Source organism: Enterococcus raffinosus (assembly GCF_019175485.1).
In the GTDB taxonomy this organism is placed as follows: Bacteria; Bacillota; Bacilli; order Lactobacillales; family Enterococcaceae; genus Enterococcus_A; species Enterococcus_A raffinosus.
In genome coordinates this window covers 288357-346027 of the sequence record NZ_CP072889.1, presented here as the reverse complement: position 1 = coordinate 346027, position 57671 = coordinate 288357, and the positions used below count along the sequence as shown (strand labels likewise).

Below are 57671 nucleotides of genomic sequence, written 5' to 3'. Positions count from 1 at the left end.
TTGTCGATAGTCATTCGGAGAGAGGGCAAACTTTTCATAAAAGATCTTATAGAAAAAGCTCAAATTTTTATAGCCTACCTGTTGAATAATTTGTTCTACGGGGAGATTCGAGTTTCTCAGCAGCAGACTAGCATGATTCAATTTAATCTCTTGAATAATTGAAATGAAAGACTTGCCTACCTGCCTATGGATCATCCGACTCAGATAGCTGGGGTTATAGCCAAAGTGTTCGGCAACTTCCTTTAACGAACAGTTCATATAGTTCTTCTCCATATAATCCAAAATGTCTCCGATATAAAATTCGTTGGCATTTCTGGATTCTTGCGCCTGTTTTTTTTGGAAGGAACGCAACAATTCTGAAAAAATGATGATCATATAGGCGTCAATAATTTCGTGTGAATCTGTACTAGGATCGAAATAATGAGAGAGCAAACCTTCCATTGCATCGAGTAGAAATTCATTGTTCAGCGCTTCGAACACGATGAATTGATCGTGTTTTTGCGTCTCAGAAAGAGCATCAACAGCAAATTGAGCGATCGTACTGTTGGAGGCGAGACGGCTAAGCATTCGAGAAGAGAAGTATTCTTTTTTCATCAGTAAATTAATCAAGATATCTTCTTCTGAGGTTTCCATGATCCGGTGAATGACTTCGGTATCTAATAGGCAAAAGGCCCCTTTATTCAACTGAACCTTTTCCTCGTTGATAATCATCTCTACATTGCCTGAATAGACATAGCTCATTTCAATGAAATCATGCATGTGGAAAGGGGTATAGGAATGTCGGGCGTGCTTCAGAATAATTACTTGGCTGCTTTCTAAAAAATTTTTATAGGCAAAATCTTTTTTTAAGGCGCTTTCTAGATGCTTTTCGTAGGTATATAGATAAACTTTTTGTCCTGCCTCCGTGAGAACAAAGGAAAAATTCTCATCATCTAATGAATGGACCTCTTTGGAATCGGAAGGCTTAAGCAGTGCTAATTCAGTTTCGGTATAAGCAGTCAATCGTTTGCGAATTTCATTTTTGTCCATGCGCTTCCTCCTGTAAAAATAGTCAATGTCCACTGATCTCATTCCTATGGTAGACTGAAAATGATAGCGGTGTCAATAAAATTATAATTTCAGCTAATCATTTGAGAGTATTGATTAAGCTTGTTAAATCAATCTATTTCTTAATTTTATTTCACTAGAGCTGAACGAGGATATGTTACCGTGGTAAAAAAAAAGAAGTAAAATTCGGTCAGTATTCTTGTCAAAATTAGATATTATCTTGAAACGGATCATCCGTTATGATGATTATGATAGCGATATCATAAAGGATGGTCCGGACACCATTGATAGTCACTACAGAATATAGAAGGAGCTGTGACAAGATGAATAGTGAAAAAATGCCTTTAGGGGACAAGATACAAGAAAAGTTGGGGCCATTTTCGGCCAAAGTAAATGGAAATCTCTATATCCAAGCGATTCGAGATGCAATGTTGGCGTATATGCCTTTCACCTTTGTGGCTTCGATCTTTTTGATTATTGCTTTTTTTCCAATCGACGCGGTTACGAATTTTATTACAAAGCTGCTGGGAACAGCGGATGCCAGTGTTTGGCAAAATAAATTGCTGTATGTAAACAATGCCACGCTTGCTATAGGCGGACTTATTGTTGTCATTTCTTTATCCAAATCATTAGCAGAAAAACTGAATGTGAACAATACCCAAAATATTTTAACGGCGTTAGTTTCATTTCTATTATTGACCCCTTTAACTGAAACTGAAAGTGGTCCAATGCTGGACATCTCACGTATTGGCGCACAATCTATGTTTCTTGCCATTGTTGTTAGCATCATCAGTGTAAAACTGTACAAATTGATTGCAGATAAGGATATAAAGATTAAAATGCCTGCGTCTGTCCCGCCAGCAGTGGCTGGACCTTTTGAGTCAGTGATTCCATCATTTATTGTTGTACTGGTGTTCTTTATTTTGCGAATGATCTTAGAGATTGGTTTGAAAAATGATGCACTAAGCCTGATCAATACTGTTTTAGGGGTGCCCTTGACCTTACTTGGAGGTTCTTTAGGCGGGATTGTTGTGGTAAAAATCTTTGAACAATTTTTATGGTTCTTTGGGTTACATGGTTCTTCAATCATCGCAGCGGTTATGGACCCTATTCATCAGGTGCTAGAGGATCAAAACAAAGTTGCTTCCTTAGCAGGGGAGCTTCCTGAAAATATTATCAGCATGAGCTTTAGAAATCACTTTGCATCAATTGGTTTAGTTGGAGCGATTATCGCAATCTTGATTGTGGCAAAAAGTCGTCAATATCGAGAAGTGGGGAAGATCGCTTTTGTTCCTTATCTGTTTAATATTGGAGAACCCACCTTGTTTGGGATTCCGTTGATGCTGAATTTCAGTTATATCATTCCTTTCCTATTAGGAAACACCATTTCGACAGTTGTCTCCTACATTGCCTTTGCGACAGGCTTAGTTCCAGTACCGACAGGCTTAGCCCAACTGCCTTGGACGACACCGATTATCTTTAGCGGTTATTTTGTTACTGGAAGTATCAGAGGATCGATCCTGCAGATTGTGCTGTTAGTGGTGGTTACGTTCCTCTGGCTGCCATTTGTTAAAGCAGCTGACAAGCAAATCTATGAAGCGGAAAAGGCGACGGATTTGGCTTGATCATCGGAGAAGGGAAGGAGGGGACAGTTATCAGTATTTTGATTAATGGTATAGCTGAACCTTACACAGTTTTATTAGATTCCCCGCTGTCAATTGACTGGCGTACAGTGGCTTTTGACCAAGCTGGATATACACTACGAATAACTGACGAGCAGGGCCAACAGATTTTTAAAGAAGAAAAGCAAGCGACGGCAATGAAAGTGAACGTTGATCTAAGTCATTTAGAGCAGGTACGGCAAACATATTTTGTTCAGCTCACGTTGTTTTCTACAACTAAAGAGCAGAGAAAACTGACTAGTCAATTTACAACAGCGAGCAAAAGAATCCAAGAAGCAGAGTGGATCACCCGATTAGATAATCCGATTTTGAAAGAAGCCACGTATTTTAGAGACAATCCTACAATTGTTTTATCGAAACAACTGAAGCTTGATACATCAGTGAAACAGGCGTGGATTGATCTTTGCGGATTAGGCTACTATACCTTGTTTATTAATGGCAAACGTGTTGGAAAAGACTATTTAATCAATGATGTGACCAACTATAATAAGGTTGTCTATTATGATACTTACGAAATCACGAAGTATTTGACAGTAGGGGAGAATTGTATTTCGGTTGAGTTGGGCAACGGTTGGTATAATCCGGCTCCAATCAATATTTTAGGGAAATACAATGTACGAAAACAGCTATCGATTGGGAAACCTTGTTTAATAGCTAGTATCGAGGTAAAAGATTTTGAAGGCAATCATCAGCAGGTCTTGACGGATACCACATGGAAGAGCGCCGAAGGGAATATTCTAATGAATAATGTTTTTGTCGGAGAAAAAGTTACAGATCAATGCGGTGAAAAGAAAGCCAAAACAGTAAAAATTCTCGGGCCTGCAGGAACGCTGATACCTGGAAGTATTCCAAAAATACAACGAGTCGAAAAAAGCTCACCAAAGAAAATAACTACTATAGGAAATAAAGTAATTGTAGACTTTGGAGAGATTCTATCTGGTCAAATATCGTTGACTGTTTCAAAGAACTATCTTGGAAAAATTATTCTCAATTACTCTGAGAGAATGTATGATAAAAAAGCACTGGATTTCTCAAGCACGATTAGCGGCGTTTATGGTATTACCGATCCTGAATTGGGGATTACACCGAATCAACGGATTATTCAAAGTGATACCCTCGAGAAAACTAAAAAAGCGACTTTTCAATTTTCTAATCAATACTCTCATCATTCTTTTCGTTATGTAGAGTTTATTTTTAGCGAAGCCGTTCCTTTTGAAGCGGTGATTGAAGAACTCTGCGCTTATAGAGTGCATACGAATGTTGAAGTGATCACTGAATTTGAAACATCGCTACCGTTGTTGAATCAATTATGGCGGAGTGGTCTGCAAACACGATTAAATAATATCCATTCTTATTTTGAAGACTGCACGAGAGAACGATTTGGTTATGGCGGAGATATTGTCGCTTTGATGTCGTCCCATCAGTATTCAATCAACGGTGTGAGTCTGTTGAAAAAAGTGATGCTCGACTTCATTAATGATCAAACCATCGATGGCGGCATTCCAGCGACAGCGCCATTTGTAGGCATTATGACCAATGGACCAAGTAATAAAGCCGGTGCGATTGATTGGCAGCTGGTGCTGCCGACGATTGCCAACAGTTTGCTGCGATTTTACGATGAAATGCACTTTGTTCAACAATTTGCTGCTAGCTTCAAGAAGCATATCGACTATCTTCTTAGCTTTGACTTTGACTATATCAAAGCCTGCAGCTTAGGCGACTGGGGATCAATTGATGAGAAAACCAATGGCGCTGTTATTACTTCGCCAGACCAGGAATTTTGCTCTGCTTGCAGCTACAGCATCATTCTGCAAGAGTATCAGCAGCTCATGAAAGAGTTAGTCGAATATGAATCAGCCGGTCTTCTTTCGAAAAAAATTACAGAAGTGAACCAAGCCATTTTCTCTGAATACGCCCATGCAAATAGTTCTTTTGGAGAAGGAACACAGTCAAGCGTAGTTTTTGCTCTAAAAGCAAATTTGGTTCAAGGAGAAGCCCAAAAGAAATTAATTCAGCAATTAATCGAAAAGATAGCTGCCAACGATGGCGTCATATCTTTAGGAATTTTTGGAATGGCTTGGATATATGAACTACTTACTAGCGAGGAGCATCAGATGATTCTATTTGATTGGCTCACTAAGTCGGAAGCACCAAGCTATCAAGCGATGCTTGCTGAAACTGGAACCTTATCCGAACATTTTCCTCTTCAAGAAGGAGCGGCAACGTACAACGGTTCATTAAACCACGCGATGTTTTCTTCCTACTCCGCGTGGATGGTCAGGCAGATTCTAGGAATCAGCTTTCCAGAAGGAATAAATGGACAAATATTCATCACTCCGCAAACAGCTTTTTCGCTTGAGACTATATCTGGCAGTATCCGAACCCCCTTCGGTAAAATCCAGCTTCAATGGACTCAAACAGAAGAAGAGATAAAAGGGAAAATAAATTTACCAAAAAACCAACCCTATACATTGAATCTTCCGACTTCAGATTGGCAAGTAGAAGAACGCTGTCGAGCTCTGGGGGAGAGTCTCGAACTATTTGTGAGATTGACGAAGGGATAGGTTGAAGAGAGGAACACCAAGCATTCAGAAGAGGATGTTTGGTGTTTTTTTGGTCTGTAATAGTTTATCTCTTAGAATGGAATGCACGAAATCTCATTACAAAAAAGTGAAATCTCTTAACTTTTGATTGAAATCGAAAATAGAAGCGCTTTCTTATGGGTGGTAGACTAGGTTATGAAAAAGGAGGCGGAGTATTTGAGACAAAAGAATCGTACATTTGATTTAAACATTTCGAAAGATGGTCATTGTCAGAATTATATATTGTTGATGACGAGCATCATTGGAGCCGTAATAATGCTGCTTTATGTAAGATTTGAAAAACAGGAAGATCACATTCTTGCTGAGTTAGAAAAAAGAAGCCAGCAAGTGATTTAATAGATGCAAAAAAACCATTCTTTTCTTATCAGAGAGTTTTGATCTCAGATAATAAAAAGAGTGGTTTTTAAGTATAAAGTTACAGTTTCTCTTTGTATAAAAAGGACTTTCATGATGCATTGATCCTGTAAAAGAGGCTATTTATATTCTCTCCTGCCTAAATAATAACTAGAGCTTATTCTAGAAAAAACTAAAGAAAGCGTTGACAACAAAACTTTCGGCAGTTATTATAAGCTTGTAAGAAAGAAAAAGAGCTAGGAATAGCAAGGTAGCTGTTCTTAGAGTTATGTGACTGGTAATGCAGGCAGAACTCAGATTATGCACTAAATATACTGAAATCTTTTCAGTTTGTTTAGTCTGTAATCTGAGTTTTTTTTCTGGAAAGGAGTAAATGATGAAAGTAGTAAAAATTTTAAATAACAATATCGCAATCATTGATAAGGGCGGTCATGAATCAATCGTTTATTCACCGGGAATCTCCTTTAAAAAAAGCGTTGGCCAACGAATAACGGATTCCGAAATTGAAAAAACGTATGTCTTAGATTCTAAGGATCGATTAGAGCATTTCAGCTATTTGCTGACTCATTCAGATGAGAAAATGATTCATTTGTTGAATGATATTGTCGCTTATGGCGAGTTTGTTGCAGAACAAAAAGCCAATGATTATCTGTATTTAGCGCTGCTTGATCATCTTACTTTTGCGATAAAGCGGGGAGAAAAGGATCAGTTTATTCGCAGTCCATTGACCTGGGAGGTCCAGAAATTTTATCCCAAGTTCTATGATATCGGGTTGTATGCGGTTAAGTTGATGCGCAAAACCTTCCACTATGAGTTTCCAGATGAGGAAGCCGTGTCTATCGCCTTACATTTTGTCAATATTCAGGAAAGTCAATCGCTATTGGATGAAACGCTGGAAAGCATGGAAATATTGAGAGATATCTTAAACATTATTAAGTACCATTTTAATATTTCATTAGATGAAACCTCGATGAATTATATGCGGTTAGTGACGCATTTGCAGTATTTTATCGAGCGGTTAAGAAAGCAGGAGGTTTACAGTGAAGACAGTGCCGGGCTGTTCGAACAAGTAAGACTGCTTTACCCAGAAGCCTTTAAGGCAACGAAAAAAATTGATATTTATGTGAAGGGCAGATTCAATCAATATCTGTCGAAGGACGAATATACCTATTTGATGATTCACATTAATCGTGTGACTGAGAGAAAGGAAGAAAAAGAATGAAATACCAAGAATTCAATCAAGAAATTATTGATTTAGTGGGTGGAAAAGACAATATCGAAGCGGTTGTTCATTGTATGACCAGACTGAGATTTACCTTGAAGGATCGTTCAAAGGCGCAAACAGAGGCGATCAAAGAAATGGATGGGGTCATCGATGTCGTCAGTAATCCAGTCGCTTATCAAATTATTGTAGGTACACACGTGAATGACGTTCATAAGGAATTGATCAGTATGCTTGGGTTAGACTCTGAATCCCAAGGAACAGGCAAGAAAGAAAAAAAGAATTTTGTTAAAGCAGCTTTAGACGTTGTTTCTGAATCAATGACCCCGATTTTAGAACCCATTATCTGTGCAGGGCTGTTAGCGGCGGTTCTTTCGATTGTTTCACTAACCGGGCTTATCTCACCGGAAAGCTCGACGTATATGATCTTTGATACATTACGCAACGCGGTGTTTTACTTCTTGCCGATCTTTATGGCAATGAGCTGTGCGAAGCGGCTGGGGGCGAATCCTTATTTAGCGGTTGCTTTAGCGGTAACCATTTTATCGGATTCGATTAACGGCGTATCTGGTTTGAACATGTTTGGGATCGGATTGCCTGAGATCACTTATTCTAACAGCTTTGTTCCAATTTTATTAGCCGTTTGGATCATGGGCTATGTGACGAAATACGTGAAGAAAATTGTTCCTGATTCATTGCAGCTGTTTTTAACCCCTTTATTGGTAATGATTGTGATGCTGCCGGCAACGTTATTAGTTTTTGGTCCGTTAGGTTTTTATTTAGGGGAAGGCATTATCGGTGTATTCAATTGGTTGCTAAATACGGTTGGCAGCTGGTTCGTGTTAATGCTTTACTCAGCTTTGCAGCCGTTTTTGATTATGTTAGGGGCAGGGAACTTTATCATGCCAGTAGTGGCTTCACTGATTGCGGCGAATGGGTATGATCCAGCCTTTATTACTGCTTGTACGATTTCTGATATCGCGGTAGGCGGAGCGATGCTTGGGTACTTTTTACGTACGAAGAACAACAAACAAAAACAATTATTTGGTACGGTGACTCTTTCGGCAATCTTAGGGATCACTGAGCCAGCGATTTACGGGGTATTTGTAAAATATCGTCGTCCATTCGTAGCCGTTATGATCGGCGGCGGATTAGGCGGATTATTTGCCGGCATTACGGGAGTTAAGGCCTATTCGATGGCTTGGGGATTGTTTGGCCTACCTTCATATATCGGTCAAGGCGACTTTGCGAATTTATGGTTCATGGTGGCAGCCGTTGCGATCAGCTTCTTAGGTGCAGCGATTGCTTCTTACATGTTAGGTGTGCCGGCTGAAAATGACGAGGAGACGCAAGAACTTTCTTCTGAAAAAGCGGTTGAAGAAGGAACAAAGATCAGTGTCCGCTCCATTCCATTAAAGAGTGTGGTTAAAGGCCAATTGGTTCAATTATCAGAGATTGCGGACAAGGCCTTCTCAACAGGTGCTTTAGGAAAAGGTGTCGGAATCATTCCTGAGGACAATGCGATTTATTCGCCAATTGATGGAGAGGTAACTGTAGTATTTCCGACCAAGCATGCGATTGGGATCAAAGGGGAGAACAACGCAGAAATCTTGATCCATATAGGTATTGATACGGTTGAACTGGATGGTGAAGGCTTTGAACTTTCGATAAAAGCCGGAGATAAAGTCCATGCAGGGCAAAAATTAGGGACTGTTGATTTTGAAGCGATCAAGCAGGCGGGCTATGATCCGACAACGATCGTGGTTGTGACTAATACCAATGATTACCTGGATGTGATTCCAGAAACAAATAAGCCTGTCTGTGATAGTGATCTCTCAATGAATATTATTTTTGAATAGAGGATAAAGAATGAAGATAGATACGAATTTTTTATGGGGCGGCAGCATCGCCGCCCATCAATGTGAAGGTGCAGTGAACGAAGGAAATAAGGGAACGGGTATTATGGACTTGGTGACGGTAGGGGCTTATGGACAACCAAGAGAAATTCATGAGGCATTCAAAGAAGACTGCCGTTACCCCTCTCATCAGGGAATTGATTTTTATCATCGTTATAAGGAAGACATCGCTTTATTTGCTGAAATGGGATTTAAGGCTCTGCGAATTTCGATTGATTGGTCGAGAATTTTTCCAAAAGGGGATGAGGAAGTTCCGAATCAGACGGGGTTGGATTTCTATAATGATGTCGTTGATGAACTTCTCAAACATAATATCGAACCAATCGTGACGCTCTATCATTTTGAAATGCCGATCCATTTAGTCACTGAATACGGTTCTTGGACAAATCGCCAAGTAATTGATTTCTACCTGAAATTTTGTGAAACGATATTCTGTAGCTTGAAGGGAAAAGTGACGTATTGGGTTACGTTTAATGAGATGAATCATATTGATCCGCAGACGGAAGCGAGTGATATTTTTACTTATATTATTGCGGGACTCAAGTATTCTGAGATTGAAAATAAAAAAGAGACGTTGGCACAAATTGGCTATCATATGACCTTAGCTAGTTGCTTAGCTGTGAATCTAGCACGGAAAATTGATCCGCAAAACAAAGTTGGATGTGTTTTTGGCATTGAGCCGGTCTATCCTGTGGACTGCAACCCGCAAAATGTCTTGAATGCTTTTCAACAAATGGATCGAGATTTTTACCAAATTGACGCGATGTGCAATGGGGAATTTCCGAAGTATAAAATGAAGGAATATCAAGCCATTGGCATTGAGCTTGAGATCAGCGAGGCAGATCAACAAGCATTTAAAAACGGAAAACTGGATTTTATTGGGATGAATTACTATGCCTCATCGGTGGCAGAATATGAAGGAGCTGAAGATGGTGCGAGTGCCCTTTTTGGCGGTCTGAAAAATCCATTTTTAAAGGTCAGCAAGTGGGGCTGGTCCATTGATCCCATCGGCATTCGTTATTTACTAAATTATACGTATCGCAAATATGGACTGCCGATCATGATTACGGAAAATGGTCTCGGAGCAGTAGATGTAGTCGAAGAAGGCGGGCAAATTCATGATGAGTATCGCATAGAATATCTAAAGGATCATATTCTAGAAATCAAAAAAGCCATTGAAATCGACCAAGTAGATTGCATCGGCTATTTAATGTGGGGACCGATCGATCTAGTAAGTGCAACGACCGGTCAGATGAGCAAGCGCTATGGCTTTATCCATGTTGATCTAGATGATGAAGGAGAAGGTTCCTTAGCACGTTCACGCAAGGATTCCTTTGAATGGTACAAAGAAACGATTAAGGATAATGCTGAGAATTTGGTGGATTAGACAATTTAATAATTATTAGGACAGCTGGGGAGATTCCTCAGCTGTTTTTGAGGGGAAGAATCATGTAGGTATCACAGCCTCGGATAGGTTTAAGTAAGTTAAACAGTCCAAGGCTTTTTTTCTTCAAGCTATTATCAATCTTCCGATATTCACTAGGAGAAACATCGGTCTTCATTAAAGAACTTCTTAAATTGCAAAAGAGCGATGCGCATCTGGAAATCTGCGAGACGTAAGCAATAAATGACATTGTGCTAGATGAAATTTAATCTGACAACAAAAAAATATAGTGATCAACAAATGATCGTACAATTACCATTCAACTGTTGGAAGTTTTTTTATGGCTGATAATAAATTTAACAAGGTAAGATTGTAAAAGTGAATTAAAAATATCGCAAAAGAAATATCCAAAATCCTCTAATATTTCAGTGAAAAGCTGTTAAACGAATCCTATTAATTATTGTTAATTACATCTCTTTAATTCATTTAAAAGTATCGCCGTATAACCCTCCACTGACCCACCACTCATTCGTTTGTTGGTAAACTACCGTAGTTACAAGAAAGTGGGGGAGCAAAATGGAAGTAAATGAGAGACAAAAACCATCGGTAGGTTGGCGTAAAAGAACCATTCTATTTATTTTTAGCCAAGCGCTTACTCTGTTCGGCTCGTCAATCGTGCAGATGGCGATTATCTGGCAGGTAGCTTTAGAAACTTCATCAGGATTATGGGTAACTCTTCTCACACTTAGTTCAACAATTCCACAAACGATTCTTTCCTTTTTTGGAGGCGTGTGGGCGGATCGGTATCCAAGGAAACGGCTGATCATTCTGGCAGATGCGGGAATCGCATTGGTCACGCTATTTTTAGCGGTGGTCTTTCTCTTTGGTGAGCAAACAACTATTCTACCTTTATTAATCGTAGTCTCGGCTATACGATCAATTGGATCAGGGATACAAACACCCGCAGTCAGTGCGGTTATCCCTCAAATTGTGCCAGAGGAGCATTTGATTCGGTTTAACGGGATCAATGGCAGCATGATGGCGATTGTTCAATTTGCTTCGCCGGCAGCGGCGGGAGCGATTCTATCATTGGGGTCGTTTCATTGGGTATTATTAATCGATGTGGTCACAGCGATTATTGGTATCTCGATACTGTCTTTTGTATCAATGCCGAATAAAAGAAGGACTAAGACAGCAGAATCTTCAACCTTTTTTGAGGATATGAGCGCTGGAATTAGTTATGCCATAGGAGAATCAAAGGTAAAGCGGCTGCTAATCACCTATGGGACGTTTATTTTTCTAAGTGTACCATCAAGCTTCTTAACGGTATTAATGATTGAACGAACGTTTGGCAACAATTACCTGTATTTAACAGTGAACGAAATGGCTGGCTTTGCCGGAATGGTCTTAGGAGGGATTTTTTTAGGCGCTTGGGGCGGTTTTGAGGAAAGATGGAAAACCTTTATTTTTGGCTTATTTTGTTTTGGTTTGTTCTCCTTCGCTCTTGGATTTACCTATTCTTTCTGGCTTTTTGCCTCCTTGATGTTTTTGATGAGCTTTTTCATTCCTGTGGTGCAATCATCTACGGCAACGATGCTTCAACAACAAGTCCCAGAGGAGAAGCATGGTCGTATTTTTGGTCTTTTGGGAGCGATATACAATAGTTTTATGCCCCTTGGAACTGCTCTATTTGGACCGTTGGCAGATATCGTGAAGATTCAATGGCTGGTAATTGTCTGTGGGGGAATTCTTATGGGATTGACCTTGCTTGTGTCTTTTCTAAAGAATAAAGCTTAGTGATTTTTCAAATTTTAAATATAGTCTGTAAGCAGTCAAGAGATAGCTTCACTTTAAACTGAAAAAGGCTATTGACACCTTTCTATCAGGAAAGGTGTCTTTTTTCTCTCTTTAACTTTAAAAAAGATAGAATGCTAGCAAGAGTTTCATGTATTATTGAGATAAGCGGCAAAATTGATTGAATGAATCGAAATCGCTTTTAATTAGTAAAATAGTAATATGACTTTATTTTGTGAAACTTGGAGGAGAATAGTTATGCGCTTGATTGAACCATGGGAGAATATCAGAATCAATGTGCTGTCAGAAAATCGGGTCATGCAGCATTTTGATGGGAACATTCATTTCATTTATGTATTAGCTGGGGAGGTAACCGTCGAAAAAGAAGACACGATTGTTTCGCTGCAAAAAAATGATTTTTATATTTTATCAAAGTCTTTAGTACATACCGTTTATGGGGAAAATGCTCGAGCTTTTGAAATCGTTTTAACTTATACCTTCGAAGATCAAGAAGGACGGGCATTTGAAGGGAATTCTGTCACACAAGGCAAAAGTTCAGATCAAAAAATAGTTCAGTCTATTGAGCGTTTATTGAAGCTGTATATTTTGCAAGAGAAGCATTCTGTTTCTGAAGTTTTTGAAGAGTATTTTCGCATGATTCATTTACTAGAGAAGGAATACACCGTGTTCTCTAGTCTAGATGAAGACCGAAGTATGAAGCAAAAGGTTTATGAGCTGAAATTTTTCATTGATAACAACTTCGACAAGGATATTCGTTTGGCTGATATTGCGAATAAATTATATGTTTCTGATCAGTATCTATCCAGAAGCTTTTCTAGTGAGATTGGCATGCCGATGAATGAATATTTGATTCGCAAACGGTTAGAAAAGGTGCGAAAGGAGCTGTTAGAAACAGAAAAAACTGTGACGAATATTGCCTTTTCTGCTGGGTTTTCAAACATTAATTCCTTTAATCGCTTATTCAAAAAGTATCAAGGTTTGACCCCCAGTGAGTTTCGCAAGGAAATAAAAGACACGGTAAAAGTTGAAACGAAGCAGCACGATTTAGCGGAGGAAGACATTCAGAATTTAGAGGTGTATTTCAAAGAAAAGGATGCGAAAATTGACGACGAAACACTCTTAGTGGATATGCAGGAATACTCACGGCAAAATTTTCAAAAAAACATGATTAATTTAGGGTACGCTGGAGATCTTACTCATGCCTCATTTGTAGAACAAATCCATTATCTACAAGAGAATAGTCCCTTTTTATATGGAAGGATCTGGGGATTGTTAAGTGAAGAAATTTTGGAGCAGGTGGGAGACGCGTATGATTTCTCAGCGGTGGATGAAATTCTTCAGGTTATGATTAAAGCGGGGATTAGGCCATTTTTAGAACTGGGGTTCAAAGGAAAATTGATTCATGAATCCCATACACAAATTATAAAAAGTCATTTATTTACGAGGAAATCGTATGAGTTGTCTCATTTGCTACAGCGATTCCAAGCTTTTTTTCATCACTGTGTGGATAAATTTGGTTTGGAAGAGGTATCGACGTGGATTATCGAAATATGGAAGCCTAACCCTCTGGTTTTAAAAACGATTGGCAGCGAAGAACTAACAAGAATTGATGATAATGGTGCCCAGTTAAATCTAGCCAACGAAAAAAATTATATCTATGTCTTTTCAAAAATCCAACAAGCCATTCGTAGCATTGTTCCTGGGATTCAAATTGGCGGCTGCGGCTTGAGCTTAGACATTGAAGACCGCGACCTAAGCTCTTTTCTGACGCAATGGGTCAAAGGAACTGCGGCACCAGATTTTATCAGCTTGTCGATTTATCCGATGGATGCTGTGAAGCAGCAGGTGCACCAGCACAAAAATCATCATGAACCTATTTCTCCAGATTCCAATTACATGCTCCATCAAATGAAACAGTTCAAAGAGTTGCTTACAGACATTGGTTACGAGGGGAGAACCTACATTACAGAATTCAATGTTACGATTTTAAGTCGGGATATTATCAATGATACGGCCTTTAAAGGTAGCTATATTCTAAAAAATGTTCTCGCAGTAGTGCCTTATTGCGATTTGATTGGTTATTGGCAGCTGACGGATCTATCTGTGACTACCTTTGATACAGCAAATAAGGAGATATTCGGCGGTTCTGGATTGATCTCAAAAAGCGGGGTCCCTAAAATCGGCTACTATGCCTATCGCTTTTTAGGTAAGTTAAGTGATGAAGTCGTCTATCAGTCAAAGGAGCTGCTGATTACAAAGGACGATCCAAACCGTATTCAGCTATTGTGTTTTTCCTATAGTCACTTAAATTCTACGTATTATTATGATTTTAATAGTGTTTTTACACGTAGAAATGCAGAAGCTTTATTTACTTCAGCTAGTGTACAAAAGAAACAGATTGTATTGATGAACTTGAAGGAAGAGGAGAGCCTTTATCGATTGAAGTGTTACCGAATCGGTCCGAAATCAGGGAATATTTTAGAAGAAATGAATCAATTGAGTCATTCGGATCGACTGGATGAAGAATTGATCGCCTATTTGAAGCATCGCTGCCAACCGCAAATTGAGGTTAAGGAAGCTGTTTCTAGGAATCGTCAATTAAAAATTGAATTGGAGCTATCACCCCAAGATGTTCAATTAATTGAAGTTCAAAAAGTTTCTCGTTAAACAAGATTGTGTAATACAATCTTGTTTTTTTGTGTCTACGTTGCCTATCATCCTTTGAAAGTATCAACAGAATGTTTAGAAAGTGCAGAGTATTCTTTTATGGAGGACGCTAAAATAGAATCTGTAAACGTTTACAAAAACTAATTATTCTGGGAGGTACACATGGAAAAGGAAGTTTTTGATAATGGAATGAAGGTTGAAAAGAAGAAATTAACGAAGTTTTCTATGATCGCCTATGGCTTGGGTGATTTAGCGAGTCAGTTTGTATGGACATTCGTCGGCACTTATTTAACTGTTTTCTATACTGATATCGTGGGTTTAGCGCCAGTCGCAGTTTCTATGATCATGTTGGTGGCACGTTTGTGGGATGGGATCAATGATCCGATGATGGGAATGATCGCTGAACGGACGAGAAGTAAATTTGGACGTTTCCGTCCTTATATTGCCTTTGGATCCCCTTTTCTAGCGTTGTTTTCAGTTCTAACATTTACCGGTCCATTTGGAAATGGGACAGCGGGTGTTATCTGGGCAGCAATCATTTATATCGTTGCGGGAATGATTTATACATTGGTTAATATTCCATATGGTGCCTTGGCTGCAGTAATGAGTGAGGATGCAAATGAACGAAATCAATTGAATGCTTGGCGTTCTGTTGGAATGAATGTTGGAATGATTATTGTAAACTCAATGTCCTCATTTATTATGTTGGCGTTTTCTGACGGTTCTCAAGTAGCCACAGGGCGAGGCTACTTCATGACCGCTTTGATTTATGCGGTGATCTCAATTCCATTGTTTTTTGCGGTTTTTGTGACCTCTAGAGAAGTCGTTCAACCGATGAAAAATGAGAACAAAGTTCCATTACGTACGACGCTAAAAAATGTCATCGGAAACAAGTATTTGATGATCGTCTTTTTAATTATGATACTTCAAATGACTGCATTTATGGGCAGAATTGCCGTAACAACTTTTTATGTCATTTATTGTTTAGGGGCTTTTACCTTAATCGCTTTGCTTATGACAATTCCTTCGATTGGTGGAGCCGTTTGTTCTTTAGCCGTTGTTCCACTGGTTAAACGTTTTGGCAAACGAAATGTGCTTATGATTTCTTTGATCCTTCAAGGGATCGGATTGTTGGTGGTTTATTTCGCAGATTTTGATAACTTGCCGATGATTATTGCGGGGCATGTCATCTTTGGACTGTTTAATATGGGCTTTCCAATTTCGCTCTCTTTAGTAGCAGACTCTGTTGATTATCAAGAGTTGAAATCTGGGGTTCGAACAGATGGCACAGCTTATGCGACGTATGGCTTGGCAACTAAAATCGGAAATGCTCTCGGCGCATCAGTGGGAATTATGCTGCTTCATTCTTTTGGCTACAAAGCAAACATGGAGCAATCATTGGCGACGAAAAACGGAATCAATCTAGTCGTTAATTTAATTCCGGCAATCTTATTCTTTGTATCGGCGCTTGCTTGTTTATTATGGAACTTAAGTGACAAGGATACGGATGATATTCGGAAACAATTAGATGAAAAACGTGAAAAAGAAAATGATTGAACATAAATGTGTGGTATTCAATTGCACATCAATAAAGAAAAGAAGAATAAATGCAAAAAGAGTTGATCTTTTTTGGGAGAATTAAAGAGTAAGAAAAAGCGTTTTTAAGTAAACTAATCAATGTAAGCGATACCTAAACGAATTCGTCGACTAGTTAAACCTAGTCGGCGATATGAGGAGGAAAAAAAGTGGAAAAATTAAAATTTGGCATCATTGGATGTGGCGGAATCGCCAATCAAAAACATTTACCAGCATTAGCAAAATTGAGTGAACAAGTGGAGCTAGTCGCCTTTTGTGACACAATCATTGAACGGGCGGAAGCCGCGGCAGCAGAATATGGTGTTTCTAACGCTCTAGTCACTGAGGATTATAAAGAAGTGGTGAAGCAAGCGGATATTGACGTAATCCATGTATTAACGCCGAATATCTCTCATGCATTTATTACTGTAGCTGCACTGGAAAGCGGAAAACACGTCATGTGTGAAAAACCAATGGCGATTAACTATGAGGAAGCTAAGAAAATGCTGGATGCCGCTGAACGTACAGGGAAGAAACTGACGATTGGTTATCAAAATCGCTTCCGTGCGGATTCATTAGCAACCTACGATGCCTGCAGCAAAGGAGAATTGGGAGATATATACTTTGCGAAAGCACATGCTGTTCGTAGAAAAGGAGTCCCTACTTGGGGCGTATTCCCAGATAAAGAGAAGCAAGGTGGAGGCCCGTTAATTGATATCGGGACTCATGCATTGGATCTAACACTTTGGTATATGAATAACTACAAACCAAAAATGGTCTTAGGTTCTACTTATCAGAAATTGAAGGACAACCCTATGGCAAATATGTTTGGTGCATGGGATCCAGAAACATTTGAAACAGAAGATTCAGCATTTGGGCTAATCAAAATGGAAAATGGCGCAACAATCTTCTTAGAAGCAGCTTGGGCATTAAACATGATCAATCCGAAGGAAGCACAGGTGACCTTATGCGGAACAGAAGGCGGTGCGGAAATGTTTGGAAAAGCCTTCTTAGATCAAGGGTATGTGGTCTTCAACAAAGCTGATCATAACCAATTGGAGCAGACGGAGCCTTCAGATGCTGGCGGGGTCTTCGGCTTTGAGGGAAGTAGTTTGGAACAAAAGGACGCAGAGGCGAAACAATGGGTCGAAGCAATTCTTAACGATACAGAACCAGTTGTAAAACCTGAACAAGCAATTGTGGTAACACAAATTTTAGAAGCAATCTACAAATCGGCCGAAACAGGTAAAGTCGTAGAATTGTAATTTTAGGTGATGGACGAGTGTCAAACGAATTTGCGCTCGTCCAAGCCGTTAGTTCAATTATTAGGAGGAAAACGAATGTCTAGAATCAAGACAGCAGTAAGTTTATATAGTTTACAAGATGAGTATTTGAACCATCGGATGAATTTGGCTGATATGATGAACTTTTTGAAGGAGCATCATGTCGAAGGGGTAGAACTTTTACCAGATCAAATGATCAAAAATGCGCCCCATCCAGCAGAAGAGGATGTTGCTCATTGGCATCAGCTTCTAGAAGAGACAGGGATCAAGCCAGTGATCGCAGATGTTTTTCTGAACACAAATTTGTACAATAATCGTCAGTTAACGAAGCGAGAATGTATTGAATTATTAATAGAAGAAATTAAGCAAGCCAATCGCTTAGGTATCAAATTAATTCGTCTAGTCTCTATGGTCCCTTACTGGGTGTGTGAACCGTTACTGCCCTATTGTGAAAAATATGATGTGACAATTGCTTTAGAGATCCATGCGGGGATGGCTTTTGACGAACCCGAAACACTACATTTTATCGAAGAAATGAAACGATTGGATTCTCCTTATGTTGGTTTGGTAATCGATACAGGAATCTTCTGCAAAAAATTCCCACGAGTAGTTGTGAATTATGAAATAAATAATGGTGCTAGCCCTGAAATGTTTGCCTACTTAGATCGTTTATTCGAAAAAGGAACGGATCTTCACCGTGTAGTAAAAGAAAACAACGGAGAATATCCAGAGGACTTCAAGCAAGTCATCAAAACTAAAGAAGATCAAATGTTTGCGCCTCTATGTGATGGCTATGAAAATTATCCATTCTCAGTGATGGATGAATATATACCATACATCAAGCATTTTCACATTAAAATGTTCGAGATGACACCAGAAGGTCCTGAATATTCTATGGATTACAAGGGACTCTTGGAATACTTGCATGAAAAGAATTATGACGGTTACGTGGCAACGGAATATGAAGGGAATCGCTTCACATTGCCTGGAAAACCGATGCAGGAAAAAGAACAAGTTGCGGCAAATCAAAAATATTTGCAGGCTTGTCTGAAAGAGATTCAGGGATAGGAGGAAGAAGCAAATGTTTGACAATAATGTCTTTAAAAAAGATACCTGTAAGAATATCGAAGAAAACGGTGAAGTGATCGGTTATGAATTACAAACCTTAATCACCTATTATCGCGGAGTCCCATTATCAATGGTGGAGTTTATCAAAGTAGCAATAGACGAGGAAGAAGCCGCTCCTGATACGATCCAAATTTCTATTGACAGAGAAGATTGGTTTTACCTATCGGAAGCGGCTACAGTTACCACATATAAATGGGAGTATGGAGAACCCTTGTACATCCGTGTTTTAAAGCCTGGGGGATTAGTCAAAGGAGACCATCAAGTCAAATTAACAGTTGCGACTAGAACCGCTTATATTCCTGTCCCATTGGTGGGGGTGAAGGAACGAACGGTCACGATTTAGGAGAGTAAGGAGGAGGAAGTATGCTGAATTTTGGCATCATTGGATATGGTTTCATGGGACAAACCCATGGGGAAACGATCAAAAAATTAGACTATGCAACATTACTCGCAGTATGCGACATCAATAAGGATCAGCTTAAGGATGTTTCAGAAGAAGTAAAAACATTTTTAAGAGCCGATGAACTTCTAGCAGTAAAGGAAATTGATACGGTGATTATTGCTGTTCCGAATCATTTGCATTTGGAAATGGTAAAAAAAGCCGCTGCAGCGAAAAAAGATATCATCTTAGAAAAACCAGCTGCCATGAATGGAACAGAATTTCAAGAAATGATGGCAGTCACAGAAGCGGCGGGAGTTCGTTTCACGATTCATCATCAACGTCGCTGGGACAAGGATTATCGTTTAATAAAAGAAGTTGTTGACAGTCACACGCTGGGGGATATCTTTACGATTAAAAATAGTCTTTATGGCTTTAATGGAAATATGCATGATTGGCATGTTTATCCTGAATTTGGCGGAGGGATGCTTTACGATTGGGGCGTTCATCTATTGGATCAAATGCTTTGGATGATCCCTGGTAAGTTGAAGACAGTCTATGCCGATGTGCGTAACGTCATTAATGAAAATGTTGACGACTATTTTAACATACAGATGTATTTTGATAGTGGAATTACCGGACAGGTTGAATTAGGAACCTATTTCTTGAAGGATGAAGCTTCTTGGTTTGAACGCCATTGGTTTGCAGGTGGAAATAAAGGAAGTGCCTATGTAGATGGCTTCAACCCTCAAGGGAAAATCGTACGAACTAGTGAATTATTAACGAATGTTCCTGGAAAAATCACCATGACAGCCGCTGGACCGACACGTTCCTTTGGTCCCCCGCCAGAAGGCCGTCTAGTGACAGAAGAATTACCAGAAGTTCATGTAAATCATCAAATGTTCTTTGATCATTATCATGAGTATATAGCAGGTAAAGAAGACCTGAAGGTAAAACCAGAAGAAATTTTACGCTTAATGAAACTAGTGGATGCCATTAGAGTATCCGCAAGAGAACATCGCTCGGTAGATTTTGAATAGAGAGAAGGGAAAAACATGCAATTAGGATTAGTTTCAGCAATTTTAGATCAAAGTGACTTTTATGAAATGATCGATATTGTTGCTGAAAATGGACTAGAATGTGTTGAGGTTGCTTGCTGGCCAGCTGGAAAAGCCGAACGGCGTTATGCAGGAGTTTCACATATTGATACAGAAAATTTAACAAAAGACCAAGCAGAAAAATACAACGCTTATGCCAAAGAAAAGAAGGTTGCGATCTCAGCGTTGGCCTATTATCCCAATCCTTTAGACGAGGATCTAGCGAAACGGCAGCAAGTGATCAATCATTTGTACTCAGTGATTGATGCAGCCAAAATGATGGACATTCATTTAGTGACGACGTTTATTGGTCGGATGCCAACAAAGACTATTTCCGAAAATTTAAAGGAAATGGAGAAAGTCTGGAAACCAATTATTGCTTATGCGGAAGGACAGCAGGTAAAAATTGCCATCGAGAACTGTCCGATGCTGTTTACCGAAGACGAATGGCCTGGCGGACAAAATCTGATGACCACGCCAGACTTATTCAGAAAAATCTTTGCTATTTTGGATAGTGAGTATATCGGATTAAATTTTGACCCTTCTCATTTTGTATGGCAGCAGATGGATTACTTAGCACCATTGTATGAGTTTAAAGATAAATTATTCCATATTCACTACAAAGATATCAAGTTATATTGGAATAAATTGCAGGAAGTCGGTGTAATGGCGACACCGTTAGAATATATGTCTCCTAAGCTGCCTGGTTTGGGCGATGTGGATTGGGGCAAGTATGTCTCAGCATTAACGGATGTTGGCTATAATGGCTATACCTGTATTGAAGTAGAAGACCGGGCTTATGAAACGGATTATGAGGATGTCAAACGGTCAATCAAGCAAAGTACGCATTATTTGCGAAACTTTGTTTAGTGGTGACGCCTTTGGATAATCAAGAAAATAGAGTAATTGGTATAGACATTGGTGGAACATTTATCAAATTTGCGTTAATGAACTCGTTGGGCGTAATTGACAGAAAATGGTCGATTCCGACGAATATCTCTGAAAAGGGGCGGTTCATCCCAGAGGAAATTTGCTTTTCCATTCGTAAGATGTTGGGCGAGGACTCACTAAAAATAGTTACTGGGATTGGTATCGGTGTACCAGGTCCTATTTCTCCAGACGGAAAGATGGTCGTTCAAGCTGTCAATCTTGATTGGAAAGACCTGCCATTGAGAGAAATGATCGAAAACGATTTAGGAATCGGAGTGTGTTTATTAAATGATGCCAACGCGGCTGCTTTAGGGGAAATGTGGCAAGGGGCTGCTAAGGGGAAACAAAACCTTCTGTTCGTTACATTAGGTACTGGAGTTGGTGGCGGTATCGTATTAAATGGTCAAGTTCTGAACGGCTGCCATTCTGCTGGCGGAGAGATCGGGCATATTCCTATTCGTTCGAATGAAGACAGGTTGTGTGGATGCGGTGGCAGAAACTGTTTAGAAACCTTTGCTTCAGCGAATGGCTTAGCGTTATCAATGAGAAAGAAGCTTGAGACAGTAGGAGAACAATGGTCGGAAATGACACCACCAATCGTCTTTGAAAAGGCAGTGCAAAATAATGAATACGCGATACAGGTGCTGGATGAGTTTACAGATGTATTAGGCCAGGCTTTAGCAGGTATTATGAATACGATTGATGTGGAAGAAGTTGTTATCGGCGGCGGTTTGTCAGAGGCAGGCGATGCGTTGCTGATTCCGCTGAAGAAAAAAATGGACCAGTACGTTTTTCCGCAAATCAAAAATCATTTTTCCGTTAAAAAGGCTTCTTTAGGAAATGAAGCGGGAATATTTGGAGCGGTTTATGCTTATTTGAATGCGAATAAATGAAGGTCATCTATTTATTTCGCTTGATGAGAAAAGATTTTTAACTTCGCTTTGGAAATTTCACATACTTATATTGAAAAATGCTCTAGCCTTTTTTTAGGCTAGAGCATTTTTCAATTATCTCGTAACTGTTTCCCAAAAGCGGTTCAAAGTATCCAGTTGCGTTAGCTGGCGGTTACATTGATCGCTATTGGTGCAAATATAGTTGCCCTTTTTCGTATAGGTCCCGTCTCCAGAAGATTTGGTCGTTGCTAAAAAGAAGGCGACGGTACTGATTTGATTACAGATGGCGCAATGTCCCTTTTGAACATCGGTACTGAAGCTTCCGTAAACACCAGTGAACCGCCCATCAATTTTTCGAAGCAAATATTTACGATTTGTCCCACTATCATTCCAGCCTAAATAGCTTAACTCACGAAAATCTAAACTATCCAATTCTGGATACTGCATCTTTTTAACTTTTCGAAAGCTCTTCTCGATTTGTTTCGTAGAGGGGGCTTCCATCGGAATTACAAAAGCTTTCATTTCTTCAAAAAGCTTTTCGAATTTTTCACGGGTAAGGCTGGTATCAAGAAATTTGTCCCAATAGGCTTCCAGCAGAGTACTGCGGCTGAAGAATTCTTCCGTTTTTCCCTTGATTAATGTTTGCAGAGTCACGATAGTCTGTTTATCGTTCACTGAGTGATAGGCGCTGACAAGCTCGCTGATCTGTTGTTTGCAATACCAATATTCGTTTGGTTGTAATAGTAAGTTTTCTGTATTCATGATTTTCCTCGTTTCTTTTCTCTGAGGAAAATAGTTTTCCTTCAAAGAACTAATAATTAATGGCACATTATTAATTTCTTTGAACGTACGATACAAGATGATTTTATCATCAGGATCTCCTCCTTGTGTTGCATGATTCATACCTACGTTAGAATATAGCATTCCTTTCAATTCTACAAGTCTTTTCTATTTATTGCGGGTAAATTTAAGGACTAATTAGTTGCTAAAGTAAACTATTAGTTTTATACTTGTATTAGTTGATTTAGTAAACTATTAAATGAGAGGATGTGATGAGTCTGGATACTCGTGATATTAGACGGTTTAATCGCTATTATACGCGGATATTGGGCGTCTTCGATCAAAAGGTGTTTAATCTGGATTATTCAATGATTGAGATGCGGATTTTGGGAGAAATCGGACGTCACCCTAGTATTACCGCCAATGAACTGACAAAATGGTTAAACATTAAAAAAAGCTATTTAAGTCGCAAGTTAAGTAAATTGGAGCGGGAAGCGTATATTTTTAAGGAAAAAGATCCTGAAGACAGCCGGAGCTTACAGCTTTATCTCACTGATAAAGGGAAAGAATTAAACAGCTATGTGGAAGAGGAGTCAGACAAGAAGGTGTTAGCGTTACTGGAGCCTTTAGATCAAGAAAGTTATCAAGAGCTGGTGGCTGCGATGAATACGATCGAAAAAATATTATATAGGGTTGTCCCAAATGATTTAGAGTAGTTGCAATCATTTATTTAAAGGAGAGGATTTCAATGTCAGAAGTCACCATCATACCATTTGAAGAAAAGTATACCCAAGAAGTAGTTGATTTGATTCTTCCAATTCAGCGAGATGAATTCAATATCGATATCAGCATTGAAGATCAGCCCGATCTTTTGCGAATCAAGGAAGAATACATCGATACTGGCGGAAATTTTTGGGTCGCGCTTTCTGAAGGCAAAGTAATTGGAACCATTGCCTTAGTGAAGCTGGAGAATCATTATGGAGCCATTAAAAAAATGTTTGCGGCGAAGTCCTTTCGCGGCGAAAAGCAAGTTGGCAAAAAATTACTGGAAACGTTGGTTACTTATTGCAAAGATCAAGGCTATGAACGCTTGTATCTAGGAACGGTAGAGGTATTGAAGGCAGCGCAAAGATTTTATCAAAAACATCATTTTGAGCGCATTGATAAGTCAGCTATGCCAAAGGATTATCACTTGATGGATGTAGATACTGAGTTCTTTATGCGAGATTTAACGAAGGAATAAACTTAAACCCACCTAACTCAAATGATTGAGTCGGGTGGTTTATTTGTTGAAGCAAAAAAACCATAAATGAAAACGCTTCTTCATGTTGAAGTCAATCTGTTAAAGAGGCTATCGCAGCAATCAACAAACTGATAAACTAATAAATAAAGTATAGAAGTTTAGGAGGAAGGATAATGAGTCTACTCGGGTCACCGATTACTATTGGCCAAGTGAAATTGCCTAATCGTCTAGTATTGCCGCCGATGGCTACGGCAAAATCTCAAGATAACGGAGAAGTAACAGAAGCCCTTTGTGAATATTATAGAGAAAAATCCACTGGCGGCTATATTGGATTGATCATTACGGAGCATAGCTTTGTCAGTCCAGAAGGGCGGGCAAGCAGTGGACAGCTATCTATCGCGAAAGATGAGGATATTATAGGACTAAAGAAGCTAGTAAAGACGATCCATCACAGTGGAACCAAAGTATTCGCACAGCTCGCACATGCTGGTGGACTGGCAAAGCAACCACTCACAGGTCTTGAACCCAAAGGCCCAAGTTCCATTGTGCTACCTAAAACTGCTCGAAGCACAGCTATTCCGCAGGAAATGACTTATGAAGAAATACAAAAAGTCATTACTGACTTTGCGTCGGCAGCACTAAGAGCAAAAAAAGCCGGTTTCGATGGTGTCGAACTGCATTCCGCTCATGGGTATTTGCTAAACCAGTTCTATTCTCCATTAACGAATAAACGAAAAGATGTTTATCGTGGAGAAGATGTTGAGGGGCGAATTCGACTTCATTTAGAGATCATTCAAGCAGTTCGTGAAGCTGTCGGATTGGATTATCCGATTGCGATTCGCTTAGGCGCAAGTGACCACATGGCTGGCGGCACGACGATTGAGGATAGTATCATCGCCGCAAAAGAATTTGAAAAAGCGGGGATTTGTTTACTGGATGTTTCAGGCGGCTTTAGCTTTTATACAAATCCTATTTCGAAAGAACAGGGCTATTTTAGCGAGTTGACAGAAGCGCTAAAAAGAGAAATTGATATTCCGGTTTTATTAACTGGCGGGATTGTTGATGCTTCGGTTGCTGAAAACTTACTGCTTGAAGAGAAAGCGGATATGATTGGTGTGGGTCGTGCTATACTGAAGGATTCAGATTGGGCGAAGCGAGCCATCCTGTCTCTACAAGAATAGAGAAAATTTAATTCAAAACCACCTGTAATTCATTTTAATTGAAAAAGCCTTGTTAGAGACCAATTTGGTTTTGACAAGGCCTTTTTGTATGAAGAAATCAAACCTACCCCAAGAAAGGATTTTTTTAATGTCACTTTCTTTTAATTTTTTGGATTCATATTGACAAGAAGAAGTTAAGTCAGTAATCTATTCACTATAGTGGATTTAATCCGAGATAGTAATATGGAGGTTTCTATGATTTCAGCGAATGAAATGATTAGCCGCAATATTAAGCGTATTCGTCAAGAACGAAATCTGACATTAGATGATCTTGCACATTTGTCTAATGTAAGTAAAAGTATGCTTAGTGAGATCGAACGCTGTTCAAAAAGTCCAACGATTTCGATGCTAGAGAAAATTTGTGTGGGTATCAATGTTCCTCTCGCGCAGTTGACTTATATGGAAACACCAGAGGTTTCCGTCATCAAAAAAGGCTCAACGAAGCATTATTCGACGTCGAAAGGGTTTGATACTTACACGTTATTTGAGTTTGATCCAGATAAACGTTTTGAAATTTTACGGCACGTCATAGCGCCGCATTCAGAGCGCCTATCAGAATACCATGAGGCAGGGATCAGAGAATATATTATTTGTACGCAAGGCAAGCTAGATATTCAAGTTGGTGAAAAGAGCTTTATTCTAGAAGAAGGTGAAGCTATCCAGTTTTTAGCGAATTGCAACCATAAATATGCGAATACAACAGGTGAAGAAGCACGAATATTGATGTTACTGTTTAGGGAGTAGAAAGAAGGGGTTAAATGAAAGGGTATAGTGTTCGACTGGTAAAGCTGATCTTCGGGTTGTTTCTATTTGCGTTGGGATCTTTTTTGACGATTCAGGCGAATATCGGATTGGCATCGTGGGAAGCGTTTAGTATGGGCATTGCAAATTTAACGAATCAAACCTATGGCAACATCTTGATTTTCAGTGGATTCGTCATTTTAATTATTGATGTTCTCTTGATGGAAAAAATTGGTTTCGGAACAATTTTGAATACGATTTTAATCGGAACCTTTGTTGATCTGATTCAAGGGATGGCTGTTATTCCACAAATGAACAGTTTTATTTCTGGTGTATTGATGCTTTTGTTAGGGCAGGTATCTATCTGTGTAGGTAGTTATTTTTATATAGGAGCTTCTCTCGGTTGCGGACCTCGTGATGCACTAATGGTTGCTCTTGGTAAGCGGCTGCCCAATGTTCCAATAGGAATTATTCGTGGATTAATTGAAGGAACAGTTCTATTGATAGGCTGGCTGTTGGGAGCAAAAGTAGGAATTGGAACAGTGATATCCGTCTTTGGCATCAGTTTTATCCTAGAAGGGACTTTCAAGATTTTACATTTTGATGTAACCAATATAGAGCATGAGAGTGTGATAGATACAGTGAAGACTCGATGAAATAATTCTCTAAGCCTTTTAAAAAATCAGAGAAATTTCGTACTCAACAGTTTTGTTGGGTATTTTTTTTTAAGTTTTTTAAAGAACTAATAACTGTATCGTTATTTTATTTGATTGAGATATCAAGTCGAATTTTCTCTTCAATTTTATTTTTATGAATAAAATTGATAAAGAGTACTTTTTCATCATTCCTTTGATTTATTTTCCGAAATAATAAAACATTGTAAGCAGATTATTGTGAATATAAAAAAAAGTGAGCTATGCTTATTAATGAACAAGAGTTATGGAATAGCACAATGTTTACCGCGAAAACGGAGAAAGTTATTTTATGATGCTAGAAAATTTTACTAGGAGGATTTTAGTATGGTAGAAAATTATGAAAACAAAAATGTTAATGGACAAGCAGTAGCTGAATCTGCTCGTACGAATCAATCGAATGTACAAACCGATCAAGAAGTGAAAGGAGATCTTGTTTACGACGATAAAGTGATTCAAAAAATCATCGGTATTGCGATTGAACAAATTGATGGATTACTTACGGTCGACGGAGGGATCTTCTCGAATGCTGCAGAAAAATTAGTCAACACGGATAACGTAACTGCTGGGATCGATACCGAAGTTGGGAAAGAACAAGTTGCGGTTGATATGGATGTTGTCATTGAATATGGAAAAGATATTACAAAAGTTGCTTCTGAAATTAGAAAAGTCATTCGTGATGAAGTAGCGAAAATGACGCATTTAGATGTCATTGAAGTGAACCTTCACGTCGTAGATATTAAGACAAAAGAAGAATTTGAACAAGATAGTGAAACAGTTCAAGATAAAGTAACAAGTGCTGCGAAAACAACTGGCGAGTTTGCTTCAAAGCAATCAGATAAAGCAAAAGATGCAGTCAATCGAGGCACAGACAAAGTTCAAGAAAAAATCGAAGAAAATCAAGATTCTCGAGTAAAATAGTTCTACAATAGGAGGAATAAGTTATGGGTTTATTATGGTCATTAATTATTGGTGCAGTTATCGGGGCAATCGCTGGAGCGATTACCGGCAAAGGAAACAGCATGGGATGGATTGCTAATATCGTTGCTGGTCTAGTCGGATCAGCATTAGGACAAGCATTATTAGGTTCGTGGGGACCGTCATTGGCTGGAATGGCGTTAGTACCATCAATCATTGGAGCGATCATCTTGGTACTAATTGTCTCTTTCTTCTTAGGAAGATCAAAATAGGAGTAGGCGATGCTAGTAATTGTGGATATGCAAAATCGAATTTTGGAAACTGATGATGAAAATTATGTGCCCGGTGCCGATAAGATTATTCCCAAAATACTGCAACGATTAACAAAAGCACGGAAATCTGGTGAGATGGTTCTTTTTACGAGAGATATTCCCATCGAGCATAAGAATGAATCCGAAGAACGGATCGAATTACAGATAGTGGATGAATTAGCTCCACTGCCTGAAGAGTATGTTTTCAAAAAGAACTATTATGCACTTCCGCCCGAGAAACTGCTCGATGTTCGTGCATTAACTGAGAAACGCAAACAAGAGAAAAGCCGAATAGAAGTGGTTGGTGTTGAGCTGAGCATTTGCGTATTAGCAAACACTTTGGCTTTACAGAGCGCTCTCCCAGAAGGTGATTTTTATATTGATTCTGAGCTTGTTGCTGGGAACAAGTTAAATGAGACAGCCTTACAGCTGTTAGAGCAATTCAATGTGGAAATCGAATAGTTGAAAGAGTTCTAGCCTTTTGAACGAGGCTAGAGCTTTTTTTTGATAGGAAATATTTTTTTCGTTTATTTTTTCTATTAATTTATATTTTTTTACTTTTAGAAGGTCTCTAGGCAGAGAAGAACGATTACTTTATACTAAGATTAAAAGTTATAAATAGTACGACTATTTGTTCCAAAGATAAGTGAAAGCGGTTAACTTATTCGGACATCTAGCCGATTCAAAAATAAAAAAATCAGGGAGAAAAAAGGGTGAAAATAAAATATTTAAAACGAACGCAATTTTTTGGTGATTATCAAGCCTGCCGTGTCATTTGGATCACTACATTAAAGGGTGAATTGTTAGTTAAATTTACAATCACCGATGGAGAAGGAAAACACTTATATACAATAATGGAACCACCGGAAAGCGATACTTTTGATCTATCTAACAACGTCTTATCTTTGGAACAGCTGGAGGAAATAAGAGATCTTTTAAAAGCCAATAATCCAGATATTGAGTGGGATATAACGGATGAGGAAGAGGTAATCTTTATGCTGGGATTTTTCGGGGAATGTCTAGCGAGGCGCCATTGGCTAGCAAGAGATAGTAAGAAGGATGAAGATGTTATTGCGGATTACATCTTTGATGCCAGTGATAAAATAGTCAAAGGAGAGTGTTTTCAAACGGACTATTTTAAAAAAGAGGCAACAGAAGGCGAAATCATCGAAAACTATTTGCTTCCTAAACTATTAGCGCGAGATGAAGTTGATACCATCGTTCTGAACATTGCTAGTGCGGGTCAAGTCAATAGTTACTCAATTGTGATTCAGGAAAACGAATAGTTATTATCAGCAGATACGTCAAGTGGTATCTGCTTTTTTTATCGAAACAGTGAATAGAAAAAATTCGCTTGCCTTAAAGTGTACTTCAAGGTATATGCTCGTATCATCTGGAAAGGTTAAGATAGAAGATAAAGATACTGTTTCCAATCGAATGAAAGATTTACTAAGAACAAGTTTGTACACTTAGAAAAAAGGAGTGCTCATATGAAAACATTATACTTAATGCGGCATGGCGAAACACTATTCAATCAACAGAAAAAAATCCAAGGTTGGTGTGATTCACCTCTGACAGAACTTGGAAGAAAACAAGCAGCGATAGCAAAAGATTATTTTGTTAAAAATGAGATCAAACTGGATAGTGCTTATGCTTCCTCCTCAGAAAGAGCCTGTGATACTTTAGAATTGGTCACAGATTTAAATTATTCACGAGTAAAAGGACTAAAAGAATGGAACTTCGGTGATCTAGAAGCGGAACATGAGTATTTAAATCCGCCGCTGCCTTATGGAGATTTTTTCAAGGCCTTTGGTGGAGAAGGAGAGCTTGAGTTTCGGGAACGAGTGGCACGGTCAATTCTTGAGCTAGTTCAAGCGGATACTGGTAAAAATATTTTGATGGTCTCCCATGGGGCTTCCTGTAGACAATTTATGCGAGCGTGGGAGCATACGAGTGCGGTTGAATTTCAGGGGCGAATAGCAAACTGCTGTATTTTGAAATTTGCTTTTGATGGGAACCAGTTCCAGCTTTTAGAAATTATCAACCACGATTTTTCAACTGTTCTATAAGCAAAAAGCGATGCCACTTTAACAAGTAGCATCGTTTTTTAATCTGTTTTCGACTGTTCCGATAGTATCCCGTTTTCGATCCATTTGTTCTTTTTTTTAAAATCCGCCAGATTTTGTTGGTATTCTTTCGCGTATAAAAGCGAGAAAAGAGTATCTAAAATGTACTCAAAAGCAGCCTGAGAAGAGAAGGTACTGACTTTTACGTAGTCTTTTTCCTCCTGAGTAATTACGATAGCTTGTGTGGCAAGGGCAATTAAGTTTGATTGTCTATTGCCAGTTAATAATATAGAAGGAACATTTTCATTTAAAAAGTGTTTCATTATACGTTCATATTGCGGTATATTCCCACGATAAGTAATAAAGATAGCGCAGTCCTTGCTAGTAAGATTTACGGCATTCCAAGTTTCATCGGCATATTCTTCTGCGATAATCAGAAATTTGTTGATTTTTACTAATTTATTTTGAAAACTGCGAGCACGGATTTGTGAATCGCCTTGAGCAAACAAAAAAATCCGTTCCGCATTTGCTAGCAGATCAACTGAATGATCTAGCACCTCAGTATCCAATTGTGCATAGGTTCGCTGTACAGTATTGATCGTTAAATCAGCGAGCTTCTTTGCAATATCTTTGGTTGAGTCCTGTGGCAGAAAAGGAAAATTAGCATCCACCGGTTCAGAACGGTAGAGGTCACTATGAGCAATCTCAGAAACTGCGATACGAAAATCGCGAAAGCCGTCATAGCCCATTTTTTGGGCAAGCCGAATAACGGAAGAATGGGAGGTATACGTATCTTTAGCGAGATCTGCCACGTTGATCGCCGGAATCGTTGCCAAGTTCTTTAAAATATAATCCGCAATTCGCTTCTCCGTATTGGTTAAATCCTGTTGCAGACGTAATTTATCAATTAAAAGCATGTCATCACCTTTTAGTTTGTATTTAATAGAGGAAGTATCCTAACTATCATACCTTAATTTCACTATTTTCAGAAGGAGAGGTATTCATGAAAGCACTTTTTTGGTACAAATGTCCAAAAATACCTAGTTCATATTTGATAGATTGGATAAAACGACCTATTTTGCTCAGAAATCTTCTCAACGATTCGAATTTTCCTATAATAGAGCTATTAAAAGAAACCTTGGAGGGATTTATACATGTTAACGATCGCATATATTGGTAATGGGAAAAGTACCAACCGTTACCACTTACCATTCTCAACAAAATTGAAGGACAAAATTAAGGTCAAAACGATCTATTCACCAAGTGGACGAATCACCTGGGAAAAAAATCCAGGCACAGTTTATACTTCAGATATCAATGATATTTATAATGATCCAGAAATTCAGTTGGTGGTTGTTACAACACCAAGTCCATTACATTTTAAACTAGGAAAAGAAGTCTTGGAGCATGGAAAAAATGTTTTGATCGAAAAGCCTTTTACAGAAACGTTAGCAGAGGCGCAGGAATTGTATCGTTTAGCAGATGAAAAAGGCTTATTTATCCAATGTTATCAGAATCGCCGCTATGATTCAGATTTCTTAACCGTTCAAAAAGTGATTGAGAGCGGTGTGCTCGGTGATTTATTGGAGGTAGAAATGCATTATGATTACTACCGTCCAGAGGTTCCTGAAAGTGTTGAGAAATTCTCAATTGGAACAAGTTACCTTTATGGTCATGCCTGCCATACATTGGATCAAGTCATTTCTTATTTCGGTCGTCCAGATGACGTTCATTATGAGGTACGTCAGCTTTTAGGTGATGATCGAATGAATGATTACTTTGATTTGGATCTCTTTTATGGTCGAATGAAGGTGTCGGTGAAATCTAGTTACTTCCGTTTAAAAGAACGACCAAGCTTTGTTGTTTATGGGAAGAAGGGTGTCTTTGTGAAGGCAACGAAGGACCGCCAAGAAGAACACTTAAAGATGTTCTATATGCCTGATAATAAGGATTTTGGGATTGATTTGCCTGAGCATTATGGTACGCTGACTTATATGGATGATGCTGGGGTTTATCATGAAGAGAAGGTCGTTTCAGAAGTCGGTGATTACAGCCGTGTCTATGAAGATGTCTATGAAACACTGATCAACGGCAAACCAAAAGCCGTCAAGGATGAAGAAACACTGTTACAAATCGAAATGTTAGAAAAGGGTATTCAACAGGTGAAACACTAATTTAAAAGAAATGAGGGATACAGATGAAGTTAGCAATATTCGGTTCTGGAAAAATTGTTCAAGAATTTTTACCTATTACAAAGGACTTGCCTGAAATTGATGTCAAAGCGATTCTCGGTACCAAGAGAAGTCAAGAAAAAACAGAGAAGATTCAGGCAGAATATGGCATCGAAGCCTCTTATACGGATATCGATGAGTGCCTGAAAAGTGATGCCTTCGATACGGTGTATGTCGCTGTACCGAACCATTTGCATTACAGCTTCGCGAAGAAAGCGTTGGAGGCTGGTAAACATGTGATTTGTGAGAAGCCTTTTACTTTAAAACATGCAGAGCTGCTGGATTTGGAGCAATTAGCGCTTAAAAAAGATTTGGTGCTGGTTGAGGCTATTACCAATCAATATTTGGTAAATTACCAAGGCATCAAAGAAGCCAGCCAAAAAATTGGTAAATTGAAAATCATTGAGTGCAACTATTCGCAGTATTCTTCTCGCTATGATGCCTTTAAAGAAGGCACTATTTTGCCTGCTTTCAATCCGAAAATGGGTGGCGGCGCCTTAATGGATATTAATATTTATAATATTCATCTAGTCGTTGGTCTGTTAGGAAAACCTAAACACGTGCAGTATTATGCGAATATTGAACGAGCCATTGATACTTCAGGCATGCTGATACTCGATTATGGTGATGTGAAGGTTGTTTGTATCGGCGCCAAGGATTCAGAAGCAACGATTCGTTCGACCATTCAAGGAACGGAAGGCTCAGTTGTCGTAAATGGCCCAACGAATACGTTAGATAGTTATACGACTGAATCGCTTTCTGGTGAAAAAGAAACCTTTGACCATAAAGATCATCCGCATCGTATGTATGATGAGTTCAAGCTTTTCAGTCAAGTAATCAAAAATAAAGACATGGACTTCGTGGAGAAGCAGCTTGAGCATAGTAAGATCGTGATGGAGATTGTCGAGGCGGCAATTAATGATGCAGGAATCGTTTTGGGGTGATTCACTTCCTTCTTTTTTAACAAAACACTTGCCTTAAAGTACACTTCAACGTGTATGGTAGGAGATAGTTAAGAAAGGTGGGAAATAAATGGAGTATGCAAAGTTAGGAAATACCGGCTTAGACGTTTCAAGAATTTGCTTAGGTTCAATGAGTTTTGGGGATCCAAAAAACTGGGTTCATAAATGGATCCTGGAAGAAGACGAGAGCAGACCCTTAATCAAACGGGCGTTAGATTTAGGCATCAACTTCTTTGATACAGCTAACGTATATTCTTTGGGACGCAGTGAAGAGATTCTTGGAAAAGCCTTGAAGGATTATGCCAATAGAGATGAGATCGTTTTGGCAACGAAGGTTCATCAGAAAATGTTTGATGGTCCCAACGGACAAGGCCTATCAAGAAAAGCGATTATGTCGCAAATTGATCAAAGCCTAGAGCGCCTGCAGACTGATTATGTAGATTTGTATATTATTCATCGTTGGGATTATGATACCCCGATCGAAGAAACGATGGAAGCTCTGCATGACGTTGTTAAGTCAGGTAAAGCACGCTATATTGGAGCATCTGCAATGTATGCCTATCAATTTCAACAAGCGAATACGATTGCAGAAAAAAATGGCTGGACAAAATTTGTTTCGATGCAAAACCATTTGAATTTGATATACCGTGAAGAAGAGCGTGAAATGATTCCTTATTGTCGTTCTGAAAAGATCGCATTAACACCTTATAGTCCGATGGCTTCTGGCAGATTGATTCGAGATCGTACAGCAGAAACACAACGAAGTACAACGGACGTCGTACAAAGAGCAAAATATGATGAAACGGCTGAAAAAGATCAGCTGATCATCGAGCGAGTAGCTGAATTAGCAGATAAATATGAAACGAATCGTGTGAATATTGCCCTAGGCTGGTTGCTGCAAAAGGATCCAGTAGTTGCTCCAGTCGTTGGAGCGACAAAAATGAGTCATATTGAAACGGCTGTGGGAGCGTTAGATTTCAAATTAACTCCAGAAGATGTGTTGTATTTGGAGGAGCCCTATGTTCCCCATAAAGTAATTGGACATAACTAATAATCCCTTTAAAGAAACTGTGCCAAATGAAGGCTCTTCGTCAATGAGTGTTGGTGAAGAAATTCAATAGAATAATCAAGTCATTCACACGGCTAGGCAGCTCTTCTGTCTAGCCGTGTTGTCGTTCTGGTCTTGTTCATTTGGGTGGTTTTCTTGAAATACTTTCCGCGATACAAAAAGATTCGTTCTCGGTAGTTTTGGAAGTTTCTAAAGCCATAGGCCATTCGTTTTAGTACTTTGATATGGTTGTTCAAACATTCCAGTGGCCCGTTGGAATAGGGAACCCGCAACGCGCGTTTGATTTCTGTTTGGTACTTTTTGAAGGTCGTAATCACTGGTTGGTAGTGTTCTGGTAACTCTTTGTAATTTTCCTTTAAAAGCTTCGTGAAATCAGGAACATCTCGTCTTCTGATAGCGGACAGAAAGTGCTGATAGACTTCGTAGCCTTGCTTTAAGGAGTCATCGTAAGACAACAGGCGATCGACGATTTCTGCTTCCGTTAGATGTGCCCGAAAAGAAGGTCGCCAGTAGCGGTGTCTCCCCTTCAATTCCCACGCATTCTTTTGAAGCAGTTTCCAGTATTTCTTTAAGTGTTTTGAACGAGTATCGCCTTTTTTAAAGGATTTCATTACTTGAATTCGGTGGTTGGTAAAGGCTCGACCAATGTGTTGGCTGATATGAAAGCGATCGGCGACGATTCGGGCATTCGGAAAACAATCTTTCACCAATGTACGATAAGGTGTATAGAAATCTGAAACAACCAAGCGTACCTGTTCCCGTACCTTTCTGGGATAACGCAAGAAATAGTCGCGTAAAGGATCAAGTTGACGATTTTCCACAATGTCGATCAGTTGATGGGTTTTGCCATCCATCATGACAAAGCTCATAGCACCCGAGACATTTTTCACTGATTTGAATTCATCAAAACACAACACTTCTGGCAGTGGCTGGTTCAAAGAAATGGTTTTAGGCCGAAGGCTGCGAAGGATCCGAATAACCGTTGTTGGAGAAACGTGTTTCATGCGTGCAATCAAGGACATAGAAAGAGGCTCACTTAATAGTTCGAGAACGGCTTGTTTGACTCTGCGGGCAATGGAGCAGTGACGATCACTAATCGAATCTTCGGCTAAAAAAGTTTTTCCACAGTGTTTACACTTAAAGCGTTGCTTGTTTATCCGCAGAATCGTCTTGTAGTTACTGACGTCATTTAATAGGATAGAGACTTTCTTCCAGCCCCATTTAATGATCGTTTGATCATTTTCATAGCGGCAATGAAAGCATTCCTCTGGTCGATAGGTTAATGTGCCATCAAAAACAAAACAGGTCTCGTCATTGATTCGCTCTTTGCGAAAGGCATTCTCATGAAAGGTAAGATTTAGGTCTAGAATATCTAGTAACTCTTTGGTAAACTCTGAATAGGACATCTTGAAACACTCCTTTGAATGGTTTTCGTCGACTTTATTCTAAAGGATTTCAAGGTGTCTGTTTGCGTTTATTAGAAAAAAAGAAAAAGTGTTGGCAACAGAAGGTGTCACCAACACTAGATATTATAGAGCCCAAATGAATTGGTGCAGTTTTTTTATATAAATCATCTTGACTTAAAGTATACTTTAACGTTTATGCTAGTACTAAAGCACATGGAGGTGGGCTGAATGAAGAAGTTCTGTTGGGTAATACCTGTAATCTTTTTTCTGGGTGCATGCGGGGCGAATAATTCTGGTTCCGATGAAGCGAGTAGCGAAGACTCGGCTAGTCAATCAAGTGAACGTTTGGAATCGAAAAAGACCCAGGGAGGGGAAGACATGGGAAAGTCACTCATTGTCTATTATTCTTTAACCGAAAATACGAAGGACGTTGCGGAAGAAATTCAGAAACAAGTAGATGGAGAGCTTCTAAGAATTGAAACAGCCGAACCTTATCCAGAGGCTTATGATGATGTTTTAGAGATTGTTCGCACACAAAGAAGCGACAATGAGTTGCCTGAAATTGTTTCAAAAGAAGTCAACTTGTCTGATTATGATCGTATTTTTCTAGGGGCGCCGATTTGGTTTGGTGAACCGGCGTTGCCAGTAGAAAAGTGGCTCAGTGAAAATGATTTGAATGGCAAGAAGATTTATCCCTTCTTCACAAGCGGAAGCAGTTCTATCAATGAATCAATGGACAGATACAAAGTGGTGTTGACCCAATCAACTCTCAGTGAAGGTTTAGGGATCACGTCCTCAGATAAAAACGAAACATCTAAACTAGTACAAGAATGGTTAGCACAATTGGATTAAATAGTAGGAAGAGATGAGGCTGAAGTCGGCTTTATCTCTTTTATCCTTTCGGCATTAAAAAAAGTCCAGCTTAAAGTCTACTTTAAATCAAGAGTGAAGACTGATAAAATTGAAACGAAAAGGATACCAACTGAACTTATTTACCGAAACTGCTTGTTTGAAAAACTACATGAAGGGAAGTGAAAAAATGAATATATCAGAAGTCGCCGAAAAATTCGATATGACACCAGCAACGATCCGCTACTATGAAAAGCAAGGCTTGATTCCGCCAATTACCAGAAATTCTGTTGGAGTTCGCGATTTCCAAGAAGAGGATATCAGTTGGGTAGAGTTTATAAAATGTATGCGTGATTCTGGACTGTCGATTGATTCATTGGCTAAATATTCAGAACTCTATCAGCAAGGAGACGCTACATTAATAGAACGCAAAAAGATTTTGATCGAGGAATACCAAAAATTATTGGAAAAACAAAGACTGATCAATGGAACCGTCGCTCGTTTAGAAGCGAAGCTGGAGAATTATGATCAAATGATTCAGGAATGCGAACAGCAGATCTTTTCCAACTCAAAAGAGGCTGTGTCTGAGAAAGTTTTGAAAGAGGTGTAAGTCATGTACCTGTTCCAAAGAATTGAGGAGGCAGCGTTTAAACAAAATGATGCGAGACGTACAATTGGAGAGTTCATACTTGAAAATCGCGATCATCTTCAGGAATTAAGCATGGATGAAATTGCTAAGAGAACTTTTACATCAAAGCCGACACTGGTTCGTTTTGCAAAGTATTTTGATTATTCGGGTTGGAAAGAATTTATGTATGCATTTACGCACGAGGTTGCTTACTATGATGAGAATGCCTATGAAGATGTCGATCCGAATTTTCCTTTCTCAGCTGAAGATGATTCGTTACAAATTATTGAACATCTAATGAATCTAAAAATGCAAAGCATGAAGGATACGGTCGCGCATATTGCTGTGGAGGACTTGAATCGAGCAGCAAATCTGATCCAGAAAGCAGAGAATGTGGTGATCTACGGGACAAGTCCTAATTATTATTATGGCGAACTTTTCAAGCGGAATTTATTGACGATCCAAAAAAAAGCCTTTATGTCAAAATCAGGTGAAAATGGTATTACTTCCAGTGCATTGAGTACTAAGGATTGTGCGATTATCATCTCCTATTCAGGAAATAATCCTGACGAAAACCCTACGAGTAACGTAAAAATCTTGAAGCGGTCTGGGGTTCCGATTATTAGTATTACCAGCGGCGGGAAAAACTATCTTAGAGATTATTCCGATGTCGTGTTGAATATTTCCAGTAAAGAAAAGCTCTATTCCAAGATTGCCAATTTTGCAACACAAGAATCGGTTCTATTTCTGTTAGATGTATTATTTGCTAAAATTTTTGCACTGAATTATGAAATCAATAAGAAGAATAAAATCGCAAATTCGAAAGTTTTAGAAGGGAAAAGGCAATCCAGCTACAAGGATATCTCCGAACAATTCTAATAAGTGGATGTGACAGAAGTTACTTCTGAAACATCGTTTATCTGGTAACAGGGCGTGTGACATTTTTTTGTCACACGCTCTGTTTTTGTTGAAAGTGAAACGTATTCCGAGAAATACCCATAGATTTTTAGAAAAACTGGAATACGTTTTAAGCTGTCACTAAACTATTGGAACCGCTATCTTCACGTGTTAAGGTTCAGATACAAGCAAGACTTGATTAACCGGTTCGATCAAAAAAACATCTTGTTCTATTGAAAGGAGAATCCCATGAGTAAGAAATATGAAGGTTTGGCTCATGACATCATTGAAAAGTTGGGTGGCAAAAAGAATATTACGGAAGGCTATCACTGTCAAACACGTCTTCGTTTTAAAGTTTTCGATGAATCGAAAATTGATATCAAGGGTTTAGAAAGTTTGGATGGTGTGACAAAATATATTTTTAACGCAGGTGTGCATCAGATAGTGATCGGTACCCACGTGAAAGATGTTTTTGAAGAAATCGAGAAAATCATTGATCTTGATCCGACAAAAGAAGTACAAGCAGAAAAAAAGGGCCCGCTAACGGCGATTATTGAATTTGTAGCCGGCACGTTCCAGCCAGTTATTCCAGCATTGTCAGGAGCCGGGATGGTCAAGGCTGTACTAGCCTTGCTGATCGTTTTCCAAGTCATCTCACCGGAATCGCAAACCTACTATTTATTGAACATGTTTGCCGATGGCGTTTTCTTCTTTCTACCGATCATCTTGGCATTCACAGAAGCACAAAAGCTGCGTTGTAATCCGATATTAGCTGCCTCAGTTGCAGCAATGATGATGCATCCTAACTGGGGAGCGTTAGTGACCGCAGGAGATCCAGTCAAATTCTTTGAAATTATTCCATTTACACTTGCTACGTATACTGGCTCTGTTATTCCGATTCTCTTAGTCATTTTTGTGCAATCCTATGTCGAAAAATTCTTAAATCGCGTAATACCCAAATCAGTTGAACTTGTATTTGTACCAATGCTGACCTTTTTAGTGATGGGTACACTGGCTTTTTCTGTGCTAGGACCTATAGGTAGTATCATCGGAGGGTACTTGGCGACATTCTTTACTTTCTTAAGTATCAATGCCAGTTGGGTACCAGCAGTTTTAATTGGTGGATTCTTACCAATTATGGTTATGTTTGGTCTTCATAACGGTGTGGCTCCGTTGGGTGTCATGCAGATGGCTGAACTTGGGTATGACAGTATTTTTGGGCCAGGGTGTGTGTGCTCAAATATCGCGCAAGCAACCGCAGCGGCAGTGGTCGCTTTTAGAACAAAAGATAAAAAATTACGTCAATTAGCAACCTCTGGCTCGATCACTGCCTATATGGGAATTACGGAACCAGTGTTATATGGTGTGAATCTGCCGAAAAAATATCCTTTGATTTCAGCTATGATCGGTGGAGGATTAGGTGGATTGTATGCTGGTTTGACTAATACTCATCGTTTTGCGACTGGTTCATCAGGGATTCCTGCCATCTTGCTTTATATCGGTGATGATACGATGCGCTTCTTCTGGAATATCGTGATTGCCTTAATTATTTCTGCTGTATCAACAGCAGTACTGACCTATGTCTTAAGCTTTAAATTTGAAAAAGAAGCGAACATTCCAGAAATGAAAGAAGTCATTTTGGAAGACACGCTGATAATCAGTCCGATCAGAGGACAAATTATTCCGTTGAGTGCTGTTCATGATGAGGCATTTGCTTCTGAAGCGTTGGGAAAAGGGTTTGCGATTGCTCCAGCAGAAGGAAAGGTCGTAGCTCCCTTTGATGGCAAAATAGCTGCAATTTTCCCGACAAAGCATGCGATCGGTTTGGTTTCAGAGACAGGAGTAGAAATTTTGATTCACGTGGGATTAAATACAGTGGAATTGAACGGAAAATATTTTGAAGCGCTGGTTGAGGCGGATGAAATAGTCAAAAAAGGCCAGCTAATCTTAACCTTTGATTTAGAAAAAATTCAAGCGGCAGGATATGATACGCAAGTGCCGATTATTGTGACCAATACACCGCAATATTCGTCGATCGAAACGATTGGCAGCGGACAAACGGATTGTGATGAAGCTATTTTAGCTGTCAGAGTGTAGCGATTTTGAACGGAAAATATGGAATTGAAAAGGAGAATGAAGATGGCTTTAGCTAAAAACTTTTTATGGGGTGGAGCAACTGCGGCGAATCAAACGGAGGGCGGTGTGTTAGAAGGTGGCAGAAAATTAGCCAATATCGATGTTCTGCCCTATGGAAAGGATCGAAAAAGAGTCGCTGCCGGAGAGTTAGAAATGCTCGAGTGGCAAGAGGGGTATTATTATCCTGCGAAAGAAGCGATTGATATGTACCATCACTATATGGAAGATATCCAGCTTTTTGCTGAGATGGGGTTCAAGGTTTATCGGATGTCGCTTTCCTGGTCTCGGATTTTTCCAAATGGTGATGATCAAGAGCCGAATGAAGCGGGTCTAAAATTTTACGAAGCTATTTTCAACGAATTAAGGAAGCATGATATTGAACCTTTAGTTACCATCACTCACTTTGATATCCCGATTCATTTGGTTAAAGAATACGGTGGCTGGAAAAGCCGCAAGCTGATCGAATTTTATACACGTTACGCGAAAACAGTGTTAACGCGCTATAAAGGACTGGTCCATTATTGGCTGACAATCAATGAAATCAATATTTTGCTTCATCAACCCTTCGTAGGTGGTGGCATCGTTTTTAAAGAAGGCGAAAATAAAGAAGAAATTAAATACCAAGCGGCCCATCACCAATTGGTCGCCAGTGCATTAACAACCAAGATCGCCCATGAAATCGATCCTGAAAACAAAGTTGGCTGTATGTTGGCTGGCGGAAGCCACTATCCGTATACTTGTCGACCAGAAGATTATCAAGAAGCGATTAAGCGTGATCGAGAAGGCTATTTTTTTATTGATATCCAAGCGAGAGGAAACTATCCAAATTATGCGCTGAAGAAGTTTGAACGAGAAGGGCTAACGATTCAGATGGAGCCGGAGGACAAGGAAATATTGGCGGCATCACCAGTGGATTTTGTGACCTTTTCTTACTATTGTTCAAGAACCGTTAGCGCGCATTCTGAAGACTATCAGCAGGCTACCGGAAATCTATTTGCTTCGATCAAAAATGATAACTTGCCTTCAACCGAATGGGGGTGGCAGATCGATCCGCTGGGCTTGAGAAATTCCTTGAATCAGCTGTATGACCGCTATCAAAAACCACTATTTATTGTCGAAAACGGTCTAGGCGCTGTAGATATTCCCGATGAAAATGGATATGTCGCTGATGATTACCGCATTGATTATTTAGAAAAGCATGTCAAAGCCTTTATGGATGCCGTCGAAATTGATGGGGTAGAACTTCTTGGCTATACCACGTGGGGGTGTATTGACCTGATCGCGGCGAGTACCGGACAAATGAGTAAACGCTATGGCTTTGTCTATGTCGATCGAGATGATCAAGGCAATGGGACCTTAAAGCGAACAAAGAAAAAATCCTTTGATTGGTATAAGCAAGTCATCGCATCAAACGGGGAAAGCGTGAAGAAGCAATTGACTGCAAGTCTTCATTAGAAAACAATGGACTAGAAAATATAAGTGTAAGTGTTCCTTGTTTGCCAAAAGTAATTTGAAAAGCAGTCTCAAAAATAGTACGCTATTTAGTAATATAAGTTTCGTAAAATAGATTTTTGAGAATGTGAGGGCAATGATGGGAAAGGTAATATTTTTAGATATTGACGGCACTTTATGTAATGATGCTGGGATTGTACCAGAGAGTGCGAAGATCGCGATTGCAAAAGCCTATGAAAAAGGGCATCGCTTTTATTTATGCACAGGACGCTCTAAGGCGGAGCTTTCTGAAGAAGTGCTTGATCTGCAGATTAGCGGGATCATTGGTGCTGGCGGTGGCTACTGTGAAGTGGATGGAGATGTGATCCTTCATCAGGTTTTCGATCCAAGTGAATTGAAAAAGCTGATCGGCTTCCTAGAGGGACACCGAATAGAGTATTATCTTGAGTCTAATCAAGGATTATTTGCGAGTGCTAATTTGAGAAATCGTCTAATCCAAATTAGTTTAGGCGATAGCGAAGAAGACTCTGAAGAAGGCCAGAAAAAAATAGAATCCATCAAATGGTTTTTGGATCTTTTGATTGAGGATCCAAGTTTGATTGATTACGAAGACGTAAATAAGCTTTCATTTGTGAATCATTCGATTCCCTATGAGCTGATCGCGGCGGAGTATGATGGCGACTTCCACATGTTAAGAAGCACTGTTCCTGTCTTTGGACCTGACAGCGGTGAGATAGGCTTGAAGGGAATCAATAAGAAGACGGCGATTGAGCGAGTATTGAAGTATATCAAACGAGAGAAGAAGGATACGATAGCTTTTGGTGATGGCAATAATGATCTAGCGATGTTTGAAGCAGTAGAAATAGGGATTGCCATGGGAAATGCGAAGGAAGAATTAAAGGCGGCTGCTAATGAGGTTACCTTGACCCATGATGAGGGCGGAATAGCTTACGTGCTAGATAAATTAGATTAGTTAACTAGTTAAAGTGAAAAGCGATAGAAGGCTGGCGGATGATTCATCTAACGGCCTTTTGTTCATTGACAGTTATTTTCTAACGAATCTGCTATAGTAAAAGAAAAAAAGAGGCATAGTATGGAAATTAGACTTTTACGTTATTTTTGGGCAGTTGCACAGGAAGGAAATGTGTCACGTGCAGCTCGACTGTTGAATATTACGCAACCGACGCTAAGCCGTCAAATTAAAGAGCTTGAGGAAACTATTGGGGCACCCTTGTTTCACCGTGAGAAAAATCGATTAAGTTTAACTAAAGATGGCTATTTTTTGAAAGAACGTGCGGAGGAAATTTTGACTTTGGATGAAAAGCTAGAGCAAGCTTTTTCTGCGAAACGGAAGGAACAATTAACTGGTGTAATCACGATTGGCTGTGTTGAGGCAGATAATTCAGATACCGTTGCGATGCTGTTGGAGGAATTGATCAGTGATTATCCCCAAATAAAGTTCAACTTAGTGACGGGCACAAGCGATGATATTTCCGATCGTCTCGAAAAAGGAATCTTGGATCTGGCAGTTTTGCTGGAGCCAGTTAGCTTGAACGAGGTTGAAACATTGGTTTTACCAAGAGAAGAAAAGTGGGGCTTGCTAGTCTCTAAGGAATTATTTATCGCTGATAAAGAAGTGTTGCGACCAGAAGATATTAAGGGGCTTCCAATCCTTTGTTCAGGTCGTTCTGAAGTGCAAAAACTATTCTCTAATTGGTCGGGAGAAGCACTTAAAGACTTGAATATAGTAGGAAACTTTAACTTGATCTTTAATGTTCTGCCATTAGTGGATCATAAGGTCGGTGCAGCATTGACGATTGAAGGAGCTATTGCGGATCGTAAGTTAGAAGAGGCCAAATTTATCCCATTAGAACCTGCTGTTAAGACTCATTGTGTTCTAGTTTGGAAAAAGCGTTTACAGACACCTGCTGTGCAGGAATTGATCAATCGATTTAACCATGCCTTTAAGCTATAGTGCTATGATTACATAGGTATTAGACATAGACAGAAAAGCGTCGTATTCTGAGATTGTTCAGGATATGACGCTTTTAATTTTGAAGACACATTCGAAAAATGAAACGAGGAGGGAGTATTATGGCTGCAATCGTTCTATTTTTCTCCAGAGCTGGGGAAAATTATATTAATGGCAAGAAGCAAATGATTTCAATTGGCAATACAGCAGTATTAGCAGAAAAGATTAGTTGCGAGCTGGATATTCCGACGTATCCATTAGCTCCAACGATTCCTTATTCAGAGAATTATGACGAAGCGGTGCAAAAGGCAGGAACCGAAAAAGATACTTTAGAGCGTGTAGAATATGAAAAACTATCGATTGATTTTGATAAAGTGGATACGGTTTTTCTTGGATTTCCGAACTGGTGGGGAACCTATCCCCGAGTGGTTGCAACTTTTTTAGCGGATCATGATTGGGAGAATAAGGTGATCTATCCTTTCTGCACCCATGAGGGTAGTGCATTCGGTTCGAGTATTCAAGATTTACGAAGAACTTGTCCGCAAGCGGAAATCAAAACCGGTTTGGCAGTTCGTGGTTCTAAAGTTTCGTGTGCGGATACCGCGGTGAGGAATTGGCTGCTGGCTTATCAAGCTTAAAACAATTTTAGGAGGAAATTATAATGGCAAAACATGAAGAAGTAAAAAATGGTGTGATTTTTCCAATTGGTGAAAAAAATGATGCCTACGCACACTATTTTATTGGTCAAAGTTATTTACAGTCTTTAGTTGCTGATCCAGCGATTAATGTTGGCGTTGGGAATGTCACTTTCGAACCTGGCTGCCGCAATAACTGGCATATCCACCGAGATGGGTATCAGTTATTGTTAGTAACGGGTGGTGAAGGCTGGTATCAAGAAGAGGGAAAAGCAGCTCAGCGATTAAAAGCAGGTGATGTAATCATCACTTATGACGGTGTTAAGCATTGGCACGGCGCGACAAAAGATAGTTGGTTTGAGCATGTCGCCATCACAGCGGGAACGCCTGAATGGTTAGAACCTGTAACAGACGAATGGTACAATCAATTAGAAAAATAGGAGGGGCACATTATGAAAAAACAAACAGCAGGCAGAGAGCAATTAGGCGAATTTGCTCCTCAATTTGCGGCATTAAATGACGATGTTTTATTTGGAGAGGTCTGGGCGAAAGAAGAAGAGTTATCTCCTCATGATCGTAGTATGATTACCTGCTCTGCACTTTTAGCAATGGGTGCACCACAATTGGAAGCTCATTTGAAAATTGCCAAAGAAAATGGCGTAACGAAGGAAGAAATCAGTGCTTTAATCACCCATTTAGCGTTTTATGCCGGTTGGCCCAAAGCGTGGAGTGCCTTTTCTATGGCGAAGGAAATTTTTGAGTAAGAGAAGAGGAATAATTTTTATAATGATTGCTGATCCTCTGGAATATAACAACGTCTGCTCCTAAAACAATTTATCAGGAGCAGACGTTTTTTACACAAAAGTTTGGTTTATTTTTTTCGAAATTGTTGAAAGAGAAAGACAAAGATAAAGAAAAATAGCGCTTCCCAAAGTGTTGTTGTCCAGCTGTATCTTGGACTAATACCAAAAAATAAGTTCCCGATGTTAGAAATAATTAAATAAATAAGGGTAACCAAAAATGAGTTTAGTAATCTACGCATCATAAAGACCACACTCCATCCTTACCTAGCAGTATAAAATAGCTCGTTCTTTTCGTCCAATCATACCTTGGTAACCATTGCTATTTTTTCTTCTCTGCCTTATCAAAGACGCCTGTCACGCCAATAGCGATCCCAATACAAAGCCCCAAGGCTAAATTATCAAATAGCAGACCAAACACTAACCCCAACGCAATCCCAATTCCCAATGAATAACTGTTATCCTTTTTCATTTCGTATACCTGCTTTCTTTTAGTTATAGACCTAGAAAAGTCTGTTGAATATCATCTGTTACTACTATTTTAAAGGAAAACAAAGAGAAGGAATAGTGAGTCTCTTATGATTAATCGAACATAGCCAAAAAATCGCTTGTTTTTTTTCTAAATTCTCTACTAAATATTTAAGGTATAATGAGCAAAGAAAATAAATAATCAAGGAAACTTCCACTTTATTGTGGAAGTTTTTTACTATTTTTAAGAAAAAAATGAGTGGAACTCATCACTTTGAGTAAGCTTAAAATAATGAATGCCGATATTGATAATCTAGTTGGTTACGAGAGCATTCTTTTTCTTATTTATCAATTTTTCAACAGCATTCATAAGCAATGCTTAAACACTATAAAATAACAGTTTTAAAATTCTAAATGCAGAGTGAAATCAACATGAAAATTTGTCTGCGCTTACATTTTTGCCAAAAAAGATTGCAAGAATCTCTACTTATCAAGAAAAATAAAGGGTTATATACTCACCTTAGACGAAAGGAAGATAGAAATGAAAGACCGAACAGCAAAAATATTGCGGATTTTTATAACTTCTGATTATCCTGTAACGCTTGAACAGCTGGAAGAAGAATTTCATACTAGCTCGCGAACCATTCGAAATGAACTACGTGAAATTAACCTTCTATTGAGAACAAATCAACTACCTGAAGTGAAAAATCTCAGAAAAAAAGGGTATCACTTACTTTTGGATAAGGATCAAAAGCAACGACTGCTTGATCAGATGGATTCATCAGAAGGAGAACAATACCTGGACCGTGAAAGCCGAATTTTTGATTTGATTCTTTCGTTTTCACTAGGTAAAAATGCGACCTTTCTTTATCAAAAGGAAGAAGCCTATCAAATTTCGAAAAGCTCATTGGATGAAGACATGCGACGCGTCAGAAATATACTGAAAGAATATGGGATCGAAGTTTTGAGCGTACCGAAACAAGGAATTGTGCTTCAAGGAGCGGAACGATCGATCCGAACAATGATCTACGATGTCATTAATACGTCTGTAGGAGTAATTTCGCCACAAGGTGAGCAGGAGGCATCGGTTAATTTAACGATTCTTCATCACTATATTTCTCCGCAGCTATTAAAAAAATTAGAACAGCTCTACGTAGATTCTGTGGACAAGATGGAAGATGCGATCTATCGCAATCAATTGCTGGTTTTTACAGCTGTCTGGCTGAGTCGATATATGCGGGAGGATTTAATCGCTAGTTCCGCTTGGGAAGCAGCCGATACTCCTCAAAGTGATATTCGTGATTTTGTCACAGCAATTTGCGACGCCTTTCAGCTTTCGCCTCCAGAGGTGGAAATCAAATACATCGTGTTTATGCTGAATACGTTCAATTCGCGTGATATGAACAACTCCATTGAATGGGTTCAAGCGCAGCTGCTTTCCATTCAGTTGATGCAATTTGTCGAAGAGAAAACGAAGATTCCTTTTTCCAGAAAAGAAGAAATGTTGCAGGAAGGGCTATATAAGCATTTGGTCGGCTTGATCAATCGCGTAAAAAGCGACATTCAAATCGTCAACCCGCTAAAGGAAAACGTCAAGAAAAATTACGGCAATATCTATTCTGCCATTCGTCACTTTACACCTTCGATCGAACAGGTTACTGGGAAACAGATTACGGAAGATGAGATTGCTTTTCTTACGATTCACTTTTCCACTTCTGTCAGTGCGATTAATCAGGATTTGCACTACATTTACAAAGCAGTCGTCATTTGTAATCACGGAGTTGCCACAGGGAAGCTGTTGTCAGAAAATCTGAAGGAGCTTTTCAATATAGAAGTTTTAGCGGTGTTGAGTTCGCGAGAATTAGATTTGATTGAAAAGCTTGATGTGGATTTGATTTTCAGTACAGTCGCTATTCACTATTCAAAAAAGCCAGTCCTAGAATTGGAGCCGATCATCAAGGAAGAGAGTAAAAAGAGGATTACTAGCTTTTTAAATACGAATCAAAAGCTTAAACGGTTAGTAAGTCATCAAGATTCAACACAATTATTTTATGCACTGATTGAAACTATTGAGAAAAGTGGTGGAGAGGTATCCGGTAATATTTACAAGGAACTGGAAACGCTTTTCGATCAAAATCATTTAACGATAAACAAAAAGGAGATTCAGCCGATGTTAGAAGATGTATTGAAGGACAGCAATATTTTATTGAACGAGCAGGTAACGACTTGGGAGGATTCCATTCGCAGAGTTTCCGAACCCTTGATTAATGAAAAGATAATCGAACCCAGGTATGTGACTGCGATGATTGACTCGGTAAAAGAATATGGTCCTTACATTGTGATTGGCAAATACATCGCGTTGGCTCATGCTCGTCCTGAAGATGGCGTCAATTCTTTAGGGATTAGCGTTGCGACAATCAAGGAACCTATTGCTTTTGGGAATGAGGAAAACGACCCAGTCAAAATTATTTTTTGTCTGGCAGCGGTTGATTCTTACTCACATTTAAACATTATGAAGAGTCTGATTGAGCTAATCAATGATGAAGAAAAAGTCGACCGACTGAGCGGAGAAACAGATATTGAACGGTTCAAAGAAATTTTATTTAGTTAAGGAATTATGCATAGTTCGATAAATATAATCAGAATGGAGAGAAAGAAAGATGGGAAGACAAGTATCAATTTTATTCGTATGTGGCGCAGGATTAGGGAGTAGTTTTGCTGCTCAAATGGCAGCAGAGGATGTCCTAAATGCACATGGGGTGGACGCAAAACTAGATCATGTAGATATTTCAACGGCGGCCTCCTCACAAACTGACATTATTATCACAGCACAAAATTTTCGATCACAGTTTGAAAAATTTTCGATTGATGAAGAGAAAACAGCCATTGTCTATTTAAAAAATATCGTCTCAAAACCGGAAATCGAAGAAAAGCTTCTACCAATTTTAGAAACAAAAGGGGCACTGTAAAATTTAAAGATAGCCGTTTTCCAGTTCCACACTTACCAGTTAATTAAGCGAACGAACTCAAAATAAACCTGAGCGAATTTAGTAAAAGGGACTAGTGGAATGGTATACGGCATGAAAATCAGATTCATTTTTCGATTTTTGAAAAATGAATACATTACTATGAATAAGGATGCCAGTTCCACACTTACCAGTTGATTAAGTGAACCCACTCAAAATAAACCTGAGCGAATTTAGTAAAAGGGACTAGTGGAATGGTATACGGCATGAAAATCAAACTCATTTTTCGATTTTTGAAAAATGATTACATTACTATGAATAAGGAGCGAAACAAATGGGAGTAGTTAATTTTATCATCGAGAATATCCTGACGCAGGCATCGATCACGATTGCTTTAATCGCGATGCTGGGGCTGTGTTTGCAGAAAAAATCAGCGGGTCAAATAGTATCTGGGACGTTGAAAACCTTGCTTGGTTTCCAGGTTTTGAGTGCTGGTTCCAGCATTATTGTTGGCAGCTTAACCTATTTTGGTGAAATCTTCACCGCAGGGTTCCACATGCAAGGAATTATTCCTTCGATCGAGGCGATCAACGGACAGGCGATGAATGAACTGGGGTTAGGACGTGATATCGCAATAACGTTTCTAGGTATTTTTATTGTTAATATTTTGATTGCCCGCTTTACAAAATGGAAATACATTTTCTTAACTGGTCAAGCAATTTTATGGATGGCGACAATGACAACTGTTTTTGGTTACTTTGCTGGCCTAAGAGGTTTAGTGCTGATCGTAGTCGGAAGTATCGTTGGGGCAATTTTCGCGGTAGCCATGCCGGCGATTGCACAGCCTATTATTCGGAAGATTACTGGCTCAGACGATATTGCGCTGGGGCATTTCTGTACAATCGGTTACATGTTTGAAGCGGGGGTAGCCTATATTTTCGGTGAACGCGGCGAGAATAAAAAATCAATTGAAGACATCAATTTGCCAAAATCCTTTGAGTTCCTGCAGGACACGTATTTATCCGTAATGGTAGTAATGGTGCCATTATATATTATTACTGCTGCATTCGCAGGTGCCGGCGTAGGTGGTCATGGATCACAGCACTATCTGATGTTTGCCTTCTTACAAGCCATTCAATTCGTGGTGGGTGTGTATGTCTTGCTTTCAGGGGTACGTTTATTGTTAGGGGAAATCGTTCCAGCCTTCCGCGGAATCGCGATGAAGCTGGTACCAAATGCGATTCCTGCGTTAGATTGTCCAGTATTTTTCCCATATTCACCAAATGCAGTAATCTTAGGATTCATTACAACAACGATTGGTACGATCATTGCCATGTTTGTCTTGCCAACATTTGGCTTAGCCATGATTTTACCAGGAATGCTGACGAACTTCTTTGCCGGAGGTACAGCGGGGATTTTCGGGAATGCGACTGGTGGACGTCGCGGAGCAATCATCGGTGGGATCGCCCATGGCTTCTTCATTACCTTACTACCAGCGCTTTTGGTAACGATCTTTAATCAAATGGGCTTTGTCAACGCGACTGCAACCGATGTGGATACTGTCGCTGCCGCATTACTTTATGCGTGGATTCTTAGTCCGATTTTGAAAATGTTCTAATTAGGAGGTTTTACAATGTTTGGTTTTTTTAAGAAAAAGAACAAACTTGAAAAGACAGAGGAAAAAGTCGAACTTTCCACGGAAGAGAAGGATCGCTTAAACGAGGAGAACCAGCAATTATTGGCAAAAATCTCTGCTACGTCAGACGATCAAAGCGAGTTGGCGCGTTTACATGAACAATTGGGGCTGAACTATGCCAAACTGGAGCAAACGGATAACGCCATCGAAAGTTTAGAAAAAAGTTTAGAAGAAAAACTGACGATCGGTGACGGCTACAAAAAACTAATGAGTCTTTATAACGGAAAACGGGCAGAAGCTGCTCGCAACGGGGATGACGCGGGCATCGAGAAGTACATGGGCAAAATGGACGAGATGCGCCAAATCGCAAAAAAAGTAACGATCAGCGGATAACTAATTAAGGGAAAAGAAGGTATTGGATAAATGTATAAAACATTAAAAGAGGTAACACAAATAGCAGAAGAATTGAATATGACGATTGGGGCTTTTAACACCCACAATTTAGAAATGCTGCCGGAAATGATTCGAGCGGCTAAAGAAAAGGGCGCACCGATCATCATTCAAACCAGTATTGATACAGCGAAATACATTGGGTATGACCTGATGGTGGCAGTAGTGAAAGAAATCGCTAATACAGAAATGGTAGATGTTGCATTACATTTAGACCATGCCAGAGATTTTAATGAGATCAAAGCGGCAATCGATTCTGGCTATTCAAGTGTCATGTATGATGGTTCACATCTGCCGTTCAAGGAAAATATTGCTAAAACAAAAGCAGTGGTTGAGTATGCGCATGCGAAGGGTGTTTCTGTTGAAGGAGAACTAGGGACTATCGGCGGAACAGAAGAAGGAATCTCAGTAGCTGAAGATGACAAAGTCTATACAAGGCCTGAGGATGCGGTAGAATTTGTCAAGCAAACGGATATTGATGCGTTAGCAATTGCGATTGGAACCAATCATGGACAATTCAAATCTAAAACCGAAGTCAATATTCCATTGTTAAAAGAGATTCATGCAGTCGTTGATGTGCCCTTGGTCATCCATGGCGGGACTGGTGTAAAAGAAGAAGATTATCCAGAATTGATCAATAATGGGATTCGTAAATTCAACGTTGGGACGGAATTACTCGTTAATTGGACGAAGGTCGCGAAAGAATCATTCGGAGAAACCGAAGTGAATAAATCCCTACGTCACAATGTGATTCCAGCCAATTTGGCGGTGAAAGAAATCGTCAAGCATAAAATCGGTCTGTTTATGAATGTGGACAGTCCACTGGCGATGCAAAAATAAAATGAAGAAGTACTTGATTTTGATTGCTGGCAGTCCCGCTACTGGAAAATCCTATTTGATCAATGAAATGCGGCGTGTTTTAGGTGATTTTTTCCTGATCACGCCGGATGAGGGAAAGGAAATCTTGGCCGATACAATTGGGTTTAATAATCTCACCGAAAAGGCTGAGCTAGAGGAAAGGGTTTGGGATTTTTATTACAGCGCACTGGCACTTTACATGGGCGTTGGAAAACGGATCGTGGTCTCCGAATATCCTTTCAGCGATAAGCAAAAAGACAAATTGAGCGCTTTGTCTGAACGATACGAATATGAGCCCATCACCATTCACTTAGTCGCAGATTTTGACACACTTTGGGCTCGCAGAAAAGTTAGAGATGTCGAACCGGATCGTCATTTGAGCCATATTATGAGTCATTATCATTTTGGTGATGAGTTAATTGATCGAAGCCAAGCAGATAATTTAATTACGGAAGAGGCCTTTCGCGAAATTATCGAGAAGCGCGGCTACAACCATTTTCAATTAGGCAGTTTGGTGGAGTTTGATGTCTCAGACTTTTCGACGGTCGAATATGAACCTTTCTTAAAAGAATTAGCTGAACGAATCGCAGAGAACCGTTGATTAGTAATAATTAACGGTTCTTTTTAACAGGCTTACTTACTTATTTAGAAAGAAGTAAAGCAGTGAATCAAATTTCGGAATTGTTTTTTTAAAGAATTTGTGTTGACAATCAATCGGTGACATCATATGATAATTATGAAATCGATATCATAAGGCGGTGAGATATTGGCAACCATCAAAGATGTAGCGAAAAAAGCAGGTCTATCTGTTTCGACAGTTTCTAGATACTTAAACAATCACCCATATATTTCTGAAGACAAACGTAAACGAATTCAAGCTGCAATGGCCGAATTGGATTATACTCCCAGCTCGGTAGCGACGCAACTTCGCTCAAAAAAAGGAACGATGATTGGTATTTTAGTTTCACGTATCGTGAATCCCTTCTTTTCTCATTTGGTCGATTCTATTGAAAAAAGTGCTCGATCTAACGGCTATAACGTGCTAGTCATGCAAACTTATGATGATAAAAAGGCTGAGACGAATATGTTGGAGATGCTGAAACAGCAGGTGATTTCCGGCTTGATCATGTGCTCGATCGAAGGCGACCCAAAGGTTATTGAAGCGTACCAAGAATATGGGCCGATTGTTTTATGTAATGAACAAATTCCCGGTGCCGATTTGCCGCAGGTTTACACGAACCAAGAAGCGGCCAGCTTTGATGCAACGGAGTATTTGATCAGTAAAGGATATAAAAAAATCGCTTATTGTACAGGCGGCACCTTGACTCGAGGCGGGCACGGAAACTCCCGTACTGAAGGATTTGAGCGGGCAGTCAATGAGCACAAGCTGCCAATGAAAATTGATTGGATCTTTAAGCAAGTGCATACGATCGAAGATGGCAGACAAGTAGCAGATAAGCTATTATCCTTGCCAGAGGAAAATCGACCGGATGCCGTATTTACCAGCAGTGACGAAGTAGCAAGCGGTATTTTAGAGCGATACTTGGAAGTGGGCAAGCGGGTACCTGAGGACTTGGCGATTATGGGATTTGATAATCAGCCTTTCACCGGAATGTTGGCAGTACCATTGACAACAATTGAACAACCAATTGAAGCACTGGGACGAGAGTCTACCAATTGGCTGATCGCTCGTATGGAAGAAAAGGACTATCATTTGGATGTTTCTGAACTAGTATTAAACTTGATTATACGAAAATCTGCATAAGCAGATTTTTTTGAAACCAAATATGATATCGATACCACAAAAAGGAGAGAACATTCATGGAAATGATTTTAAAGGAAAAGCAGCAACAAAATGAGGAACAGAATTTTTGGAAGGAAGAAGTCGTCTATCAGATTTATCCGAAGAGTTTTTACGACAGCAACGGGGACGGCATTGGTGATATTAAAGGGATTACCCAGAAGCTGGACTATTTAGCAGAGCTTGGTGTAACGATGCTATGGATTTGTCCAATTTTTACCTCGCCAATGGTTGATAATGGGTACGATATAGCCGATTATAAAGGTATACAAGTAGAATTTGGTACGATGGAGGATTTAACGGAGTTGATCGAAGCTGCGAAGGCGAGAGGAATGAAAGTGATTCTTGATTTAGTCGTCAACCATTCTTCTGACGAACATGCGTGGTTCCAAGCTGCCTTAGCAGATCCAAAAAGTCCCTATCGTGATTATTATATTTTTAAAGCGGGTAAAAAGGGCAACCTGCCGAATAATTGGCGTTCGATTTTTGGCGGCAGTGTTTGGGAGCCAGTACCAAATGAGGACAACATGTATTATTTCCATACCTTTGATAAAAGACAGCCTGATCTGAATTGGGAAAATCCAGCCTTGAGACAAGAAATCTATGAAATGATCAATTGGTGGCTGGAGAAGGGAATTGCTGGTTTTCGCATCGATTCGATCACCTTTATCAAAAAGGATCAGGACTACGGAGACGTAGAAATTGACGGCAGTGATGGCTTAGGCAGTGTCAAAAATAAAACTAGAAATCGTCCCGGGATCGAAAAATTCTTAACAGAATTAAACCGCGAGACTTTCCAAAAATATCGATGCGTCAGTGTCGGTGAAGCCCCCGGCGTTCCCTATGATCAATATGATCAATATATAGGTGAAGACGGCTATTTCAATATGATTTTTGACTTTCATTACGCAGATGTCGATGTGGAAAATGGTAGCGAATGGTTCCGCCGCACCAATTGGCAGCCACAGGACTTGAAAGAGTTGGTTTTTAAAAGTCAAAACGCGATCCAAAAGAGCGGATGGGGTGCCAATTTCTTAGAAAACCATGATCAACCACGATCACTATCAAAATATATCACGGATAAACGCTATCAGAACGAGATAGGAGCGAAGGCATTAGGAACAATGTTCTTTTTCTTACGAGGGACACCATTTATTTATCAAGGACAAGAAATCGGGATGAAGAACTTTCAACGGGAGTCAATCGAGGATTTCAATGATGTGTCCAGTATTGATAATTACCATCGTTCATTGCTAGAAGGATTTTCTAAGGAAGAAGCGCTGAATTTTGTTAATCAACGTTCGAGAGACAATACCCGTACGCCGTTTTCTTGGAACGCTACAGCGAATGCAGGATTTAGTAAATCAAACGAGTCATGGTTAAAATTGACGGGAGATCAAGCTGAGGTGAATGCAGCGGATCAGATTAACCGTTCAGACTCTGTTTTTTCTCACTATCAGCAAATGATCCACTTACGAAATCATTCGGAATATCGCGACACTTTGATTTATGGTCAGTTTGTTCCATTGAATACAGCCGATGCAGTGATTGCTTATGAACGAGTTGGAAAGGAAACCGTGCAAGTGTTTGTCAATCTAAGCAATCAGGAGCAGGAAATCAAGACTTCAGGCGAGGTTTTATTGAACAATTATCACGAATTGAAGGAGCAAGCTGGGATGAAGGTATTGCAGCCTTACCAAGCCGTTGTCATCAGAAAGGATGAAAATCATGACTAAAACAAACTATCAAGAGATCGCTAAAAAACTGGTTGCAGTCGTAGGAGAAGATAATATTGTCTCCGCTACGCACTGCGCGACCCGTTTACGATTGCAGGTAAAAGATCGCAAGGCCATTGATGACAGTCAGGTGGAACAAGTCGAAGAAGTCAAAGGAGTCTTTTATAATGCCGGGCAGTATCAAATCATTCTAGGAACAGGAATCGTTAATAAAGTTTATGATGCTTTGCAATCGATTTATTCATTTAATGAGGTATCGAAGGATCAAATGGCGAAGGATGATTCGTCTCCGCTGCAGCGAGCCGTTAGAAATATCGCGGATATTTTTGTTCCAATCATCCCGATTCTTGGTGCGACCGGTCTTTTCCTTGGATTGAAGGGAGTACTGTTCAATGAAACCGTTCTAAATGTGATGGGGTTAACGCCCGATAGTATTCCAGAATGGTTGAGTGCCTCTGTCACTGTTTTGACGGACACCGCGTTTGGTTTTCTAACCGCTTTTATCTGCTGGTCCGCGTTTAAAAAGATGGGCGGACTGCCAATTATTGGATTCTTGATCGGGTTGATGCTGGTTTCTCCAGCGTTGCCAAATGCATACGCAGTGGCAGGGGGAACGGCGGAACCAATTATGGCTTTTGGAATGATCCCGCTTGTCGGTTATCAAGGCTCGATTCTAACGGCGTTGATCACCGGGATGATCGGTGCGACGTTGGAGAAAAAATTACGGAAAATCATGCCGAATGCGATGGATTTAATTTTTACACCATTTTTAGTGATTCTTGTCTCCGTATTTGTCGCGTTGTTTGTCTTAGGTCCCATCGTTCATGCTTTTGAAGTTCAAGCAGTGAAAGTGATTGAACTGTTTCTGCACCTGCCGTTGGGGATTGGCGGTTTGATTATCGGTTTCTTATATCCGATTGCCGTAATGACCGGGATGCACCATATGTTCATTATGATTGAGACCTCGTTAATTGCTTCGACTGGCTTTAATCCGCTGATCACTGTTTGTGCAATGTATGGCTTTGCGAATGCGGCGGTCTGTTTGGCGATTGCTTTACGGACAAAAAGTGCTTCAGTGAAAACAGCAGGTATCTCGGCAACTATTACCCAAATGCTGGGAGTAAGCGAACCGGCCTTGTTCGGGGTAGTGATGCGTACCGGAATGAAAGCGATCTTAGTCATGTTAGGCAGTTCTGCCGTTGGCGGTATGGTTCTCTCATTATTAGGCATTCAAGCGAATAGCTATGGTTTAGCTGTTTTACTCTCACCTTTGATGTACATTTACGAACCTTATCAAGTGATTACCTACGTAGTGGTGGGAATCGCAACCTTTATTTTGGCCTATGTACTGACAAATCTATTCGTTATTAAAAAAAGTGACACCGTTGAAAAAGTGGCGAAAACCCAAGGAAGTATCCAAAACGTCAAGGTATATTCACCGATCGAAGGCGAGATTATTCCGATCACGGAAGTCAATGACCAGGTGTTTGCCAGCAAAATGATGGGAGAAGGGTTTGCGGTCTTACCAAGTAATGGAACGATCAAAGCACCTATTTCTGGGATTGTAAAAATGATCGCACCAACGAAACACGCCATCGGGATCGTGACGGATGACGGCATGGAATTATTGCTTCATCTAGGCATCGATACCGTTGAATTAAATGGCGCTCCTTTCAACTTAACTATCAAAGAGGGCGAAATGATTCAACAAGGTCAAGTGATTGGAACGATTGATTTGAAAAGGATCGAGGCTAAAGGAAAAGATGCGACTGTGATGGTAATCATCACTAATTCGAAAGAAACGATTGCAGGGTTGGAATACAATCAGGATTATGTGCAACCCATTTTAGGATCATAGATACCTTATCGATGTAGAAAAGAAGCCCCCGTCTGCTTATGGACAAGGGCTTCTTTTTTGAAAGCAATCTTACTCTTTGATTGCTGCTTCGTGTTGGCGTGTGTATTTGTCAATTTTTCGATCGATTTTTGAGAGATAGGCTTGTGTTTGGGCCAGTTGTTTTTCAACTTCTTTTTTATGCTCTGTAAAAAAATCAAGTCTTTTTTTATAAGTGGGATCGCCGTTCATTGACCATTCAACAAATTGCTTTATTTCACTGAGCTGCATCCCGGTATCCTTTAAGCAAGTGATAATTGAAAGAAACTCTAAATCCTCATCTTTGAAATGACGTCTCCCGTTTTCATCCCGGGCAACAAAGGGAAGCAGACCTTTCTGATCATAAAATCTTAAGGTATAGGCACTGAGTCCCGTCTTTTTTGAAATCTCGCTGATTTTATACCCCATTATTTTTTCTCCTTTTGAATCGTTTTCTTTTATTTTAACAGATGATTCCTCACATTAGCGCGAACATTTTAGAATAGCGAAGACATCTGATACGGTCAATTTTTTAACGATACCAATCGTCCCGTCTGACCGATAATCGCATTTTTCAGCCATTTCTTTTAAATCGGCCTCTGTTGGCTCCAGTCCTAGTTCTTTTAAGGTAGTAGGCATATTGATGGCATGATAAAAGTTTTCCATCGCGTGGATGCCTTTTAGTGCAGTTTCTTCAGCGCATTTACACGGAACGATTTCCATTACATTGACAGCGAATTGAACAAAGCGCTCGATCCGTTCTTTGTAAACATAGCGTGCCCAATTTGGCCAGACAACTGCTAATCCTGCGCCATGAGTCACACCATACATCCCACTTAATTCGTGCTCGATTTTATGGGTTGCAAAATCACCGCCATCTGTTCCGAAACCAGTCAAGCC

General features: G+C 39.6%; 54 protein-coding genes (2 of these 54 cut by a window edge). 47 read left to right on the top strand and 7 right to left on the bottom strand.

Annotation, left to right across the window (positions count from 1 at the left end):
* Positions 1 to 1029 carry the 5' portion of an AraC family transcriptional regulator gene (locus tag J9537_RS16335; RefSeq protein WP_070510039.1) on the bottom strand. 12 nt of this gene lie to the left of the window's left edge, so the window shows 1029 of its 1041 coding nt (coding positions 1-1029); it begins with the start codon at positions 1027 to 1029; the stop codon falls past the left edge of the window.
* A gap of 341 nt (positions 1030 to 1370) precedes the next feature.
* Here J9537_RS16335 and J9537_RS16330 point away from each other — a divergent pair, with 341 nt between their 5' ends.
* From J9537_RS16330 to J9537_RS16260, 15 genes are all read left to right on the top strand, one after another.
* Positions 1371 to 2672, top strand: coding sequence for a PTS sugar transporter subunit IIC (locus J9537_RS16330; protein WP_060789547.1), 1302 nt, complete (start codon positions 1371 to 1373; stop codon positions 2670 to 2672).
* Complete coding sequence (locus J9537_RS16325; RefSeq protein ID WP_070510036.1) at positions 2669 to 5293, top strand: family 78 glycoside hydrolase catalytic domain; 2625 nt, start codon at positions 2669 to 2671, stop codon at positions 5291 to 5293. Before J9537_RS16330 ends, J9537_RS16325 begins: the two co-directional genes overlap by 4 nt.
* Before the next feature lie 174 nt (positions 5294 to 5467).
* Positions 5468 to 5668 carry a hypothetical protein gene (locus tag J9537_RS16320; RefSeq protein ID WP_176746273.1) on the top strand — a complete coding sequence of 67 codons (201 nt, stop codon included), beginning with the start codon at positions 5468 to 5470 and terminating at the stop codon, positions 5666 to 5668.
* Positions 5669 to 6062: 394 nt separating this feature from the next.
* Positions 6063 to 6908 carry a PRD domain-containing protein gene (locus J9537_RS16315; protein ID WP_070510031.1) on the top strand — a complete coding sequence of 282 codons (846 nt, stop codon included), beginning with the start codon at positions 6063 to 6065 and terminating at the stop codon, positions 6906 to 6908.
* On the top strand, positions 6905 to 8767 hold the full coding sequence (locus J9537_RS16310; RefSeq protein ID WP_070510028.1) for a PTS beta-glucoside transporter subunit IIBCA: 1863 nt from the start codon (positions 6905 to 6907) through the stop codon (positions 8765 to 8767). The genes J9537_RS16315 and J9537_RS16310 overlap by 4 nt, the downstream gene beginning before the upstream one ends.
* 10 nt (positions 8768 to 8777) lie before the next feature.
* Complete coding sequence (locus J9537_RS16305; RefSeq protein WP_070510025.1) at positions 8778 to 10211, top strand: glycoside hydrolase family 1 protein; 1434 nt, start codon at positions 8778 to 8780, stop codon at positions 10209 to 10211.
* A gap of 573 nt (positions 10212 to 10784) precedes the next feature.
* On the top strand, positions 10785 to 12005 hold the full coding sequence (locus J9537_RS16300; RefSeq protein WP_218257660.1) for an MFS transporter: 1221 nt from the start codon (positions 10785 to 10787) through the stop codon (positions 12003 to 12005).
* A gap of 255 nt (positions 12006 to 12260) precedes the next feature.
* Entirely contained in the window at positions 12261 to 14690 is a 2430-nt protein-coding gene (locus J9537_RS16295; RefSeq protein ID WP_070510019.1) for a GH39 family glycosyl hydrolase, read from the top strand.
* A 162-nt stretch (positions 14691 to 14852) separates the two neighbouring features.
* Positions 14853 to 16247, top strand: coding sequence for an MFS transporter (locus tag J9537_RS16290; RefSeq protein WP_070510016.1), 1395 nt, complete (start codon positions 14853 to 14855; stop codon positions 16245 to 16247).
* A gap of 188 nt (positions 16248 to 16435) precedes the next feature.
* Positions 16436 to 17530: a Gfo/Idh/MocA family protein gene (locus J9537_RS16285; RefSeq protein ID WP_070510015.1), complete on the top strand. Its 1095-nt coding sequence runs from the start codon at positions 16436 to 16438 to the stop codon at positions 17528 to 17530.
* Between the two features lie 75 nt (positions 17531 to 17605).
* Positions 17606 to 18616 carry a sugar phosphate isomerase/epimerase family protein gene (locus tag J9537_RS16280; RefSeq protein WP_070510014.1) on the top strand — a complete coding sequence of 337 codons (1011 nt, stop codon included), beginning with the start codon at positions 17606 to 17608 and terminating at the stop codon, positions 18614 to 18616.
* 13 nt (positions 18617 to 18629) lie between these two features.
* Complete coding sequence (locus J9537_RS16275) at positions 18630 to 19019, top strand: C-glycoside deglycosidase beta subunit domain-containing protein (protein WP_070510012.1); 390 nt, start codon at positions 18630 to 18632, stop codon at positions 19017 to 19019.
* A 20-nt stretch (positions 19020 to 19039) separates the two neighbouring features.
* Positions 19040 to 20095 (top strand): Gfo/Idh/MocA family protein, encoded by a 1056-nt coding sequence (locus tag J9537_RS16270; RefSeq protein ID WP_070510009.1) that lies wholly within the window; start codon positions 19040 to 19042, stop codon positions 20093 to 20095.
* A gap of 15 nt (positions 20096 to 20110) precedes the next feature.
* Positions 20111 to 21022 carry a sugar phosphate isomerase/epimerase family protein gene (locus tag J9537_RS16265; RefSeq protein WP_070510006.1) on the top strand — a complete coding sequence of 304 codons (912 nt, stop codon included), beginning with the start codon at positions 20111 to 20113 and terminating at the stop codon, positions 21020 to 21022.
* Positions 21023 to 21033: 11 nt separating this feature from the next.
* Positions 21034 to 21975: an ROK family protein gene (locus J9537_RS16260; protein WP_218257659.1), complete on the top strand. Its 942-nt coding sequence runs from the start codon at positions 21034 to 21036 to the stop codon at positions 21973 to 21975.
* A 114-nt stretch (positions 21976 to 22089) separates the two neighbouring features.
* Here the strand turns inward: J9537_RS16260 and J9537_RS16255 are convergent, their stop codons facing one another.
* Entirely contained in the window at positions 22090 to 22899 is an 810-nt protein-coding gene (locus J9537_RS16255) for a FusB/FusC family EF-G-binding protein (protein WP_245001351.1), read from the bottom strand.
* Between the two features lie 128 nt (positions 22900 to 23027).
* Here J9537_RS16255 and J9537_RS16250 point away from each other — a divergent pair, with 128 nt between their 5' ends.
* From J9537_RS16250 to J9537_RS16205, 10 genes are all read left to right on the top strand, one after another.
* Positions 23028 to 23471: a MarR family winged helix-turn-helix transcriptional regulator gene (locus tag J9537_RS16250; RefSeq protein WP_245001350.1), complete on the top strand. Its 444-nt coding sequence runs from the start codon at positions 23028 to 23030 to the stop codon at positions 23469 to 23471.
* A gap of 32 nt (positions 23472 to 23503) precedes the next feature.
* Positions 23504 to 23998, top strand: coding sequence for a GNAT family N-acetyltransferase (locus J9537_RS16245; protein ID WP_070510003.1), 495 nt, complete (start codon positions 23504 to 23506; stop codon positions 23996 to 23998).
* A 173-nt stretch (positions 23999 to 24171) separates the two neighbouring features.
* Positions 24172 to 25179, top strand: a complete 1008-nt coding sequence (locus tag J9537_RS16240; protein ID WP_070510001.1) for an NADH:flavin oxidoreductase — start codon at positions 24172 to 24174, stop codon at positions 25177 to 25179.
* A 234-nt stretch (positions 25180 to 25413) separates the two neighbouring features.
* Positions 25414 to 25962: a helix-turn-helix domain-containing protein gene (locus J9537_RS16235; protein WP_070509998.1), complete on the top strand. Its 549-nt coding sequence runs from the start codon at positions 25414 to 25416 to the stop codon at positions 25960 to 25962.
* Between the two features lie 14 nt (positions 25963 to 25976).
* The gene (locus J9537_RS16230) at positions 25977 to 26615 is read left to right on the top strand and encodes a YczE/YyaS/YitT family protein (protein ID WP_070509995.1); all 639 of its coding nucleotides are present in this window, start codon (positions 25977 to 25979) and stop codon (positions 26613 to 26615) included.
* A 363-nt stretch (positions 26616 to 26978) separates the two neighbouring features.
* Positions 26979 to 27572, top strand: a complete 594-nt coding sequence (locus tag J9537_RS16225; RefSeq protein ID WP_070537550.1) for an Asp23/Gls24 family envelope stress response protein — start codon at positions 26979 to 26981, stop codon at positions 27570 to 27572.
* A 23-nt stretch (positions 27573 to 27595) separates the two neighbouring features.
* Positions 27596 to 27841 (top strand): GlsB/YeaQ/YmgE family stress response membrane protein, encoded by a 246-nt coding sequence (locus tag J9537_RS16220; protein WP_010744311.1) that lies wholly within the window; start codon positions 27596 to 27598, stop codon positions 27839 to 27841.
* 9 nt (positions 27842 to 27850) lie between these two features.
* The gene (locus tag J9537_RS16215) at positions 27851 to 28342 is read left to right on the top strand and encodes a cysteine hydrolase family protein (protein ID WP_070509989.1); all 492 of its coding nucleotides are present in this window, start codon (positions 27851 to 27853) and stop codon (positions 28340 to 28342) included.
* Between the two features lie 251 nt (positions 28343 to 28593).
* Positions 28594 to 29166: a hypothetical protein gene (locus J9537_RS16210; RefSeq protein WP_070509986.1), complete on the top strand. Its 573-nt coding sequence runs from the start codon at positions 28594 to 28596 to the stop codon at positions 29164 to 29166.
* A 204-nt stretch (positions 29167 to 29370) separates the two neighbouring features.
* Positions 29371 to 29949 carry a histidine phosphatase family protein gene (locus J9537_RS16205; RefSeq protein ID WP_070509983.1) on the top strand — a complete coding sequence of 193 codons (579 nt, stop codon included), beginning with the start codon at positions 29371 to 29373 and terminating at the stop codon, positions 29947 to 29949.
* A 38-nt stretch (positions 29950 to 29987) separates the two neighbouring features.
* Here J9537_RS16205 and J9537_RS16200 read toward each other — a convergent pair whose 3' ends face one another.
* On the bottom strand, positions 29988 to 30863 hold the full coding sequence (locus J9537_RS16200) for a MurR/RpiR family transcriptional regulator (RefSeq protein WP_070509979.1): 876 nt from the start codon (positions 30861 to 30863) through the stop codon (positions 29988 to 29990).
* A gap of 237 nt (positions 30864 to 31100) precedes the next feature.
* Here J9537_RS16200 and J9537_RS16195 point away from each other — a divergent pair, with 237 nt between their 5' ends.
* The 3 genes from J9537_RS16195 (at position 31101) to J9537_RS16185 (ending at position 34190) form a co-directional block, all read left to right on the top strand.
* Positions 31101 to 32120 carry a Gfo/Idh/MocA family oxidoreductase gene (locus J9537_RS16195; RefSeq protein WP_218257658.1) on the top strand — a complete coding sequence of 340 codons (1020 nt, stop codon included), beginning with the start codon at positions 31101 to 31103 and terminating at the stop codon, positions 32118 to 32120.
* 23 nt (positions 32121 to 32143) lie between these two features.
* Positions 32144 to 33121 (top strand): Gfo/Idh/MocA family protein, encoded by a 978-nt coding sequence (locus J9537_RS16190; protein WP_070509973.1) that lies wholly within the window; start codon positions 32144 to 32146, stop codon positions 33119 to 33121.
* 88 nt (positions 33122 to 33209) lie between these two features.
* Complete coding sequence (locus J9537_RS16185) at positions 33210 to 34190, top strand: aldo/keto reductase (RefSeq protein ID WP_070509970.1); 981 nt, start codon at positions 33210 to 33212, stop codon at positions 34188 to 34190.
* 92 nt (positions 34191 to 34282) lie between these two features.
* Here the strand turns inward: J9537_RS16185 and J9537_RS16180 are convergent, their stop codons facing one another.
* Complete coding sequence (locus tag J9537_RS16180) at positions 34283 to 35614, bottom strand: ISL3 family transposase (RefSeq protein ID WP_016250130.1); 1332 nt, start codon at positions 35612 to 35614, stop codon at positions 34283 to 34285.
* 228 nt (positions 35615 to 35842) lie between these two features.
* Here J9537_RS16180 and J9537_RS16175 point away from each other — a divergent pair, with 228 nt between their 5' ends.
* From J9537_RS16175 to J9537_RS16130, 10 genes are all read left to right on the top strand, one after another.
* A complete protein-coding gene (locus J9537_RS16175) occupies positions 35843 to 36466 on the top strand; it encodes a flavodoxin (RefSeq protein ID WP_070509966.1) in 624 nt (207 codons plus the stop codon).
* A 187-nt stretch (positions 36467 to 36653) separates the two neighbouring features.
* Positions 36654 to 37073, top strand: a complete 420-nt coding sequence (locus tag J9537_RS16170) for a MerR family transcriptional regulator (protein WP_070510140.1) — start codon at positions 36654 to 36656, stop codon at positions 37071 to 37073.
* A gap of 3 nt (positions 37074 to 37076) precedes the next feature.
* Positions 37077 to 37970 carry a MurR/RpiR family transcriptional regulator gene (locus J9537_RS16165; protein ID WP_070509963.1) on the top strand — a complete coding sequence of 298 codons (894 nt, stop codon included), beginning with the start codon at positions 37077 to 37079 and terminating at the stop codon, positions 37968 to 37970.
* A 267-nt stretch (positions 37971 to 38237) separates the two neighbouring features.
* Entirely contained in the window at positions 38238 to 40085 is a 1848-nt protein-coding gene (locus tag J9537_RS16160) for a beta-glucoside-specific PTS transporter subunit IIABC (protein WP_070509960.1), read from the top strand.
* A gap of 42 nt (positions 40086 to 40127) precedes the next feature.
* Positions 40128 to 41579, top strand: a complete 1452-nt coding sequence (locus J9537_RS16155) for a 6-phospho-beta-glucosidase (protein WP_070509956.1) — start codon at positions 40128 to 40130, stop codon at positions 41577 to 41579.
* 136 nt (positions 41580 to 41715) lie between these two features.
* Positions 41716 to 42549 (top strand): Cof-type HAD-IIB family hydrolase, encoded by an 834-nt coding sequence (locus tag J9537_RS16150; protein ID WP_070509953.1) that lies wholly within the window; start codon positions 41716 to 41718, stop codon positions 42547 to 42549.
* Between the two features lie 120 nt (positions 42550 to 42669).
* Positions 42670 to 43551, top strand: coding sequence for a LysR family transcriptional regulator (locus J9537_RS16145; protein WP_070509950.1), 882 nt, complete (start codon positions 42670 to 42672; stop codon positions 43549 to 43551).
* Between the two features lie 119 nt (positions 43552 to 43670).
* The gene (locus tag J9537_RS16140) at positions 43671 to 44186 is read left to right on the top strand and encodes a flavodoxin (RefSeq protein ID WP_070509947.1); all 516 of its coding nucleotides are present in this window, start codon (positions 43671 to 43673) and stop codon (positions 44184 to 44186) included.
* A gap of 23 nt (positions 44187 to 44209) precedes the next feature.
* Complete coding sequence (locus tag J9537_RS16135) at positions 44210 to 44623, top strand: cupin domain-containing protein (RefSeq protein ID WP_070509944.1); 414 nt, start codon at positions 44210 to 44212, stop codon at positions 44621 to 44623.
* A 12-nt stretch (positions 44624 to 44635) separates the two neighbouring features.
* Entirely contained in the window at positions 44636 to 44947 is a 312-nt protein-coding gene (locus tag J9537_RS16130; protein WP_070509940.1) for a carboxymuconolactone decarboxylase family protein, read from the top strand.
* Positions 44948 to 45305: 358 nt separating this feature from the next.
* Here the strand turns inward: J9537_RS16130 and J9537_RS16125 are convergent, their stop codons facing one another.
* Positions 45306 to 45455: a glycine zipper domain-containing protein gene (locus tag J9537_RS16125; protein ID WP_176746274.1), complete on the bottom strand. Its 150-nt coding sequence runs from the start codon at positions 45453 to 45455 to the stop codon at positions 45306 to 45308.
* A 537-nt stretch (positions 45456 to 45992) separates the two neighbouring features.
* On the opposite strand from J9537_RS16125, the gene J9537_RS16120 reads away from it, so the two are divergent.
* From J9537_RS16120 to J9537_RS16080, 9 genes are all read left to right on the top strand, one after another.
* Complete coding sequence (locus tag J9537_RS16120) at positions 45993 to 48062, top strand: BglG family transcription antiterminator (RefSeq protein ID WP_070509937.1); 2070 nt, start codon at positions 45993 to 45995, stop codon at positions 48060 to 48062.
* 49 nt (positions 48063 to 48111) lie between these two features.
* A complete protein-coding gene (locus tag J9537_RS16115; protein ID WP_010744330.1) occupies positions 48112 to 48420 on the top strand; it encodes a PTS sugar transporter subunit IIB in 309 nt (102 codons plus the stop codon).
* Positions 48421 to 48751: 331 nt separating this feature from the next.
* Positions 48752 to 50035: a PTS sugar transporter subunit IIC gene (locus tag J9537_RS16110; RefSeq protein WP_070509933.1), complete on the top strand. Its 1284-nt coding sequence runs from the start codon at positions 48752 to 48754 to the stop codon at positions 50033 to 50035.
* A gap of 15 nt (positions 50036 to 50050) precedes the next feature.
* Positions 50051 to 50446 (top strand): hypothetical protein, encoded by a 396-nt coding sequence (locus tag J9537_RS16105; protein ID WP_070509930.1) that lies wholly within the window; start codon positions 50051 to 50053, stop codon positions 50444 to 50446.
* 30 nt (positions 50447 to 50476) lie between these two features.
* The gene (locus tag J9537_RS16100; protein ID WP_070509927.1) at positions 50477 to 51343 is read left to right on the top strand and encodes a class II fructose-bisphosphate aldolase; all 867 of its coding nucleotides are present in this window, start codon (positions 50477 to 50479) and stop codon (positions 51341 to 51343) included.
* Between the two features lies 1 nt (position 51344).
* A complete protein-coding gene (locus tag J9537_RS16095) occupies positions 51345 to 51962 on the top strand; it encodes a P-loop nucleotide/nucleoside kinase family protein (protein ID WP_070509924.1) in 618 nt (205 codons plus the stop codon).
* Positions 51963 to 52127: 165 nt separating this feature from the next.
* The gene (locus J9537_RS16090; RefSeq protein ID WP_070537552.1) at positions 52128 to 53126 is read left to right on the top strand and encodes a LacI family DNA-binding transcriptional regulator; all 999 of its coding nucleotides are present in this window, start codon (positions 52128 to 52130) and stop codon (positions 53124 to 53126) included.
* 56 nt (positions 53127 to 53182) lie between these two features.
* A complete protein-coding gene (locus J9537_RS16085; RefSeq protein WP_218257657.1) occupies positions 53183 to 54898 on the top strand; it encodes an alpha-glucosidase in 1716 nt (571 codons plus the stop codon).
* Positions 54891 to 56756 (top strand): PTS sucrose transporter subunit IIABC, encoded by a 1866-nt coding sequence (locus tag J9537_RS16080; protein WP_070509916.1) that lies wholly within the window; start codon positions 54891 to 54893, stop codon positions 56754 to 56756. The genes J9537_RS16085 and J9537_RS16080 overlap by 8 nt, the downstream gene beginning before the upstream one ends.
* A 69-nt stretch (positions 56757 to 56825) precedes the next feature.
* Here J9537_RS16080 and J9537_RS16075 read toward each other — a convergent pair whose 3' ends face one another.
* Both J9537_RS16075 and J9537_RS16070 read right to left on the bottom strand, forming a co-directional pair.
* Entirely contained in the window at positions 56826 to 57200 is a 375-nt protein-coding gene (locus J9537_RS16075) for a MerR family transcriptional regulator (protein ID WP_070509912.1), read from the bottom strand.
* Positions 57201 to 57254: 54 nt separating this feature from the next.
* A protein-coding gene (locus J9537_RS16070) for an iron-containing alcohol dehydrogenase (RefSeq protein ID WP_218257656.1) crosses the window boundary here: on the bottom strand, positions 57255 to 57671 show its final stretch. 762 nt of this gene lie beyond the right edge of the window; 417 of the gene's 1179 nt are visible here — the last part of the coding sequence; its start codon lies off the right edge, out of view — the gene reads right to left on this strand; its stop codon occupies positions 57255 to 57257.

Excerpts from the sequence above, each read along its gene's own strand:
- J9537_RS16330 (WP_060789547.1), top strand. The coding sequence starts at position 1,371 with ATGAATAGTGAAAAAATGCCTTTAGGGGACAAGATACAAGAAAAGTTG.
- J9537_RS16320 (WP_176746273.1), top strand. The coding sequence starts at position 5,468 with ATGAAAAAGGAGGCGGAGTATTTGAGACAAAAGAATCGTACATTTGAT.
- J9537_RS16315 (WP_070510031.1), top strand. The coding sequence starts at position 6,063 with ATGAAAGTAGTAAAAATTTTAAATAACAATATCGCAATCATTGATAAG.
- J9537_RS16310 (WP_070510028.1), top strand. The coding sequence starts at position 6,905 with ATGAAATACCAAGAATTCAATCAAGAAATTATTGATTTAGTGGGTGGA.
- J9537_RS16305 (WP_070510025.1), top strand. The coding sequence starts at position 8,778 with ATGAAGATAGATACGAATTTTTTATGGGGCGGCAGCATCGCCGCCCAT.
- J9537_RS16300 (WP_218257660.1), top strand. The coding sequence starts at position 10,785 with ATGGAAGTAAATGAGAGACAAAAACCATCGGTAGGTTGGCGTAAAAGA.
- J9537_RS16295 (WP_070510019.1), top strand. The coding sequence starts at position 12,261 with ATGCGCTTGATTGAACCATGGGAGAATATCAGAATCAATGTGCTGTCA.
- J9537_RS16290 (WP_070510016.1), top strand. The coding sequence starts at position 14,853 with ATGGAAAAGGAAGTTTTTGATAATGGAATGAAGGTTGAAAAGAAGAAA.
- J9537_RS16280 (WP_070510014.1), top strand. The coding sequence starts at position 17,606 with ATGTCTAGAATCAAGACAGCAGTAAGTTTATATAGTTTACAAGATGAG.
- J9537_RS16275 (WP_070510012.1), top strand. The coding sequence starts at position 18,630 with ATGTTTGACAATAATGTCTTTAAAAAAGATACCTGTAAGAATATCGAA.
- J9537_RS16270 (WP_070510009.1), top strand. The coding sequence starts at position 19,040 with ATGCTGAATTTTGGCATCATTGGATATGGTTTCATGGGACAAACCCAT.
- J9537_RS16265 (WP_070510006.1), top strand. The coding sequence starts at position 20,111 with ATGCAATTAGGATTAGTTTCAGCAATTTTAGATCAAAGTGACTTTTAT.
- J9537_RS16255 (WP_245001351.1), bottom strand. The coding sequence starts at position 22,899 with ATGCTATATTCTAACGTAGGTATGAATCATGCAACACAAGGAGGAGAT.
- J9537_RS16250 (WP_245001350.1), top strand. The coding sequence starts at position 23,028 with ATGAGTCTGGATACTCGTGATATTAGACGGTTTAATCGCTATTATACG.
- J9537_RS16245 (WP_070510003.1), top strand. The coding sequence starts at position 23,504 with ATGTCAGAAGTCACCATCATACCATTTGAAGAAAAGTATACCCAAGAA.
- J9537_RS16240 (WP_070510001.1), top strand. The coding sequence starts at position 24,172 with ATGAGTCTACTCGGGTCACCGATTACTATTGGCCAAGTGAAATTGCCT.
- J9537_RS16235 (WP_070509998.1), top strand. The coding sequence starts at position 25,414 with ATGATTTCAGCGAATGAAATGATTAGCCGCAATATTAAGCGTATTCGT.
- J9537_RS16230 (WP_070509995.1), top strand. The coding sequence starts at position 25,977 with ATGAAAGGGTATAGTGTTCGACTGGTAAAGCTGATCTTCGGGTTGTTT.
- J9537_RS16225 (WP_070537550.1), top strand. The coding sequence starts at position 26,979 with ATGGTAGAAAATTATGAAAACAAAAATGTTAATGGACAAGCAGTAGCT.
- J9537_RS16220 (WP_010744311.1), top strand. The coding sequence starts at position 27,596 with ATGGGTTTATTATGGTCATTAATTATTGGTGCAGTTATCGGGGCAATC.
- J9537_RS16215 (WP_070509989.1), top strand. The coding sequence starts at position 27,851 with ATGCTAGTAATTGTGGATATGCAAAATCGAATTTTGGAAACTGATGAT.
- J9537_RS16205 (WP_070509983.1), top strand. The coding sequence starts at position 29,371 with ATGAAAACATTATACTTAATGCGGCATGGCGAAACACTATTCAATCAA.
- J9537_RS16200 (WP_070509979.1), bottom strand. The coding sequence starts at position 30,863 with ATGCTTTTAATTGATAAATTACGTCTGCAACAGGATTTAACCAATACG.
- J9537_RS16195 (WP_218257658.1), top strand. The coding sequence starts at position 31,101 with ATGTTAACGATCGCATATATTGGTAATGGGAAAAGTACCAACCGTTAC.
- J9537_RS16190 (WP_070509973.1), top strand. The coding sequence starts at position 32,144 with ATGAAGTTAGCAATATTCGGTTCTGGAAAAATTGTTCAAGAATTTTTA.
- J9537_RS16185 (WP_070509970.1), top strand. The coding sequence starts at position 33,210 with ATGGAGTATGCAAAGTTAGGAAATACCGGCTTAGACGTTTCAAGAATT.
- J9537_RS16180 (WP_016250130.1), bottom strand. The coding sequence starts at position 35,614 with ATGTCCTATTCAGAGTTTACCAAAGAGTTACTAGATATTCTAGACCTA.
- J9537_RS16175 (WP_070509966.1), top strand. The coding sequence starts at position 35,843 with ATGAAGAAGTTCTGTTGGGTAATACCTGTAATCTTTTTTCTGGGTGCA.
- J9537_RS16170 (WP_070510140.1), top strand. The coding sequence starts at position 36,654 with ATGAATATATCAGAAGTCGCCGAAAAATTCGATATGACACCAGCAACG.
- J9537_RS16165 (WP_070509963.1), top strand. The coding sequence starts at position 37,077 with ATGTACCTGTTCCAAAGAATTGAGGAGGCAGCGTTTAAACAAAATGAT.
- J9537_RS16160 (WP_070509960.1), top strand. The coding sequence starts at position 38,238 with ATGAGTAAGAAATATGAAGGTTTGGCTCATGACATCATTGAAAAGTTG.
- J9537_RS16155 (WP_070509956.1), top strand. The coding sequence starts at position 40,128 with ATGGCTTTAGCTAAAAACTTTTTATGGGGTGGAGCAACTGCGGCGAAT.
- J9537_RS16150 (WP_070509953.1), top strand. The coding sequence starts at position 41,716 with ATGGGAAAGGTAATATTTTTAGATATTGACGGCACTTTATGTAATGAT.
- J9537_RS16145 (WP_070509950.1), top strand. The coding sequence starts at position 42,670 with ATGGAAATTAGACTTTTACGTTATTTTTGGGCAGTTGCACAGGAAGGA.
- J9537_RS16140 (WP_070509947.1), top strand. The coding sequence starts at position 43,671 with ATGGCTGCAATCGTTCTATTTTTCTCCAGAGCTGGGGAAAATTATATT.
- J9537_RS16135 (WP_070509944.1), top strand. The coding sequence starts at position 44,210 with ATGGCAAAACATGAAGAAGTAAAAAATGGTGTGATTTTTCCAATTGGT.
- J9537_RS16130 (WP_070509940.1), top strand. The coding sequence starts at position 44,636 with ATGAAAAAACAAACAGCAGGCAGAGAGCAATTAGGCGAATTTGCTCCT.
- J9537_RS16125 (WP_176746274.1), bottom strand. The coding sequence starts at position 45,455 with ATGAAAAAGGATAACAGTTATTCATTGGGAATTGGGATTGCGTTGGGG.
- J9537_RS16120 (WP_070509937.1), top strand. The coding sequence starts at position 45,993 with ATGAAAGACCGAACAGCAAAAATATTGCGGATTTTTATAACTTCTGAT.
- J9537_RS16115 (WP_010744330.1), top strand. The coding sequence starts at position 48,112 with ATGGGAAGACAAGTATCAATTTTATTCGTATGTGGCGCAGGATTAGGG.
- J9537_RS16110 (WP_070509933.1), top strand. The coding sequence starts at position 48,752 with ATGGGAGTAGTTAATTTTATCATCGAGAATATCCTGACGCAGGCATCG.
- J9537_RS16105 (WP_070509930.1), top strand. The coding sequence starts at position 50,051 with ATGTTTGGTTTTTTTAAGAAAAAGAACAAACTTGAAAAGACAGAGGAA.
- J9537_RS16100 (WP_070509927.1), top strand. The coding sequence starts at position 50,477 with ATGTATAAAACATTAAAAGAGGTAACACAAATAGCAGAAGAATTGAAT.
- J9537_RS16095 (WP_070509924.1), top strand. The coding sequence starts at position 51,345 with ATGAAGAAGTACTTGATTTTGATTGCTGGCAGTCCCGCTACTGGAAAA.
- J9537_RS16085 (WP_218257657.1), top strand. The coding sequence starts at position 53,183 with ATGGAAATGATTTTAAAGGAAAAGCAGCAACAAAATGAGGAACAGAAT.
- J9537_RS16080 (WP_070509916.1), top strand. The coding sequence starts at position 54,891 with ATGACTAAAACAAACTATCAAGAGATCGCTAAAAAACTGGTTGCAGTC.
- J9537_RS16075 (WP_070509912.1), bottom strand. The coding sequence starts at position 57,200 with ATGGGGTATAAAATCAGCGAGATTTCAAAAAAGACGGGACTCAGTGCC.